The sequence below is a fragment of the Streptomyces sp. DvalAA-43 genome, from assembly GCF_900091725.1.
Lineage (GTDB): Bacteria > Actinomycetota > Actinomycetes > Streptomycetales > Streptomycetaceae > Streptomyces > Streptomyces pulveraceus.
The window spans coordinates 225,906-283,576 of the sequence record NZ_FMBW01000087.1 but is presented as its reverse complement, the minus strand read 5'-3'; the positions used below and the strand labels follow the sequence as shown (position 1 = coordinate 283,576).

The 57,671-nt window shown below is 69.8% G+C and carries 44 protein-coding genes and 1 pseudogene (1 of these 45 only partly in view); 21 read left to right on the top strand and 24 right to left on the bottom strand.

Features of this window, described 5'->3' with window-relative positions; genetic code table 11:
• Positions 1-176, bottom strand: partial view of a DUF2004 domain-containing protein gene (locus GA0115234_RS36100; protein WP_176729370.1) — the 5' portion only. 46 nt of this gene lie to the left of the window's left edge; only the first 176 of its 222 coding nucleotides appear in the window; its start codon is at positions 174-176; its stop codon lies off the left edge, out of view.
• Between the two features lie 189 nt (positions 177-365).
• On the opposite strand from GA0115234_RS36100, the gene GA0115234_RS36095 reads away from it, so the two are divergent.
• Positions 366-1,784 carry an ATP-binding protein gene (locus GA0115234_RS36095; RefSeq protein WP_093550141.1) on the top strand — a complete coding sequence of 473 codons (1,419 nt, stop codon included), beginning with the start codon at positions 366-368 and terminating at the stop codon, positions 1,782-1,784.
• A gap of 160 nt (positions 1,785-1,944) precedes the next feature.
• Here GA0115234_RS36095 and GA0115234_RS36090 read toward each other — a convergent pair whose 3' ends face one another.
• The 8 genes and pseudogenes from GA0115234_RS36090 to GA0115234_RS43970 form a co-directional block, all read right to left on the bottom strand.
• Entirely contained in the window at positions 1,945-3,291 is a 1,347-nt protein-coding gene (locus tag GA0115234_RS36090) for a hypothetical protein (RefSeq protein WP_093550139.1), read from the bottom strand.
• Entirely contained in the window at positions 3,288-5,279 is a 1,992-nt protein-coding gene (locus GA0115234_RS36085; protein ID WP_093550137.1) for a hypothetical protein, read from the bottom strand. Before GA0115234_RS36085 ends, GA0115234_RS36090 begins: the two co-directional genes overlap by 4 nt.
• Positions 5,276-6,067, bottom strand: a complete 792-nt coding sequence (locus tag GA0115234_RS36080; RefSeq protein ID WP_072483967.1) for a toll/interleukin-1 receptor domain-containing protein — start codon at positions 6,065-6,067, stop codon at positions 5,276-5,278. Before GA0115234_RS36080 ends, GA0115234_RS36085 begins: the two co-directional genes overlap by 4 nt.
• Before the next feature lie 308 nt (positions 6,068-6,375).
• Positions 6,376-7,629: a helix-turn-helix domain-containing protein gene (locus GA0115234_RS36075; RefSeq protein ID WP_093550135.1), complete on the bottom strand. Its 1,254-nt coding sequence runs from the start codon at positions 7,627-7,629 to the stop codon at positions 6,376-6,378.
• Between the two features lie 55 nt (positions 7,630-7,684).
• Positions 7,685-8,143 (bottom strand): hypothetical protein, encoded by a 459-nt coding sequence (locus GA0115234_RS42005; RefSeq protein WP_141718528.1) that lies wholly within the window; start codon positions 8,141-8,143, stop codon positions 7,685-7,687.
• Positions 8,052-8,258, bottom strand: a complete 207-nt coding sequence (locus tag GA0115234_RS36070; protein WP_256088900.1) for a CPCC family cysteine-rich protein — start codon at positions 8,256-8,258, stop codon at positions 8,052-8,054. Before GA0115234_RS36070 ends, GA0115234_RS42005 begins: the two co-directional genes overlap by 92 nt.
• A 351-nt stretch (positions 8,259-8,609) precedes the next feature.
• Positions 8,610-9,068 (bottom strand): DUF2004 domain-containing protein, encoded by a 459-nt coding sequence (locus GA0115234_RS36065; protein WP_161275724.1) that lies wholly within the window; start codon positions 9,066-9,068, stop codon positions 8,610-8,612.
• A gap of 231 nt (positions 9,069-9,299) precedes the next feature.
• A pseudogene (locus GA0115234_RS43970) lies at positions 9,300-9,468 on the bottom strand (type II toxin-antitoxin system RelE/ParE family toxin); the annotation flags it as partial.
• A gap of 562 nt (positions 9,469-10,030) precedes the next feature.
• On the opposite strand from GA0115234_RS43970, the gene GA0115234_RS36060 reads away from it, so the two are divergent.
• Together GA0115234_RS36060 and GA0115234_RS36055 are read left to right on the top strand one after the other, a co-directional pair.
• Positions 10,031-10,720: a peptidoglycan recognition protein family protein gene (locus GA0115234_RS36060; protein WP_237542004.1), complete on the top strand. Its 690-nt coding sequence runs from the start codon at positions 10,031-10,033 to the stop codon at positions 10,718-10,720.
• Between the two features lie 78 nt (positions 10,721-10,798).
• Complete coding sequence (locus tag GA0115234_RS36055) at positions 10,799-11,299, top strand: levansucrase (RefSeq protein ID WP_093550131.1); 501 nt, start codon at positions 10,799-10,801, stop codon at positions 11,297-11,299.
• A 21-nt stretch (positions 11,300-11,320) separates the two neighbouring features.
• Here GA0115234_RS36055 and GA0115234_RS36050 read toward each other — a convergent pair whose 3' ends face one another.
• Both GA0115234_RS36050 and GA0115234_RS36045 read right to left on the bottom strand, forming a co-directional pair.
• The gene (locus tag GA0115234_RS36050; protein ID WP_093550129.1) at positions 11,321-13,966 is read right to left on the bottom strand and encodes a discoidin domain-containing protein; all 2,646 of its coding nucleotides are present in this window, start codon (positions 13,964-13,966) and stop codon (positions 11,321-11,323) included.
• 210 nt (positions 13,967-14,176) lie between these two features.
• On the bottom strand, positions 14,177-15,274 hold the full coding sequence (locus tag GA0115234_RS36045) for a threonine synthase (RefSeq protein WP_237542003.1): 1,098 nt from the start codon (positions 15,272-15,274) through the stop codon (positions 14,177-14,179).
• A gap of 246 nt (positions 15,275-15,520) precedes the next feature.
• Here GA0115234_RS36045 and GA0115234_RS36040 point away from each other — a divergent pair, with 246 nt between their 5' ends.
• The 6 genes from GA0115234_RS36040 (at position 15,521) to GA0115234_RS36015 (ending at position 23,078) form a co-directional block, all read left to right on the top strand.
• Positions 15,521-17,107 carry a S8 family peptidase gene (locus GA0115234_RS36040; RefSeq protein WP_093550125.1) on the top strand — a complete coding sequence of 529 codons (1,587 nt, stop codon included), beginning with the start codon at positions 15,521-15,523 and terminating at the stop codon, positions 17,105-17,107.
• 326 nt (positions 17,108-17,433) lie between these two features.
• Entirely contained in the window at positions 17,434-18,186 is a 753-nt protein-coding gene (locus tag GA0115234_RS36035) for a GntR family transcriptional regulator (protein ID WP_093550123.1), read from the top strand.
• Positions 18,187-18,589: 403 nt separating this feature from the next.
• Entirely contained in the window at positions 18,590-18,772 is a 183-nt protein-coding gene (locus GA0115234_RS36030; protein ID WP_093550459.1) for a hypothetical protein, read from the top strand.
• Between the two features lie 190 nt (positions 18,773-18,962).
• Positions 18,963-19,367, top strand: a complete 405-nt coding sequence (locus GA0115234_RS36025; protein WP_176729380.1) for an NUDIX hydrolase — start codon at positions 18,963-18,965, stop codon at positions 19,365-19,367.
• Between the two features lie 564 nt (positions 19,368-19,931).
• The gene (locus tag GA0115234_RS36020) at positions 19,932-20,360 is read left to right on the top strand and encodes an ATP-binding protein (protein ID WP_093550121.1); all 429 of its coding nucleotides are present in this window, start codon (positions 19,932-19,934) and stop codon (positions 20,358-20,360) included.
• Positions 20,361-20,549: 189 nt separating this feature from the next.
• Complete coding sequence (locus GA0115234_RS36015; RefSeq protein ID WP_093550119.1) at positions 20,550-23,078, top strand: SpoIIE family protein phosphatase; 2,529 nt, start codon at positions 20,550-20,552, stop codon at positions 23,076-23,078.
• A gap of 124 nt (positions 23,079-23,202) precedes the next feature.
• Here the strand turns inward: GA0115234_RS36015 and GA0115234_RS36010 are convergent, their stop codons facing one another.
• Both GA0115234_RS36010 and GA0115234_RS36005 read right to left on the bottom strand, forming a co-directional pair.
• The gene (locus GA0115234_RS36010; protein ID WP_093550117.1) at positions 23,203-23,916 is read right to left on the bottom strand and encodes a PspA/IM30 family protein; all 714 of its coding nucleotides are present in this window, start codon (positions 23,914-23,916) and stop codon (positions 23,203-23,205) included.
• Positions 23,917-24,031: 115 nt separating this feature from the next.
• On the bottom strand, positions 24,032-26,119 hold the full coding sequence (locus tag GA0115234_RS36005; RefSeq protein ID WP_093550455.1) for a TPM domain-containing protein: 2,088 nt from the start codon (positions 26,117-26,119) through the stop codon (positions 24,032-24,034).
• 211 nt (positions 26,120-26,330) lie between these two features.
• Between GA0115234_RS36005 and GA0115234_RS36000 the strand changes: the two genes are divergently transcribed.
• Positions 26,331-27,353 (top strand): hypothetical protein, encoded by a 1,023-nt coding sequence (locus tag GA0115234_RS36000; RefSeq protein WP_343335968.1) that lies wholly within the window; start codon positions 26,331-26,333, stop codon positions 27,351-27,353.
• A gap of 100 nt (positions 27,354-27,453) precedes the next feature.
• Here GA0115234_RS36000 and GA0115234_RS35995 read toward each other — a convergent pair whose 3' ends face one another.
• From GA0115234_RS35995 to GA0115234_RS35975, 5 genes are all read right to left on the bottom strand, one after another.
• Positions 27,454-28,929, bottom strand: coding sequence for a glucoamylase family protein (locus tag GA0115234_RS35995; protein WP_093550115.1), 1,476 nt, complete (start codon positions 28,927-28,929; stop codon positions 27,454-27,456).
• A 335-nt stretch (positions 28,930-29,264) separates the two neighbouring features.
• Complete coding sequence (locus GA0115234_RS35990; RefSeq protein ID WP_093550113.1) at positions 29,265-30,467, bottom strand: glycoside hydrolase family 1 protein; 1,203 nt, start codon at positions 30,465-30,467, stop codon at positions 29,265-29,267.
• Between the two features lie 98 nt (positions 30,468-30,565).
• Complete coding sequence (locus GA0115234_RS35985; protein WP_237542002.1) at positions 30,566-31,474, bottom strand: carbohydrate ABC transporter permease; 909 nt, start codon at positions 31,472-31,474, stop codon at positions 30,566-30,568.
• A complete protein-coding gene (locus GA0115234_RS35980; protein WP_093550111.1) occupies positions 31,471-32,463 on the bottom strand; it encodes a carbohydrate ABC transporter permease in 993 nt (330 codons plus the stop codon). Before GA0115234_RS35980 ends, GA0115234_RS35985 begins: the two co-directional genes overlap by 4 nt.
• 25 nt (positions 32,464-32,488) lie before the next feature.
• A complete protein-coding gene (locus GA0115234_RS35975; RefSeq protein WP_093550109.1) occupies positions 32,489-33,739 on the bottom strand; it encodes a sugar ABC transporter substrate-binding protein in 1,251 nt (416 codons plus the stop codon).
• Between the two features lie 300 nt (positions 33,740-34,039).
• Here GA0115234_RS35975 and GA0115234_RS35970 point away from each other — a divergent pair, with 300 nt between their 5' ends.
• Positions 34,040-35,032, top strand: coding sequence for an acetylxylan esterase (locus GA0115234_RS35970; RefSeq protein ID WP_093550107.1), 993 nt, complete (start codon positions 34,040-34,042; stop codon positions 35,030-35,032).
• A gap of 112 nt (positions 35,033-35,144) precedes the next feature.
• Here the strand turns inward: GA0115234_RS35970 and GA0115234_RS35965 are convergent, their stop codons facing one another.
• Positions 35,145-36,200 (bottom strand): LacI family DNA-binding transcriptional regulator, encoded by a 1,056-nt coding sequence (locus GA0115234_RS35965; RefSeq protein WP_093550105.1) that lies wholly within the window; start codon positions 36,198-36,200, stop codon positions 35,145-35,147.
• 171 nt (positions 36,201-36,371) lie between these two features.
• Here GA0115234_RS35965 and GA0115234_RS35960 point away from each other — a divergent pair, with 171 nt between their 5' ends.
• The 9 genes from GA0115234_RS35960 (at position 36,372) to GA0115234_RS35920 (ending at position 49,206) form a co-directional block, all read left to right on the top strand.
• Positions 36,372-36,851, top strand: a complete 480-nt coding sequence (locus GA0115234_RS35960; RefSeq protein ID WP_093550103.1) for a MarR family winged helix-turn-helix transcriptional regulator — start codon at positions 36,372-36,374, stop codon at positions 36,849-36,851.
• A 201-nt stretch (positions 36,852-37,052) separates the two neighbouring features.
• On the top strand, positions 37,053-37,607 hold the full coding sequence (locus tag GA0115234_RS35955) for an isochorismatase family protein (protein WP_093550101.1): 555 nt from the start codon (positions 37,053-37,055) through the stop codon (positions 37,605-37,607).
• A 301-nt stretch (positions 37,608-37,908) separates the two neighbouring features.
• A complete protein-coding gene (locus GA0115234_RS35950; protein WP_093550099.1) occupies positions 37,909-40,287 on the top strand; it encodes an ABC transporter substrate-binding protein in 2,379 nt (792 codons plus the stop codon).
• Positions 40,288-40,882: 595 nt separating this feature from the next.
• Positions 40,883-42,754 carry a translational GTPase TypA gene (gene typA / locus GA0115234_RS35945; protein ID WP_093550097.1) on the top strand — a complete coding sequence of 624 codons (1,872 nt, stop codon included), beginning with the start codon at positions 40,883-40,885 and terminating at the stop codon, positions 42,752-42,754.
• A 570-nt stretch (positions 42,755-43,324) separates the two neighbouring features.
• Positions 43,325-44,968 (top strand): peptide ABC transporter substrate-binding protein, encoded by a 1,644-nt coding sequence (locus tag GA0115234_RS35940; RefSeq protein WP_093550095.1) that lies wholly within the window; start codon positions 43,325-43,327, stop codon positions 44,966-44,968.
• Between the two features lie 151 nt (positions 44,969-45,119).
• Positions 45,120-46,046, top strand: a complete 927-nt coding sequence (locus tag GA0115234_RS35935) for an ABC transporter permease (RefSeq protein WP_093550093.1) — start codon at positions 45,120-45,122, stop codon at positions 46,044-46,046.
• Entirely contained in the window at positions 46,039-46,989 is a 951-nt protein-coding gene (locus GA0115234_RS35930; RefSeq protein WP_093550092.1) for an ABC transporter permease, read from the top strand. The genes GA0115234_RS35935 and GA0115234_RS35930 overlap by 8 nt, the downstream gene beginning before the upstream one ends.
• Positions 46,990-47,003: 14 nt before the next feature.
• Positions 47,004-48,062 carry an ABC transporter ATP-binding protein gene (locus tag GA0115234_RS35925; RefSeq protein ID WP_093550090.1) on the top strand — a complete coding sequence of 353 codons (1,059 nt, stop codon included), beginning with the start codon at positions 47,004-47,006 and terminating at the stop codon, positions 48,060-48,062.
• Positions 48,055-49,206, top strand: coding sequence for an ABC transporter ATP-binding protein (locus GA0115234_RS35920; RefSeq protein WP_093550089.1), 1,152 nt, complete (start codon positions 48,055-48,057; stop codon positions 49,204-49,206). The genes GA0115234_RS35925 and GA0115234_RS35920 overlap by 8 nt, the downstream gene beginning before the upstream one ends.
• Before the next feature lie 192 nt (positions 49,207-49,398).
• On the opposite strand, the gene GA0115234_RS35915 is transcribed toward GA0115234_RS35920, so the two are convergent.
• The 5 genes from GA0115234_RS35915 to GA0115234_RS35895 all read right to left on the bottom strand — a co-directional run bounded on the left by GA0115234_RS35915 (position 49,399) and on the right by GA0115234_RS35895 (position 55,499).
• Positions 49,399-50,484 carry an ABC transporter ATP-binding protein gene (locus GA0115234_RS35915; RefSeq protein ID WP_093550086.1) on the bottom strand — a complete coding sequence of 362 codons (1,086 nt, stop codon included), beginning with the start codon at positions 50,482-50,484 and terminating at the stop codon, positions 49,399-49,401.
• A 26-nt stretch (positions 50,485-50,510) separates the two neighbouring features.
• Positions 50,511-51,476, bottom strand: coding sequence for an ABC transporter ATP-binding protein (locus GA0115234_RS35910; RefSeq protein ID WP_093550449.1), 966 nt, complete (start codon positions 51,474-51,476; stop codon positions 50,511-50,513).
• A 71-nt stretch (positions 51,477-51,547) separates the two neighbouring features.
• Positions 51,548-52,528, bottom strand: coding sequence for an ABC transporter permease (locus GA0115234_RS35905; RefSeq protein ID WP_093550084.1), 981 nt, complete (start codon positions 52,526-52,528; stop codon positions 51,548-51,550).
• Positions 52,529-52,615: 87 nt separating this feature from the next.
• On the bottom strand, positions 52,616-54,397 hold the full coding sequence (locus GA0115234_RS35900; RefSeq protein WP_093550082.1) for an ABC transporter substrate-binding protein: 1,782 nt from the start codon (positions 54,395-54,397) through the stop codon (positions 52,616-52,618).
• A 73-nt stretch (positions 54,398-54,470) separates the two neighbouring features.
• Positions 54,471-55,499, bottom strand: a complete 1,029-nt coding sequence (locus tag GA0115234_RS35895; RefSeq protein ID WP_176729369.1) for an ABC transporter permease — start codon at positions 55,497-55,499, stop codon at positions 54,471-54,473.
• A gap of 473 nt (positions 55,500-55,972) precedes the next feature.
• Here GA0115234_RS35895 and GA0115234_RS35890 point away from each other — a divergent pair, with 473 nt between their 5' ends.
• Positions 55,973-57,604, top strand: coding sequence for a peptide ABC transporter substrate-binding protein (locus GA0115234_RS35890; RefSeq protein WP_093550080.1), 1,632 nt, complete (start codon positions 55,973-55,975; stop codon positions 57,602-57,604).
• Positions 57,605-57,671 lie beyond the last annotated feature (67 nt).

Sequence of the window (57,671 nt, the reverse complement as noted above, 5' to 3'; positions counted from 1 at the left end):
TTGACGGCAAGGAGTTCGTCGCTGGTCACGGCGTCGATCGTGTAGTCCATGACGATCCGGGTCTCGGCCTCTCCGGTCGGGTGCCACAGGCCGATCCGGACGGGGTGCATGGCGGCGGTGAACGCGTCGACGCTGTTCGGTTCGCCGTTCGCTTCCCGGGTGAGGCGCTTGATCACTTCGGCGTCGTCTGCCCGTGCACGAGCCGCGCGGCCTGCTCGAATCGACACTCTGAGTGCCCGCCACTGCGCAGACTGTTGTTACAACCTAGGGGTCGCTCGACACGTCTGCCGAGGACCGCGAAGGAAATCGCTAACCTCCATGTTGCTAACATTGCCGTTAGTGACATGAATGGAGGTCGACGGGGCATGGTGAATTTTGTAGGACGTCGCCAGGAGCTGGCGACGTTGGAGCGAGAGCTGCAGAAGGTCGCGGCAGGGATCGGCGGGGAGCGGCCCGGTCGGTGCGTGATGTTGCGTGGGCGGCGCCGGGTGGGCAAGTCGCGGCTGGTCGAGCGGTTTGCGGAGCGCTCCGGAGCCCCTTTCCTGTTCTTCGCTGCGACTGGTGCATCCCCTAGGGATGATCTGGCACGGCTGGCCAGGGACGCCCAAGTGTCGACGCTGCCGTTGGCGGGGCTGGTGGCCGCCGCGCGGCCGGAGAACTGGGATGCCGCGTTCGATGTGCTGGCCGCGGCGCTGCCTGCCGACCGGGCGAGCGTTCTGATCATCGATGAAGTGCCGTACCTGATGGATATTGACGGCGCCTTCGAAGGGATGCTGCAACGGGCCTGGGACCGGGTGCTGGAGACCAAGCCGGTGCTGCTGGTCCTCATCGGCTCCGATCTGTCGATGATGGAGGCACTGAACAGCTACGGACGCCCCTTCCATCAGCGCGGCCGGGAGATGGTGCTGGGGCCGCTCAACCCCGCTGAGGTGGGGCAGATGCTTGGGCTGGATCCGGCGGAAGCCGTCGACGCCGCACTGGTCACCGGCGGGCTGCCGCTGATCTGCGCGGAGTGGCCGCGCGGCGCAGGGCTGTGGGACTTCCTCGGCGAGGCGCTGAGCGATCCGGTCTCGGCCCTGCTGGTGTCGGCCGAGCGTTCGCTGGCCGCCGAATTCCCTCCGCAGGTACAGGCGCGCAAGGTACTGACGGCCATCGGGAGTGGCGAGCGGACCTTCACCAATATCGCCCATGCAGCCGGCGGGATCGGGGCCACGCCGCTGCAGCGAGCTCTGGAGCTGCTTACGGACAAACGGATCGTCGTCGGCGAGTTGCCTGTATCGCTGCGCCCGTCCAAGGACCGCCGCTATCGGGTGACAGATCCGTACCTGCGGTTCTGGCTGCACCTGCTCGGCCCGTCGATGGAGGAGATCGAGCGAGGGCGGGGCGATCTGACCTTGGCGCGCATCCGGGAGAACTGGACCAGCTGGCGTGGTCGGGCCGTCGAGCCTCTTGTTCGTGAGGCCCTGGCGCGGATGCTGCCCGACGACCAGCTGCCCGCGGCCCCCGCAGTGGGCGGTTACTGGACCCGCACCAACGACATCGAGATCGATATCGTCGGGGCCGACCGCGCCCCCATCGCCAAGGAGCTGTTCTTCGTCGGCTCCATCAAGTGGCTGGAGCAGTCGCCCTTCGACCGGCATGACTTGGCCGCTCTGCATCGGCACCGAGCTGCCCTCACCGACGAACCAGTTCCAGTCGTGGCGGTTTCGCGTAGTGGAGTCGACTGTCCGGGGCTCGACGCCACCTACGGCCCCGGCGATTTGCTGACCGCCTGGCCGCTGTGAGTGGCGGATGACAGGTGAGGTAGGGGAGTCGGTAAGGCCGCGCTGTCGTGCAGCGTTGGCGGTCCTGAGCCTGCTCGTGCGCAGGTCCCGGGACAGGAAAGGCTCCCCCGCCGCGATGTGCAGTGAAGGGGGAGCCCCGGAGGACCGACCGTCTACCGGATCAGCTCCTGTCTTCGTCTTCGTCGTCCTCGTCCTGTGCGCGAGGTGCAGCGGGCCGGTGCGGGCTGTGCGAGGTGTCCCAGAAGTAGGGAGGCGTCATGTTGTCCTCGCTCGTCTCCTGCCGGTCTTGGTTCCGTTCGCCTGCGCTGCTCTCCGCGGACCCCGGCGTGAATGCATCCGGGTCGGCATCCGTGTCCGCGGCCGCGTCGGTGAACGGCGCGCCCTCGGGGGCTCGGAAGCGCGGCGACCAGGGCCCGGTGGTGTCCCCCTCGCTCGGAGGCTCACCCCCCGGCCCCTCGTCGGGCGCCGGGAGAAGGGTCCGCCTGATCTCCTCGGCGGCCTCGTCCAGCCCGGCCGCCTCCAGGCTCCGCACCACACGGTGCACGAACACCGTGTACTCATCCATGTCCGGCTTCAGGCCCACCGCCGCCAGCAGCAGGAGCAGCCGATCCGAAACCCCCACTTCCTCCTCGCGGTCGAACGTCCCTCCTCCCTGGGCGTGTCCGTCCCACAGCGGGCCTCCGACGGTTGCTTCGGTCCGCGCGTCCACGGGCGGGACGAGCAGGTGCCGGAAGATCTCGGGCACCTCCTCGTTCTTGGCCGCCGCCGAGATCTGGGCGAGCGGACCGATCATGTCGACTGCCTTCTCGATGTCGTCCTCGTGACGGGCCAGCCACCACACCACGGCGCTGCCCGTGCTCTTGAGCACGTCGTCACCGAGGTAGCCCCGCTTGTTGCGCTCGTGCTGACGCTCGTACTCCCAGAGCTCCTCGTCCTTGCGAAGGTCGTTCAATTTCCGCAGGCGCTCGCGGTCGGCGGGGGAGAGGGTCAGTGTCACATCGGCCGCCAGGGCCTTCACCCGTCCGCTCCGGTCCGGGAGCGGGGCGCCCAGCTCCCCTTCCAGGAGATACCGTGCGAAGCTCGCCCGGCCGGGCTCCTCGTGGCGGACGACCTGCAGGGCCCGGCTGACGACCGAGGAAACAGCGAGGGCTGGGGAGGCGCCGTCGGACCAGTCGGCGTGGTCGGGGGCCGGCCTCCACCACACGGTGGCGGAGAAGAGGAAGTCGTAGCCGTCCGTTGCGCTCGGCAGCGCCGCGTCGACCACCCGAGTCTCCTGGTACGGCTGCTCCGTCGGCGCCGCGGGCGGCTCAGCTTCCTCGGGCTCGTACGGATCGGCCGACGCGCGGCCACCGCTGAGGACCGTCATCACGAGCAGCAGGGAGCCCGAGGATGTGACCATGGACATGAAGCCCCACAGCCACGCCGACCAGTGCAGGAGGTTTCCGAGCGCAGCCGGTGCGAGGCCGCAGAGAGCGACGAACAGCAGGCTGGGAAAGCGGTGTTTCATCGTGCCTCTTCCGTGGTCCGTGGTCCGGTGCCCGCACGCTTCGCACTCTCCGTGCGGACGTACTGCGCGTTGTCGATGTGCTGCCAGAAGAGGGCGGCGACGGCCGCCCGGGGCGGGTGGTGCCTGGGTCCCGCCCAGCCGCAGGCGATGGCGTAGAGGCGGTGCAGAGCGGCCGTGCGGCCGTGTGTCGCCCCGACCATCACGCCCAGCGCCATCTCCCGTTTACTGTCGCCCACCGCGGCGTTCAGCCAACTACTCACCAGCGGGTTCCAGAGCTCCGTCGGCGGCTGGGAGAAAACCGTCTCCCAGCCCAGGAACAGGTCCGGCCACGGCGGCGGCTCCGGTGCCCGGTTGCTCCTCAACAGTTCAGCGAGCAGCCGGAGATGGAGCTCAGCCCCGCGCGGCTCCCGACGCGTCCGGTCCCGCAGGCGGTCGATCAGTAGCCGGTAGTGCCGACGGTCGCGGCCGGCGAGGTCGAGAAGTACTTCCCGGGCCCCGCGTGCCGCCTCCCCCTTCCGTACGGCTAGGTGATGGAGCCGCACCATTGCCTGTTCCGGGTGCGTCGCGCCAAGGCTCTGGAGGCAGGCAGCGGTCAGGACGCGAACGAGACCGTCCGACAAGGGGCCGGACCTCGCGCACTCGTACATCCGTCTGCGGAACCATCCTCCGAACCTCTCGTGGCTGAGACCGAGTTCGAGGGCCGCCACGGCTCGTGGGTCACAGGACGCCCCGGTCGCGTGGTCCGCCCAGCGGACCACAAGGTCGAAGATGTGGTCGGGCCGCCCGACAGCCAGGGACCGCTCGCCGAAGCGGATGACGACGTTCACCCGGTCGTCGGTGGTCAGACCGCGGAGCCCGGCGGCATGGCCGATCCAATTCCTGAGGTCGTCGCGTGTCCCGGGGAAGTTCGCCCAGAAGTACGTCCGTACCGCGTCGGCGTAGGCCAGCCGCCCGAAGTGGAGCCGCCCTTCCAGGTCCCGCTCGATCCCGAGCGTCGCCAATCGCTCCCCGAAATCCGTCCGTGCGAGCTCGGTTGTCGTCTCTTCCTCGTGCCTCACCGTCCTCATCAAGCCGTGCCATGCCTCGTAGACGGTGTCGGCGCGGGCCTCCTCGAACACTGCCGCCGCGAGCAGCAGGGCCCGCTCGGGCGCGGTGCGGACCGTGGCCACCTGCCGGCCCACCTCACCGACACGGTCGGTCACCGCGTGCATCGCCTGGTCGAGCCATCCCGCGAAGTCGACGCCGAACCGGCCGCTGTCGCGAGCAGACCTCACCAGCCCCGCGAGCCGCGCCAGTTCCCGCATGGGGGAGCGTTCGCACAGGCGCTGGAGGTCGTAGCTCCCCAGGTCCGTGGAGTGGAAGGCCATCCGGTCCATACGGAGGTACCGGGTGACGACGGCGATCCCCCGAGGGCGCCCCAGCGCCACCGTGTGCGGTTCGAGCTCCGGCGCGTGGGCGTGCTCCATGCCCGACGGCAGGACGACCACCATGTGGGCCCCCGCCTCCTGGACCTGTGACCGGCGCACGACCAGGAGGCGCTGGGCCTTGGCATACGCCTCCTCGTCGGCGATCCCGGAGAGGTCGAGGAGGAAGCGGTCCCCCTCGTCGGGGGCGAGAGTGGCCTTGTCCTTGTCCGTGGCGGGAAGCTCCTCGAACCGGTCCTCCTCCTGCTCCTCTTCAGCGCCTGCGTCCTCACCGAGCTCGTGCAGCAGCATGATCGCTGCGGCGCGCCGGCCGCTGCCGGGCGCAGCCTCCAGCAGCACCACCGATCCGGGCTTCTCCAGGCAGCCGGCGGCGATGCGATAGCCCACCGGCCGAACGAACCGGTCGGCCAGGCGCACCCGGTCCTCGCGGGGGATCCGGAGGGACTCGACTCCTTTGCGGATCATCCAGTCCGCGCCGACGCCGTAGAAGACGTACTGGTGCCCCTCGCCGTTGTTCACCGGGCCACGCGGATCGTTGACGGTGACGCGGTCCTGCTCGGTCATCGTCCGTCGTCCGAGCGCCGACGCTCGCGCTCGAAGCGTTGGTGGACCGTACCGCTGTTGTCGCCCGCGGTGAACTGGACCCCGGTGTTGTCGCCCTCGAAGTGGGGAGCGTTGTACTGGTGCCCCCCACCGGTGTTCACGGGCCCCTGCGGTTCGTTGACGAAGGTGCCGGACAGATCTCCGTTGAGGTTTCCGATGCCGCGCACGCGCTGTTCGACGTCGCGCGTCCGCATCCTGGTGTGCCTGGCATCCTTGGCCGATTTCTTGCGGGACTTCGCCTCCGCCCGCTCCCGCGCCGCACGGGCGTCGCGGTCCACCGCACCCAGCTCGGGCAGGAGCCGGGCGAGGGTGTCGCCGAGCGCCGTCAGGTCCGATTCGGCGTTGCGGTGGTCGAACCGCCTGTACTGGCAGTCCGCCAGCTCCAGCAGATCGTCCGGAAGGACGGAGCGGTCGATCCTCGTGGCCTTTCCGACGAGCACGGGGATCACCAGGACCCCGCGGTCGAGCGCGGTCTGGATCTCGCGACGGGTCCAGTCCTGCTCGGCTTCGAGGGCGGGGCGGCCGTCGGCCCCCCGTACCTCTGCCCAGCGCGGGCCGATCACGGCGAGGAGAGCCTCGCATTCCTCCACCGCCCTGACCAGTTCCACCGGGAAACGGCGTCCGGGCTCGATCGAGTTGCTGGCGAAGAAGATCCGCTCGTCGCCGAACCGACGGGCGAGTTCCCGAGCGATCATGGTCGCTGCGGACTCCTCGTCGCCTGTGCGGTAGTTGACGAAGACGTCGGGCATGAAGGTTCCCTTCGTGAAAGGAAGACGGGGTGAACGGGCACGGGGCTGTGGACCGGGGCTCCGGTCCGCCCGGGCCATGAGGTCCCGACCGTGTGGACGGCATGGCGCATCCACGGGAGGGCGTGCGGATGGAGGGGCGCCGCCTGGTGTGTCACTGGTCGCGGGCAGCCCGAAGAAGCCGGGGGCGCGATGCGACGCGTCGAGCGGTGATCAGAGGGTTCCGCCGGGGATCGTGGGATCCGGAGGGCGGAGGGGCCGGGTAGTCCGGCGAGCCGGGCGGCTCTAGTCTGTCGGTCGTGGAGGGGCTGTCAGCCGTGCGCGGGGGCGAGTACGCGTGCCAGCGCGGGCTGCAGATCACGTACGGCGCGGCTGCTCCGGAACCGGGAGAGTTCCCGTGCGAGACGCCGGACGTCGCTGTTCAACGTCGCCGAGGGCACGGCCGGCATCACTCCCAGAAGATCCCCGGCGATCGCGCACGCGTGCTCGACCTCCCCGGAGGCGGCATGAGCCAAGGACCGGCGGAAGCCGTACCGGGCGCGGGTACGCAGCGCGTGCGGCGGGAGGCGGCGGTACTCCCGGTCGAGTACCTCGGCGGCGGCCTTGGGGCGGCCGAGGTCAAGCAGGCACCAGCCGGTCGACATCGCCGCCGGATCGCTCACATGGGAGGTGCCGATCACGGGCTCGGCGCCATTGCGGGCGTCGTCGCCGGCAAGCAGTTCCCGCGCCCTGTCGAGGCTGCGGAGGCAGTCGACTTCGTTGCCGACGAGCGCGTGCCCCTGGGCCTCCCGCTGGGCCGCGAGTCCCCGGATGCGCGGCGGGAGTTCGCTGCTCTGGGCGCGGCGGGCCAGGGCGACGGTGCCAGCGGCGTCCCCGCCGTACATTGTGACCAGGGCGCGTCGCACCAGTGCGTAGGAACCGAGGTACGGGTCACCCCCGGCGCGCGCCAGTTCGGCGGCCTCGCCCGTCCAGCCGAGTGCCGCGTCGCTGTCCCCGGCCTCCTGGGCCATCCAGCGGGTGAACTCCGCGAACCGCGAGGCGAGCGGGAGCGCAGGGGCCCGAGAAACGGACCGGGCGTCGGCGGCCAGCCCGGCGATCATGCGCGTCTGCGTCTCCAGCAGGGGCAGCAGGACCGTGGGTGCGGTGGACTGACCGAGCTTCCGCAGCTGGTCGAACTGCATGCGGAAGGAGGGCAGGAGGGGGTCGTCGGCGGAGGACAGCGCCTGGCTGCCGAGTTTCAGGCCGAGGTCGATCAGCGCTCCCGTACCCGCCGAGAGGACCGCCCGGAGCCCGACGAGCCAGCGGCTCGGACCGGCGGGGGATTCGGCGGTGCCCGAGTCCGAGTCCGTCTCGGGTCGGGTGACCAGGCGCTGCAGCTCGCCGTCCGCGCCGAGGAAGGCGTCGCACCGCCGGGCTAGCTCGGGGGACGCGGAACGCTCCCCGCGCTCGACCTTGCTTATGTGCCCCTTGTCGTAGTGGAGCGCCACGGAGAACTCAGTCAGAGTCAGCCCCGCTTCTACTCGTAAACGGCGAAGTTCCGGGCCAAAACGTAAAGTCGTGCTCATCATCAACCTCCCCTTGAACAGTGACCGCGAGAGCCGTCCGCCCTCGCGGGAGCCGTCATCCGGCGATCACCGGTCGACACGAAACCCGACGGCGAATACCTGGCGTGACGGCTTCGTTCCGGTCCGCATCCGAAAGTGAGTCGGGCGCGACGCGCGCCTGGAGAATCGGGGTTCGGCGGTGTTGCCCGTTGCCTCTTTCATTCTCCGTTGTTTCCCGTCCGTTTCTTGGAGCGACCGGGGTCGACCGTGATCGGTACATGGCGATCGAGAATGACAGGATCACGGGCCGTTTCCAGTCGTTCGCGAAGTCGCAGCGCTCGTCGATCCAGGTGGGGGCGACGAAGATGTTGTCGCCGGCGGGAGCTTCGGAGGCTTCCAGCAGGGGCCAGGTGCGGGACTCTTCGACCAGGTGCTCCCAGGGCTCAGCCCAGTCGAGTTCCCAGTCCAGGCCGGTACCGGAGACGCCGTACGTGCGGCGGGCGCCCACCTGCCAGAACTGGGAGTGGAAGATCACTTGGGGGTGGTCGGCCAGGTCGTTGATGGATGAGGGAGACCTTGTTCGCCCCGCCATCCACGGTGGGCCACCGCAACTGGATGGTGTCGTTCTCCCAGAAGCAGACAGGGTAGATGGCGTACGCGCCGGGCGTCTCGTCCAGGACCTGACGCCCACAGAAGAGGCGGGGGGCAGGAGTCGCTCATCTGCGCAGTCTCATTGCAGGTTCCGCCGGTGTGCCATGGATCTCTCTGCCTCGGCGTACCCAGCCAGTCCGCGGGACACCCGTAGACGGCCGTCGGGTGTCAACGCCTGCCGTTTTGCGGTGCGGCCTGGGGGCGGGCTCTTTGTTCGGTATCGGCGTCCTGGATCAGTTGCTGTTCTGCGGCCAGGCTGCGGAGCATCACCCGAATCCCCGGGGTCGATGTGCCGTGCCCTGTGCGGTGCCGCAGGGGGCACGCCACCACCGGGGCAGGGCTGGGCGTTGTCAGCTTTCCCAGTCGACGGATGCCACGGTCCCGTCGCGGGTCACCTTGACGGCAAGGAGTTCGTCGCTGGTCACGGCGTCGATCGTGTAGTCCATGACGATCCGGGTCTCGGCCTCTCCGGTCGGGTGCCACAGGCCGATCCGGACGGGGTGCATGGCGGCGGTGAACGCGTCGACGCTGATCGGTTCGCCGTTCGCTTCCCGGGTGAGGCGCTTGATCACTTCGGCCTCGTCGAGTTCGTCGACGTGGTGGTCGATGAAGTAGCGATCCTGATGTAGTTCCTCACGGATCGCCGCGCGAGCCGCGGTGTCCAGGACCGGCAGGTGGGTCAGGCGCGTCGCGAACGCATCCAGTTCTCCCGTGTCCAGCCCGCGGTTGGGGTCGGCCCACAGCCGGATTTCGACCTCGCTGCTTCCCAGTGTGGCTGTGCCTTCCCAGATGACTTCCGTCTCGTCCACCGGCGGAACCTCAAGGTGGCCGAAGTAGGGGTGATCGATACTCTTCATGGGGCCTGTCATTCCGATGGGCGGTACGGATTGAGAGGTAGCGAACGTTCCTGGTCCAGGTTAGGGCCTCGACCGTTCCGTGGGGATGCCGGTTCTGCCGGTACAGCGCCTTCGGTGCCCCGTTCTTGTTCTGCGCGGCGACCGGTGTGGCTCCCGGAATGTTCTGACTCGACGTCAGATAGCTTTCAGGCGGCGGCGGTCGGGCTGGGAGACCAGGGCGGTGGTGTGGAACCCCAGAGGGTCGGTCTCCAGCTCGGTCGCCCTGGTCGGAATGAGGAGGCCCCGCACAGCACGGGACTCTGTGGAGCTCGGCCTGAGCCTCGGGGCGGGAGGCGGTGCGGTACTCATTCACCGTGCGTCGGCCTCTCTCCCCCTTGACGTCCTCTCGCTGCGCGATCTCGGTGAGGTGTGCCCGGACATCGCGCATGGACTCGATCGGTGGTGGCCGGGGCGTGCGCCCAGGGGGACGGGATGTCCCGTGTGGACACAGAGGCCATGCGTCCGAGCGGTCGGCGGGCCTTCGTATCGCCGTAGTGCCCGCGTGCCCGCGTGCCCGCGTGGCAGTGCGGTGGTGTGTCCCCTCGTGATCGTCTGTCTGCACTAATCCGGCGCGCGCGGTGGGCGGGGCGCCGTGAGGCTGTGGGCATGGGTGCTCCCGGCTGCATTCCGACGGGAGCCGAAAGCGGAAGACGGAGAAGGTTTTTCCTGTGCGTCTGTACCGAATAGCGCTGTGGGCCACCGTTCCCATGGTGTTTCCCCTGATGGTGGCACCTGCCGGAGTGGCGACGGCGCGGGCCGTCCATGACCAGGCTCCCGAAGGGCCCCCTTCCTTGTGGCGACCCGAAGCGGTCGGGCCGTCGGTTGTGCCGGTGGTCGGCACCGGGCGGTCGTTTCCGGCTCTCGGGGCGGCCTCGATGGCTCTGCCCCGTATGGCGCCCCGGCCCGCGATCGTGTCGCGGGCGCAGTGGCAGGCCGACGAGACCAAGCGTGACCGGAACGCCCACTACGCGGGCGGGGTCAGGGCGGTCTTCGTCCATCACACCGACACCCCCAACGGCTACGACTGCGCGGACGTCCCCCGGACCCTGCGCGATCTGTACACGGGCCAGACCCGTGACCGAGGGTGGGGCGACTTCGGTTACAACTTCCTCGTCGACCGGTGCGGCACCATCTACGAGGGGCGGGCCGGCGGTGCCGACCGGCCCGTCGTCGGCGCCCACACCCTCGGGTTCAACCAGGGCACCACGGGGATCGCGGCCATCGGGACGTTCGGGCCGGGGACGCCGGTACCGGCCGCCATGGAGCGTGCCATCGCGGCCCTCGCCGCCTGGAAGCTCGGGCTGGGCGGGGTCGACCCGGCCGGCAAGGTGGGGCTCACGTCCACGAACGACAACAGCCGCTACGCCAAGGGTGCTTCAGCCCAGTTCGACGCCATATCCGGTCACCGTGACGGCTTCGCCACCAACTGTCCCGGGGAGGCGCTGTTCGCCCGGCTCCCCGCGATCCGGAAGCTTGCCGCGGGCCTTCAGGGCAGGTCACCGCGCATCTCCTCCAGTGCCCGCCTCGCCGCGGGGCCGGGGAGCGCCCGGCCCGGCGGTCGTTGACGGGGCGCCGAGGAGGGGGCGGGGTACGCGGTGTCCCGCTATTTCGTGGAGCGGGGCGGGCCGTGGACAATCGCGGCCATGAGCGAAGAGTCGATACGGAACTACCTGGCCTCGGTCGAGGGCCGACTGGCGGCCGATGGCTGTGCCCCGCGCTGGGAGGACTGGTCGGGAGTTCCGGTTCTCGTGGGACGGCGGGCCGACTTCCGGATGCGGTGGGCGGCCACCAATCTGCATCTGTTCACCGTGGCCGCCGCCGTGCCCGAGGTCACCGTGCCCGTCATCGACGCGTTCACCACGCAGGTGCTCGCGTACGCCAAGAAGAACAAGGGCGGTCTGCCCGTCGGGATGCAGACGGGCGTCGCGGCCTTCCCCGTCCTGGTCAGTGACCGGATCGATCCGGCCGCGATGGCGTGGGCGGAGGAGAAGCAGCGCAATCAGTTCGCCTGTTTCGCCCGCCCGGTCGTGGTCGACGGCGCGTGCGGTTATGTGGGGATGTATCGGGGGAAGCCGGCCCTGGGGCGGGCCTATGCCTCGCATCTGATCGAGAAGGGTGCCCACTACTTCTCTCCGCGGGGCTGAGCCTTCGCGCCGACCTTTCGACTAGGGCTGCGTGATCGTCAACTCCCTTACACCTGCGGGCTTCTGCTCGTCGTCGGAGGTGACCGTGAGCCGCACCAGCCGGGCCACCGTTCCCGCCAGGTACGGCTGCCAGCGGGTGCCGTCGGGCGAGGTCTCCAGGTGGTACGAGGCCGGGTGCGTGTCCGTCCACTCCGGTTCGGCCGAGGTGACCGCGGCCGCGCGCCCCAGGTCCACCGTCAGTGCGCCCGTCCTGCCGTCCGGATACCAGGCGGTGGCCGGGCTGCCGTCCACCGCGGCGGCCGCGTACAGGCCGGGGGCCTCCGAGGTCGCCGTCGCCGGGCGGCAGCGGGCCGCATCGGTCGTCGCCGCGAGGTCGGGGCGACGCGTGGGGAGAGCGAGCGTGCCGGTGAGCAGGCGGGGGCCCTCGGGGGAGTGGACGGTGAAGGGGGCGCCGGAGGCCAGCCGGACCGTGGTCGTCCGGGGGCCGATCGCGAGGTCGTACGTGCGGCCCCGGTAGCGCAGGCCCGTCAGTGTGACGCCGCTGCCCAGTTGCGGCGGCAGCATCGGATCGAGACGTACCCCGTCCTCCCGTAGCCGCAGGCCCGTCAGGCCGTGAGTGAAGACCTGGAGGAACCCGCCCTTCCCGGTGAGGAAGTCCTCCGCGGGGGAGCCCGACAAGGGGTCCTGTGCGCCGGACTTCGCGCCCCTGGCCTCGCTGAACAGGGCGTACGGGCCGCGCACGAACGGGCGCACGGCACGCTGGAGATAGGTGTATGTCGCGCAGCCGGGCTCTCCGATCGTGGCCGCGTCGATCGCATGGACCGAGTCGGTCATGGCCGGGCCGTCCGGATCGGTGCGGGCCGCGTAGTAGTCGAGCGTGGCCGCTGCGGCGCCCGGCTCCATCGGCCACTCCAGCGGATAGATCAGCAGCACCGTGTCGGCCTGCTTGATCGTCGAGCCGTTGTAGCCCGCGTACTGGAGGAAGAGCTTGCGCGCCGGGTCGTACGGGATGCGCAGGCCGTCCGCGACCCGCTGCCACTCGGCCGGTGCGGGGTGTCCGAGCAGCTGCGCCGCCCTGGTGGCGTTGCGCAGGGCGGTGGCGGCGACCGCGTTGGTGAAGACCCCGTCGGTGACGCCGTTGCTGTACTCGTCGGGGCCCGCGACCTCCTTCACCGAGTAGCCGCCGTCGGCGTCGGCGGTGGCCCGCGACACCCAGAAGTCGGCGATGCCCTGGAGCAGCGGCCAGCCGTGGCCGGCCAGCCAGTCGCGGTCACCGGTGGCCAGGTAGAACTGCCAGACGGCCAGCGACACATCGCCCTGGAGGTGGTTCTGGGTGACGCAGTGCGGGGGGTTCCAGCTCTGGCACTCGGACCACAGGTCGCCCCCGCTCGCGCTCGTCCAGGGATAGAACAGGCCCTGGAACCCCAGCTTCCGGGCGTTGGCGCGGGCGGCGTCGCGGGTGCGGTAGCGGTACTCGACGACCGTGCGGGCCAGCTCGGGGCGGGTGGCCAGCAGCCCCGGGTACATCCACGTCTCGGCGTCCCAGAACACCATGCCGGCGTAGTTGTCGCTGGTCAGACCGGCCGGTGCGATGCTGTCGCGGGACCCCGTCCGAGTGGAGGCCAGCAGTCCGTACTGCGCCGCCCGCAGCCATTTCTGGAGCTCGGGACCGTCCGGTACGGAGATGTCGGACGCCCAGGCCCGCCGCCAGGCGGCCGCGTTCGCCGTCAGGACCCCGGACCAGCCGCGCCGGGCCGCGCGCCGGGAGGCGTCACGGGCGGCGGTGCGCGGGTCGGGGGAGGTGAGCGCGGTGTCGACGCCGACGTACTTCTCGAAGGTGTACGTACGCCCGTCGCGCACCCGGTGCGCGCTCCGCGCCTCGACCGGCGCACCGGTGCCCGGCGCTCCGGCGCGCACGGTCTGGACGATCGCGCCCGCGATCCCGGTGCCCCGGGTGCGGAACGTACCGTCGTCGTCGAGATCGAGCCGGCGTGCGCCCCTCGGGTCGAGTCGGCCGGTGACGGTCGCGGTGCCGTTCCAGTGCGGTGTCATGCTCAGGCGTACGGCGCCCGTGTGCACATCGGACCGGTCGGCGAGCACCTCGTACGTCAGGTCGGTCGCGCGCCCGTCGGCCGTGGTCCACCGCAGTGACGTACGCACCAGTCCGCAGTGCAGGAAGAGCGTCTGGCGGTAGTGCGAGATCCGGCCGGGGGGTGTGCCGGAGCCGTAGGTCTCGTCGCCGACGCGTACGTCGAGGTTCGTCCAGCTCGGCAGCGCGGCGACCACCTCGCGGCCGGCGGCGAGGTCCTTGTCGCGCCCGAACAGGCCGGAGACGAACGCGCCGTCGTAGCGCGGGGTGAACAGCGGCCAGCCGGTCTTCTCGCCCGTCGCGGCGTATCCGGCACCCGCGGCGGGCACCCGGTGGCCCAGATAGCCATTGCCGGTGTAGGGGTCGTAGCCGGCCGCCTCGCCGTACCGGGTGGAGGCCGGGGCCCAGGCGGGGTCGGTGTCCCGGCCGCAGGCGGCGCCCGTCGGGGACGGAGAGGCCGCCGCGTACGAGACGGGCGCCTCCGGCGCGATCAACGTGCCCGCGACCAGGAGCGCGAGGGACGTGAGGGCCGCGAGGGATGCAAGGGACGTGAGGAGACGGACGCGCGAGAGGCTCACCGTACGAAGGTAGGAAGCGCGCGGCGCGTGGTGGTGCGCGGCGCGCGGGGTGAACGGCTGATGAGGCGGTGGGCGTCGGTGGTCCGATTGGCGAGGCGGCGGGCGCCGGTGGTCCGATCGATGTGGCGGCGGGCGGGGCTGTGGCTGCCGGGGGCGCTCCGTCAGGGGGCGAGGCAGTCAGGGGCGAGTCCGGCAGAGGGGGCGAGTCCGTCAGGGGGCGAGGCCGGTCTTGAGGCCCGCGCCGCACAGGGGGACGACGACGCTCCGGTCCGTCCAGTCGCCGACCGCGGCCCAGCAGGCGACGCCCGTCGTCTCCACGTAGAACCCGCGGGCGGCCAGATCCAGCTGCGCGGCGCGGATCCGGTCCTCGGTCACCGTGAGGAAGGTGCCGCCCAACTCGCGGACGGCGGCCAGGATGGCACGGGCGCGCGGCGGGCGGGGGATGGCGATGCCCTCGGCGAGGGTGGGGGCGGCGGGGCCGGCCGGGGCGTCGGGCAGGTCGTCGGCGCCCGCGCGGAAGGCGGCGGCCAGCGGGGACACGGCCTCGGCCTGCACGGCGATCAGCGCCGGGCGCCGGTCGATCAGCCCCTGGGCGTGGAGCTCGGCGGTGGCGAGGGCCGCGCCGAGGAGAAGGGTGCCGTTGCCGGCCGGTACGGCGATGGCGTCCGGGAGGCGGCCGCCGAGGTCCTCCCACAGCTCGTACACATAGGTCTTCGTGCCGTGCAGGAAGTACGGGTTGAAGACGTGCGAGGCGTAGAAGGTGCCGGGGGCGTCGGCGGCGGTACGGGCGGCGGCCGCGGTCGCCTCGCGGTCGCCGGGGACGATCTCCAGGCGGGCGCCGTGGGCCCGGATCTGCTCGGTCTTCTTCGGGGAGGTGCCCTCGGGGACGTACACCGTGCAGGGGAGCGAGGCGCGGGCGCAGTACGCGGCGACGGCCGTTCCGGCGTTGCCGCTGCTGTCCGCGACGACGCGCTCGGGCGACAGCCGGCGGGCCAGCTCGGCGAGCATCACCGCGCCGCGGTCCTTGAAGGAGAGCGTCGGCATCAGGAAGTCGAGCTTGGCCGAGACCGTGCCGGTGAGCGGGACGAGCGGGGTGCGGCCCTCGCCGAGCGTGGTCGCGGGGGCGGAGAGGGGCAGCACCTCCTCGTAACGCCACAGTGAATTGACCCGACCGGCCAGGGAGTTGAGCGAGAGCGGGCCGGAGGGCTCGAATTCGAGGTCCCAGGGGCCGCGGCAGACCGGGCAGCACCAGGTGAGAGCGGTGATGTCGGCGCGGGTGCCGTCCTGCGGGCAGAGGTATGCGGGCATGCCGGTCAGCATGTCAGGCGTGTGGCCGCTCCATGGCGAAGGTATTGCGGAGCCCAGCGCACCCTTGTGCGATTCCCAAGAATCGGTCAATCTTTCGCTGTCGGCAGGGCCTTGGGCGGTGTGGAACCCGCAGCAATGGATTGTCATGCCCATGGCATTCACGTCCATGTCGCCCCGTCCCTGCGCCGTCTCGACCGCATGTGAACCCCCCCCACCGGAGCACCGCAATCGAGGAGGACCCCCCACATGTCAGTGACGCGTCACACCCCCCACGCACGCCGAAGAATCGCCGCGGTGAGTGTCATGGCCGGTGCGGCCCTCGCGCTCTCCGGCGCGGCGGTGTTCCCGGCCTCGGCGTCCGCGCCGGCGGCGGAAGGCCTGATCCAGAACGCGGGCGCCCCGGGCACCATCAGCGGCAGCTACATCGTCACGCTCGACGAGTCGGCGGCCGAGGCGGGTTCCGCGAAGGGCAGGGCACTCGCCGAGGAGTACGGCGCCAGGATCAAGAAGACCTACCGCGCCGCCGTCAACGGCTACGCGGTGGAGCTCTCGGAGAGCCAGGCGAAGAAGTTCGCCGCCGACCCGGCCGTCGAGTCCGTGGTGCAGAACCGGACCTTCCGGGTCACCGGCACCCAGCCCTCGCCGCCCTCCTGGGGCCTCGACCGGATCGACCAGAAGTCCCTTCCGCTGAACCAGAGTTACACCTATCCCGACAACGGCGGCGCGGGTGTCACCGCGTACATCATCGACACCGGTGTACGGATCACCCACAGCGACTTCGGCGGCCGGGCCTCGTACGGCTACGACGCCATCGACAACGACAACACCGCGCAGGACGGCTACGGCCACGGCACCCATGTGGCGGGCACCGTCGCCGGTTCGGCGTACGGAGTGGCCAAGAAGGCGAAGATCGTCGCCGTCCGGGTCCTCGACAACAGTGGTTCCGGCACGACCGCGCAGGTCGTCGCGGGCATCGACTGGGTGACGGCGAACGCCGTCAAGCCCGCGGTGGCCAACATGAGCCTGGGCGGCGGGGCGGACTCGGTGCTCGACGCCGCCGTGCGCAAGTCGGTCGCGTCCGGCATCACCTACGCCGTCGCCGCGGGCAACGAGTCGACCAATGCCTCCACGAAGTCCCCGGCCCGGGTCACCGAGGCCATCACGGTCGGCTCCACCACCAGCACCGACGCCCGCTCCAGCTTCTCCAACTACGGCAGCGTGGTGGACATCTTCGGCCCCGGCTCGTCGATCACCTCGGCCTGGAACACCGGCGACAGCGCCACCAACACGATCTCCGGTACGTCGATGGCGACCCCGCACGTGGCCGGTGCCGCGGCCCTCTACCTGGCCGATCACCCGAGCGACAGCCCGGCACAGGTCTCCGCCGGGCTGGTCGCCGCGGCCAGCACCGGAGTGGTGACCAACCCGGGCACGGGCTCGCCGAACCGCCTGCTGAACGTCGGCAGCGGCTCCACCACCCCGCCGGCCGGCAAGAAGTTCGAGAGCGCGACGAGCTACGCCATCGGTGACAACTCCACCGTCGAGTCGCCGATCACCGTCACCGGTGTCACCGGCAACGCGCCGGCCGCGCTGAGCGTGCCCGTGAACATCACGCACACCTACAGCGGCGACCTGAAGATCGACCTGGTCGCGCCCGACGGTTCGGTCTACAACCTGAAGGCGTACGGGACCGGCGGCAGCGCCGACGACGTGAACACCACCTACACGGTGAACGCCTCGTCCGAGGTGGCCGACGGCACCTGGAAGCTGCGGGTCGGCGACAACGCGGCGGGGGACACCGGGAAGGTCAACTCCTGGGGTCTGCAGTTCTGATGACGAGGGTTCCGGTCACGATGCGTCGTGCGTGACGCGTGGGTGATGCATGCGTGATGCACGCGCGACGCGTGCGCGACGCGTCGGACATCGGGGGCGGCTGCTGCGGCAGTCGCCCCCTTCGCGTGTGGGGTCGAACAAGGTTGCGGTGAACCGGAGGCGGGGATGAGGAGTGAGAAGAGCTGAGATCCCTCTGGTGGGCGACGGCCGGATATGCATAAGCGCAGAGCGAATCATCACTTCGAGTGAATCTTTGGCCTGTGCTTGCGGTTCACAACCGACGGTTGTCAGTCTGTTGCAGACTGTCAACCTGTTGGGAGTGGCCTGTGACTTTCGGTGAGCAGCCCGCGTATTTGCGCGTTGCAAGCGATCTGAGAGAGAAGATCGTCAACGGTTCGCTGCCGCCGCATACGCGCCTGCCTTCGCAGGCGCGTATCCGCGAGGAGTACGGGGTCTCGGACACCGTCGCGCTGGAGGCGCGGAAGGTGCTGATGGCCGAGGGGCTGGTGGAGGGGCGTTCCGGTTCCGGCACGTATGTGCGCGAGCGTCCCGTTCCGCGGCGGATCGCCCGTTCCGGCTACCGGCCCGCGGCCGGCGCCAGTCCGTTCCGTCAGGAGCAGACGGCGGAGGGGGTGCGCGGGACGTGGGAGTCCCGCAGCGAGCAGGAGGGGGCGAGCGCCGAGATCGCCGAGCGGCTGGGCATCGAGCCGGGCGACCGGGTGATGCGGACGCGGTACACCTTCCGCGAGGCCGGGGAACCGATGATGCTCTCCACCTCCTGGGAGCCGCTCGCCGTGACCGGGCGGACGCCGGTGATGCTGCCGGAGGAGGGCCCGCTGGGCGGCTGTGGCGTGGTCGAGCGGATGGCCGCGATCGACGTCGTCGTGGACAACGTGGCCGAGCAGGTCGGTGCGCGCCCGGGGCTGGCGGAGGAGCTCCTGGCGCTCGGTGGGGTGCCGGGGCATGTGGTGATGGTGATCGAGCGGACGTACTACGCATCGGGCCGCCCGGTCGAGACGGCGGACGTGGTGGTGCCCGCCGACCGCTTCCGGGTGGGCTATCACCTTCCGGTCAGGTGAGCGGTGGCCGGTGACCGCTGGGGGCTTGATGCTGGTGGCCGTGTGGGTGTCGGCGGGCTGATGCCTGGCCGGTTTCCGTGATCGGCGGGGCATTGCCGGCCGCACGAGCTTGTCATGTCCCGCTCCTGCGGTCCGGTCCGTAGTCGTTCACTGTTCGCCGTTCGCCGCTTGTGGGACGCGGGGCGGCGGTGGGCGGCGCCACCGCTGTCGCGTGGCGCATGGGGGCGCATCCAGTCGGGTGCGCCCCTTCTTGTCGGCCGGATCGGTATCTCTTTGTGTAATTACGTATCCGTTGCGTGAAGGTCAGGCGTACGCTCGGGCATATGCGTACTGCGGTTTCCTGGGGATCTTTAGTGACGTGCACGATGTTCGAGGGAGGGGCGCGATGCGGGGGAGGGCCACGATGAGCGACAACAGTGCCACTCTCCCGTGGCTGGTCATAAGGCAGGACGACAACGGCAACCGCTATCGCGTCGGCAGATATGCCACGGAGGGCGAGGCCCAGAAGATCGCCGACAAGCTCGATGAGCACGGACACAAGCAGCTCTACTGGGTGGAGCGGGTCGGGCAGAGCGCCCAACCGTAGGGCGGCCGCGCGGAGCGCGGCGGGTGGTCGTCGCGCTCCGGCGCGCGACCAGGCGCGCGTTCGTCGGGCCGGCCGTCCGTGCCCGACGCCCGTTCCGGCCTCGATTCCCCTGGTCCCGGGGGCGTTCCAGTGAGTGGTCCGCGCCCGGCTAAGGTCCTGTCCGACCGGGTTGTACATGAACGAAGGCGGAATGATGTCGGTCCTGATCGACACGGTGGCATGGGTGAGGGTGGAGAACGGCAGGATCCTCTGCGCGCGACCGCGGGGGAAGGACGTCTTCTACATTCCCGGCGGCAAGCGCGAGGGCCGGGAGACCGACCTGCAGACCCTGCTGCGCGAGGTCGAGGAGGAGCTGACCGTGGCCATCCTCCCGGCGACCGTGTCCCACATGGGCACGTACGAGGCGCAGGCGCACGGCCATCCGGACGGCGTGGTCGTGCGCATGAGCTGCTACGCCGGTGAGTATCGCGGGACGCTGGCCGCCAGCAGCGAGATCGAGGAGATGGCCTGGTTCTCCTACGCCGACCGGCCGCTCGTCCCGCCGGTCGACCAGTTGCTCTTCGACGACCTCAGGGCCTCGGGGGCGCTGGCCTGACCGGCCGTCGTCCTCGAAGCGAGGGGTGCCGCAGGGATCCACCGGTGCGGGCCGGGTCCGGTGGCAGCCGGGCGACCGCCGGGGTCGCGGCCCGCAAGGGGCCCCGAAGTCGGTGTGTTTGAGGGTGTGCCCTACTCGGCGATGTCGTTTCGGAGGGCCGATCCGCGTATGAGGTCCGGCAGTTCGGGAAGACGGCGGAGGTCGGCGGAGGTGGGCGCGGCGCGGCCTGAAGCCGCCGACGCTGTCCCCGGCCCGGACCCCGCCCGTGACTGTCTCCACCCCCGTCCCCGTCGCCGCTCCACGAACGTGCGACGCCCGTACCGGCACCGCCGGGACCGAGGACGGAGCCGGTGTGCCGGGCGGGCGGTCGACCGGGGCGGGCGCCATGGCGGCAGCGCGTGCCGATCGCCGTGTGCGCCCTTCTCGCTGTGTACATCTGTTCGTGTGCGCGGCCATACACCCGTACGCCCCACGTGTCGATCCTGGCGATAGTTAAACCTAAATATCGGGTATGTGCTGAATAACCCTTGTAAACAGGGTGTTCCCCGCAGCTGGTCTTGGGAAGTGATCGGCGTGATCGACAGCGAAGGCGACTGCGCCGAGTGGACCTTCCCGGCTGTGCCGGGCGCCGTGCGATCCGCGCGGCATGCCGTCCATGAGGCGTTGAGCGCCTGGGGGCTCGACACAGCCGTCGGGGATGTGACAGTTCTGCTGGTCAGTGAGTTGGTGACCAACTCGATGCGGTATACATCGGGACCCATCGGGGTACGGCTGGTGCGCCCTCATCTCAACGGCGACGGTCCCGTCGCGCACCCCGGTCTGCTCGTGGAAGTCTCCGATCCGCTTCCGGATCCGCCCACCGAACGTATGGCTGGGCCGGAGGACGAAGGGGGCAGGGGGCTGCAGCTGGTGGCGTGTTCCGCCCGCCGCTGGGGGACCAGGCGGGGAAAGACCGGCAAGACCGTGTGGTTCGAGCTGGCCCTACCTGGTTAGGAGTGGGGTGGGACGGCGATCACCAGGGGTCGGCCAGAAGCTGGCTGAAAGGGACTGAGACCGTGCTGTGATCGTGAACGCCGTGTCGGTTGGGGCCGGAGTGCTGAATACTGCGGGCAGGACCGGTCCGGTGTGTGAGCTGGAGGGGACGGTCGCGTGAGCGAAATACCTGGGACAGCGGGCGAGATCATGTGGCAGAGCAGCCCGCCTGGCTCGATCTACGACTACATCAGGGTCGCCTCCTTCTCGATCGGCCCCGATGGCCTGATCGAGCAGTGGAGCCGCCGGGCCGCCGGCCTCTTCGGCATTGCCGCGCACAGGGCGGTGGGCATGGATCCGGTCGAGGCGTTCATGCCCGCCGAACTGCGCCCCGACGGCCGCCGCAGGGTCGGTGAGATCCTCGACGGCAAGGAATGGACGGGCCTCGTCCCCTTCCGTATACCGGGCGAGGACGGTGTGCACGGGCTCGCCGAGATCTATGTGATGCCGAGCGAGACGGCGAGCGGGGAACGGGCCGCGCTCTGCATCGTCGTGGACGTCCGGGCACTGCGCCACATCGAGACGGACCTCGCAGCGTCACAGGCCATATTCGGCCAATCTCCCTTCGGCTTCGTGCTGTTCGGCACGGACCTCTCGGTGATCCGCGCCAACCAGCGCTTCGCCACCGTCTTCGGCGGCCGGGCCGAGGACCACCGGGGCCGCACGGTCGAGGACTACCTCTCCGGCCCCGAGGCCGACCGGCTCACCGCGACCATCGAGCGCGTCCTGGAGACCGGAACATCCGTCACCGATCTCCGGATCATCGGCACCGCGCCCGGCGAACTCGGCAGCCGCCACTGGTCCATGAACCTCTACCGCGTGCACAGCGGCTCCGGCCGCCCCATCGGCGTCGCCGGACTCGCCACCGACGTCACCCGCAGGCACATCGCCGCACGCGAGGCCGCCAGCGCCCGCCGCAACCTCGCCCTGCTCAACGAGGCCAGCGCCCGCATCGGCAACTCCCTCGACCTGGAGACCACCGCCCGCGAACTCCTCGACGTCGCCGTGCCCGGCTTCTGCGACCTCGCCTCCGTCGACCTCTACCAGGGGCTGCTCACCGGCGACGACGCACCGCCCGGCAGCTGGGACTCGCTCCGTCAGGAATCCGTCGGCGGCTCCGCCGAACTGCGCCGCGTCGCCCTGGCCAGCGCGGTGTCGGACGCCCTGCCCGACATCGCCGCAGACACCGGATCGCCCGAGCTCGGCGCCGTGCACCGCTTCTCGTTCAACTCGCCGTGCGCCATCGCCCTGCGCACCGGCCACGTCGAGGACGTGCCCGGCGACGACCGGGGCTTCGTCCAGTCCACGCTCGCCGTACCGATGGTCGCCCACGACACCGTGGTCGGTCTCGTGCAGTTCTCCCGTACGAAGGGCAGCGAGCCCTTCGGCGAGCGGGACCGCGCGCTGGCCACCGAACTCGCCGCCCGCGCCGCGGTCTGCATCGACAACGCCCGCCTCTACCGGCGCGAGCACGAGCGCGCCCTGATCCTCCAGCGCAGCCTCCTGCCGCCCGGCGACCCGGTCGCCGCGGGCCTCGACATCGCCTGTCGCTACCTGCCCGGCAACACCGCCACCGAGGTGGGCGGCGACTGGTTCGACGTGATCGAGCTTCCCGGCCACCGCACCGCCCTCGTCGTCGGCGACGTGATGGGCCGCGGGCTGCGAGCCGCCGTGGCCATGGGCGAACTGCGCACCGCCGTACGGACCCTGGCCCTGCTCGACCTGGAACCCGCGGAAGTGCTCGCCGCGCTCGACGAGGTCGCCCGCGGACTCGGCACCCCCGGCGGCGGCAGCGCGTCCGGCGGCGCCCAGTGGCCCTCCCGGGTCGCCCACAAGTCCCGTGAGGCGGACCTCTCCGAGGTCTACCTGGCGACCTGTGTGTACGCGGTCTACGACCCGGTCACCCGGCGGTGCACCTTCGCCAACGCGGGCCACCTCCCGCCCGCCGTGGCCGAGCCGGGCGAGGCCGCCCTGCTGCTCGACGTCCCGCCCGGCATGCCGCTCGGGGTCGGCGGCGAACCCTTCGAGGAGGTCGAGATCGAGCTGAAGGAGGGCTCCCTCCTCGCCCTCTACACGGACGGGCTCGTCGAGTCCCGCGACCACCCGCTCGACGAGGGCCTCGACGCCCTGCGCGGAGCGCTGGTCCATCCGGAACGGCCGATCGAGGATCTCTGCGACCACGTACTGACCACCCTCGACACCCGGCACGGCGAGGACGACATCGCCCTGCTGATGGCCCGCATCCAGGGACTGCCCGCCGACGCGGTCGGCGACTGGCGGCTGCCCCGCGAGCCCCGCTCCGTCGGCCGCGCCCGCGAACTGGCCCGCGGCCGGCTGCTCGCCTGGGGCCTGGACGACCTGGTCGACACCACCGAACTACTGGTAAGCGAGCTGGTCACCAACGCCCTGCGGTACGGGGAGGGCGAGATCCGGCTCAGGCTGCTGCGCGACCGCACCCTGGTGTGCGAGGTGTGGGACGCCGGGCTCGTCCAGCCCCGGCGGCGGCGGGCCCGCGACACCGACGAGGGCGGGCGCGGACTCCAGCTGGTCGGGCTGCTGAGCGTGGGCTGGGGATCGAGGCGCACACCGCGCGGCAAGACCGTCTGGTTCGAACTGGCCCTGCCCGACGGGGAGCCGGCCGTCGAACTCTCGGTGGAGCAGCTGCTGAGCATGTACTGAGCAGACGGCTGGCTGCTGAGCTCGTACTACTGGGCGGACAGCTGCTGAGCTCGTACTGAGCGGACGACCGCTGGGCCTGTACTGAGCGAACGGCGCTGAGCTCGTACTGAGTGGAGGGCAGCGCTCACGGAGCCGACTTCAGCGCGGCCAGCCGGGCAGCGACCTCGGCGCTGTCGCCCAGGCTGTCCAGCTGCTCGAACTGGGCGTCCAGGGACGACGCGGCCAGCTCCTGCTTGCCCAGCGCCCGCGCCTCCTCGCGCCGCACCTTGTCCTCGAAACGGCTGAGCTCACTGGTCGGGTCGAGGACATCGATGCTCTTGACGGAGTCCATCATCCGGTTCTGCGCCTCGGCGGACTTGGCGCGGGCGACGAGCTCGTCACGCTTGGCCTTCAGCTCCGACAGCTTGGTCTTCATCTGGTCCAGGCCGGACTTCAGCCGTTCCACCACCTCGGTCTGCGCGGCGATGGTCGGCTCCGCCGTCCCGGCCTCCTTCTCCGACCTGAGCTGACGGCCGAGCGCGACCTTGGCCAGGTTGTCGAACCTGTCCGCCTCCTCGACCGATCCGGCCACCCGCAGCTCGTCCGCCTTGCGGCTCGCGGCGAGCGCCTTGCCGCCCCACTCCTTCGCCGCTTCCACGTCCTCCCGGTGGTCCTGTTCCATCAGCCGCAGATTGCCGATGGTCGCGGCGACCGCCTGCTCGGCCTCCGAGATGTTGGCCGTGTAGTCACGGATCAGCTGGTCCAGCATCTTCTGCGGATCCTCGGCCTGATCGATCAGCGCGTTGATGTTGGCCTTCGCCAGCTGGGTGACGCGGCCGAGAATGGTCTGCTTGGTCATGGACCTCTCCTTGTGCGAGTGCGGTTCTCCGGGTGGGGCACGTATGCCGTTCCGTGCGTTGTTCCGTGCGAGTCCGTGTGGGCGAAGTCCTCGGGCCGGGGGCCGTGCCGCCGGTTCAGAAGCGGCCGCCGCCACCGCGTCGGCCGCGTGTGCTGCCGCCGCCGAAGCTGCCGGGCCCGCCGCCCCCGGCGTGTCCCCCGCCGCCGAACCCGCCCCCGCCGCCCAGGAGACCGCCGAGGATGATCCCGCCGAGCACCGCGCCGCCGACCCCGCCGCCCCCTGCCCGGGTGCCGCCCGGACCGCCCTGGTTCCCGTACGACCTCACATCCTGTTCGGCCAGGCTCCGGGCCTGTCCGGCCAGCGAGTCCGCCTGCTGCGCCTCGGCCAGCGCCCCCTGCGGATCCCGCGACCCGGCCAGCTCGCCGGACCGGTCCAGCCGCCGCTGGGCCTCCGCCAGACGGGTCCGGGCCTGGCTGCCCACCGCCCCCCGGTTCGTGGTGATGTAGTCGGCCGCCGCGGCGATCGCCGAACGGGCGGTGAGCGTCGCCGCGTCCAGGAGGGAGAGCGCCCGCCGGTCGCCCCGCTCCCGTTCGCGGACGCCGGCCAGCGCCGCGTCGAGCGCCGCGTCCGCCTCCTCCACCCGGCGCAGCGCGTCGATCGGGTCGTACGGACCGGCCCGCAGCTCCTCGCGCACATCGGCGAGGACCGACCGCGCACGGGCGATCTGGCCCCGCAGGTCCGCGGTCGGCGCCCCGTCCCCGGCGCCTTCGAGCAGCCCGCCCGCATCGGCCAGATCGGTCTCCGTCTCGGTGAGGGCGCCGGGCAGCCGGTCCGCCGCCTCCGCCAGCTCCCGGGTCCGCCGGTCCACCGCGTCGACGAGGGTGGTCGCCTGGTCGACGGCGCCCTCGGCGGCCCGGATGTACACCGCGGCCGCGGAGTGGTCCGTGCCGTCCACCGACTGCCGGGCCCGGTTGAGGCTCGACGTGGCGAAGAGGAGCCGGTCCTTGGCCTGCTCGATGGCACCGGCGACGGACGCGGAGGCGGACGGCGCGTACCGGCCGCGCATCGTGGCCAGGGCGGACTCGGCAGCGGCGACCCGCCCGGCGAGCGCCCGGAACGCCGCCTCGGCGGTGTCCAGGGCCCGCGGGGCGTCGCGTTCCAGGGCGCGCAGCCGGTCGAAGTCCTCGGACACGGCGTCCAGGCGGGAACCCGCGTCCGCGCAACGGCCGATGATCTCGTCCAGCATCCGGCGCCGCGTCGCGTCGTCCTCGGGAAAGGCGTCGTCCAGCTGCTGCCGCAGCCGGAACGCGGCCACCAGCTCACCCTTCGCGTAACCGACGGCCTCCGTGAAGGGGGCCGCGGCCTCCTCGCCGAACTGGGCGGTGGCGAAGCCCAGTTCCTCCTCGCTGGTGCGGACCGCGTCGTCGGTGTCCACCAGCGCCTCCTTCGCGCGGGCGTCCAGCTCGGGCAGCGGGGTCGGTGCGGGCGAGCCGCCCGGCCCGGCGGACGCGGGACCCCAGCCCTTCGCGCCGGGGGTGGTGCGGGTCGTGGTGCGCCGTCTGCGCCGGGTGTACGCGTAGCCGGCCACCGCTGCCGCCCCGCCGACGACGACCACCGGAAGCACCAGGTCCCCGGCGTTCGTCCCGCCGGAGGCGCCGGTCCCGGGGTCGGCGGCACCGGGGGTGACGGCCGGGGTGGGCACGGCCTTGCCGGCCAGTACGGCGGCGTACCCGTCCGCCGCGCCGATCGCCGCCCCCGCCCAGTCGTGCTCCCGGAGCGCGGGCACGATCGCCGCGCGCGCCACATCGGCGAGCTGGGCGTCGGTGAGCCGGGAACCCTGTTCGACGGTGTACGCGTACTGCCGGTCGTGGGTGGCGACGGCGAGCAGGATGTCGTCGCCGCCGAGGCCGTTGCGGTCGGCCGTCGCATCGGCCCAGCTCTGCGCGGACCGGCCGGAGAAGTCCCGCACGTACACCACGAAGAGCTGGACGCGGCGGTCCGCGTACAGCCGGTCGAGCGCGGTCCGCACCTGGTCCCGGCGGTCCCCGAGCGCCCCCACCTTGTCGGTGATCTGCCCGTCCCGGGACAGGGTGACGGGATCGTCGGCGCGTGCGCCCGACGCTGCGGGAAGGGCCAGCCAGCACGCCGCGATCAGCACGGCGAGCAGGGCCCGGCCCGGTACGGATATCCGGGTACGGCTCACGAGCGGCATCACCTTTGTGAGGCTATGTCCACCCTCCGTGACCCGCGACCCGGCGACCGGGCCCGCCACCGGTCCCCGGGCGGTGCGTCATGATGCCCTACGGCACACCGGCACACAGGGGGAGACGGACGTGTTCACGGGGATCAGGCGGGCAGCGGGGAAGAGGATCAGGCGGACGGCCGGGAGGAGGGCCGGGCAGGCGGCCGGGGGGATACGGGGACGGGCGGCCCGGTTCCGGTGGACCTGGCCGAGACGGATCGCGCTGGGAGCCGTCCTGGTGGTCGTGGTGCCTGTCCTCACCGCGGGCGTCGCCCTGCGGCTCGGCTACTCCGGTGACCCGGGCGACGGCACCCGCACCCGGGGCCGCGACGCCATCTGGCTCGGCCACGCCTGGGTCGACGGGCGCAAGAACGACGCCGACCTCGCCGCGTTCGCCACCCGGATCGAGGGCACCGGCATCAAGGACCTGTACGTCCACGCCGGACCACTGGAACACGACGGCACCCTGCCCGCCGACCGCCACCCCCGGGCCCGGTGGCTGATCGACGCCGTGCACCGCACTCTGCCCGGCATCCGGGTCCAGGCCTGGCTCGGCGACGTACTCGCCACCGAGGGGCCGGACGGGCTGCGCCTGGAGCGGGCCGCGTCCCGCACCGCCGTGGTCGCCTCGGCCCGGCAGATCCTGGACGCCGGGTTCGACGGAGTCCACTTCGACCTGGAGCCGCTGCACTCCGGCGACCGCCACTACCTCTCGCTCCTCGACGACCTCGGCGCACTCACCGGCGCACGAGGGGCGCGGCTGTCGGTCGCCGCCCACCAGATCGACCCGCTGCCGGCGGCGCACAGCGTGATCGGCGCGCTCAGCGGCAGCGAGAAATGGTGGTCGCAGAGGTTCTTCGGACAGGTCGCGCGCCGGGTCGACCAGATCGCCGTCATGTCGTACGACACCTGGATGCCCCTGGAGGGGATGTTCGGCGGCTATGTCGCCCACCAGACGGCGCTCGCCCTCGAAGTGACGCCAAAGGACACCGATCTGCTGATGGGGCTGCCGTTCTTCCACGAGAGCGACCTCGGACACCACGAGTCGGCCGAGACGGTCGAGGCCGCGGTCCGGGGCACCAGACTGGGGCTGGGGCGCACGGACCGCGACCGCGAACGGTTCGGGGTCGCGCTCTATGTCGACTTCGCCGCGCGGGACGGCGACTGGGAGGCGTACCGCGCGGGCTGGAACTGACCGGAGCGGACCGGACCGGAATCGAGCGGCGGCGTACCGGGCCGGGGCCGGGCCCCGAGCGCTCCGCCCCGGACCGGTACGCCGCCACGTTTCGGGGGGCTCAGATGGAGAACCGCTCCTTGGCGAGCAGCGGCCGCACCTTTGACTGGAACCCGCCGGTCCGGAACGGCCGCTGGAGCAGACCGGGACGGATCGCCTGGGCCAGCGCCGCCGCGATCATGCCCTGGTCGAGCGCGAGCAGATAGTCGCTGACCCGGCCGGTGCCGACATTGACGGAGTCCCGGAAGCCGTATCCGGCGTGGTAGGCGCCGAAGTCGCGGTCGAGCGCCCGCAGATTGGCGATCGCCTCGTCCGGCGCGTAGGGCAGGGCGAGGAAGGAGGCGTGCGGGGTGACCACACCGTTGGTGAACGCCGAGGCGGGCGGCAGCGGCTCGCCGTCCTTCGTATACGTACGGTCGGTGTTGGAGGCGTAGCCGTCGACCTGCATGCCGATCGCGTCGACGCCGTACTCCTGGTAGCCGCCCTCGGGGATGTTGGCGGGTGAGAAGCCCCAGTACCCGTACTCCGCCTCCACCATGCCGTGCTCGATCTGGCTGCGGACGTACCGGCGGTGCGTCAGGCCCCAGGACCTCGGCGACCACTCCGCCTCCGGCACGAACAGCGGCACCATCAGGGCCTCGAACATCGAACCGCCCCAGGTGGGGACGATCTTCCGGCCGCGATGGGTGTAGTGCCCCTGCCAGACGCGTACGCCGTCCATGGCGACGTAGCTGCCCTGCGGGTGCTGCTCCTGCTCGTGCTCGGGGAGCATCGTGCGCAGGAGGTGCCAGTAGTGGTCGGCGGGCAGCGAACCGTCCGCGATGCCCAGGTAACTGGCCATGCGCGGCTCGGTGTTGAGCGCGCCGTAGTGGTGGCCGGTGGGCTCCTCGGTGTCGGGCCAGAACCCGCCGCGCAGCTGACCGGGTCCGGCGACCGGGTCGGCCGGGTCGTACGGCGTGTAGTAGTACGACCAGTCGGCGGTGGCCAGGATGCGGGCGACGCGGGGGCGCAGCGCGGGCGCGGCGTCGGCGGCGATGCGCAGACCGGTGATCAGCCAGGCGTTGTCGACGGAGGACAGGAACGGGCGGACCGGATCGCCGGTGCCGGGCCACTCGGTGAGGACCGAACCGTCGTGCGCGTCGTACCAGTTGAGCCAGAAGCCGTGATGGCGCTCCAGCTTCTCGACGGCCCGCACGGTGTGTTCCAGCCTGCGGCGCATGGTGCCGTGGTCGATCACCCCGAGCCCGGCGGCGGCCACGGTGGACCAGAGGCCGCAGCCGATGTTGGTGGGGGAGGTCTGACGCGACTGGACGGGGGCGCCGGGCCCGCTGACGTCGATCTTGTCGACGGCGAGACCGAAGTCGGTCGTCATGGCCTCGATCGAGCGATACGTGTCGCGGAACCAGCGCAGGAGCAGCGGGGCGTGCGTGCCGCGCGCGGGCTGCGCGGCGGCGCCCGCCGGGGGCGCGGCCACGGCTCCGAGCGACAGGGCGGCGGCCCCTGTCCCCGCTGCGGTGAGAAACGTACGACGGTCCATCAGAACCCCTCGAAGAAGAGCCACCGACTGTGGGCGGTGGGCGGATTTCGTTCGTCGGTCGTGATTGCGGGCGCCGGGCGCAGTGCCGTGTACGGCACCCGCGTGCGCCGCCGCTCGTGAGCAGGGCTGGACACGAGCGGCGCCGCACGCGGGCACAGGGCCCGGGGGCCCTGCTGTACGGGAACCGGCGTCCGTCAGGTGTCGCCGGTTCCCGTACGGGCGGGAGCTGTCAGGTCGCTCCCGGTCGGAGGGAGCCGAGGTGGGTCGGCTCGGGGGGGAGCCGAGGTGAAGGTCGGCTCGGGAGAGCCGAGGTGGGTCGGCTCAGGGGGCCGACGTCAGTCGGCGATGCGCGGCAGGGCGCGGGTGCGGCCCATCTCACCCAGCCAGACGGCGGACGGCTTGGGCAGGCGCTCGAAGGTCTCCGGGTCCCAGCCGATCAGGCCGAAGGTGGGCTTGTAGGAGCCCCACTCGTAGTTGTCGAGCGCGCTCCAGGCCAGGTAGCCCTGGATGTTCAGGCCGTCCTGGATCGCGGACGCGACCTCGTTCAGGGCGCCGGTGTAGTAGTCGACGCGGCGGCTGTCGTCGTCGGTCGCGATGCCGTTCTCGGTCACGATCAGCGGGATGCCGTTGCCCAGGATCTCGGCGGTGTGGCGCAGCGCGTAGCCGACCGCGGAGGGGTAGTACTCCCACTGCGTGAGGGTGCGCTCGACGCCCTCGGCGGTGGGTATCGGGCCGTCGGTGCCGATCTTGGTCCGGGTGTAGGACTGCACACCGATCCAGTCGTCGCCGCGGGCGGCCTCGATGAAGACGTCCTCGCGGGGGTGCCGGTAGGCCGCGGTGACCTCCTCGGCGCCGGGCAGGGCCTGGTAGACCTGGTTGGCGATGGTCCAGCCGACCTGGATGTCGGGGTTGATCGCCCGGACCTCCTTGACGGCCGCGTGGTGCGCGGCGATGACGGCCTCGGTGGTCTCGTCGTCGGGGGTCGGCAGACCGGCGGGCGGGAAGCTGTTGTCGCCCCGCTTGGCCTGGCCGGCCATCACGGCGATCATGTTCGGCTCGTTGATGGTGCAGACGTGGCCGACGCCCTCGGCGATCACCGGTGCGCAGGCCGCGACGTAGCGCGCGAAGAGCTCGGTGGCGCCCTCGGCGGTCCAGCCGCCGCGCGCCTCGAACCACTGCGGAACGGTGAAGTGGTGCAGGGTGATCATGGGGCGGAGGCCGCGTGCGATCGCGCCCTCGACCATGCGGCGGTAGTGGGCGAGCTCGGCCCGGGAGAACCGGCCCTCGGCGGGCTCGATGCGCGCCCACTCGATGGAGAAGCGGTAGTCGGTGAAGCCCAGACCGGCCAGCGTGTCCATGTCCTCGTGCCAGCGGTGGTAGCTGTCGCAGGCGTCCAGGCTGGGCTCCTGGATGTGGGTGCCCGCGGCGTGCTCCTTGACCCACCAGTCGCTGTTGGTGTTGTTGCCCTCGATCTGGTGGGCGGCCGTGGAGGCGCCCCACAGGAAGCCTTCGGGGAACGGGACCTGGGTATGCGTCATCGCGAATTGTCTCTCTGGTGATGAAGGGGTGTGGCCGACGGAGTGTGGGGCCGTGGCCTCGTACGTTTCGGTGGGGCGGCGCCGGGGCCTGTCCGGCTCTACTTCATGCCCGCGGTGGCGATGCCCTGGGTGAAGTGGCGCTGGAGCGCGATGAACAGGACCACGACGGGCAGGACGACCAGCAGGGAACCGGCCATCAGCATGCCGTTGGAGCCGCCCGCCTTGTTGGGGTCGGTGGCGAAGGTGGCCAGGGCGACCGGGAGGGTGTACTTGTCGGGGTCGTTGGTCGCGATGAGCGGCCAGACGAAGTTGTTCCAGGAGCCCAGGAACGTGAAGATCGACAGCGTCGCCAGGGCGGGCTTGACCAGCGGCATCACGATGCGCCAGAAGATGTACCACTCACCGGCGCCGTCCATCCGGGCCGCTTCCAGCAGCTCGTCCGGGATCGACTGCATGAACTGCCGCATCAGGAAGACCCCGAAGGCTCCGGCGGCGAACGGCAGCACCAGACCGGCGTAGGAGTCGATCAGGTGCAACTTGCTCATCAGCACGAACAGCGGCAGCAGCATCAGGTTGCCGGGCACCATCAGGGCGCCGAGCACCAGACCGAAGATCTTGTTGCGGCCGGCGAAGTTCAGCTTGGCCAGGGCGTACCCGAGCATCGAGCAGAACACCAGGTTCGAGAGGGTGACCAGCACCGCCACGATCACCGAGTTCATGAAGTACAGCGGCAGATCGAGCTTGTCGAGCAGTTCCCGGAAGTTCTCCAGGGTCCACTCGGTCGGGATCCACACCGGCGGGCTGGCCGTCAGTTCCGTCTGCGTCTTGAAGGCGGAGACCGCCATCCACAGGAACGGCGCCGACATGATCAGCAGGCCGACCGACAGCAGGACGTAGACGAGGACGCGCTTCGGGTTGCGGTTCTTCTTCGGCGCGGAGGGCCGTGTGTCCCCGGGCTTCTTCGCGGGCGCCGTCGAGACGGCGCCCGGTGCACTGGTGGCGCTCATTTCGTGTTGTCCTTCAGCAGTCGGAGCTGCAGCACCGTGATGCCCATGATCACTACGAAGAGGACATACGCCATGGCGCTCGCATAGCCCATGTGGAAGAAGTTGAAGCCCTCGCGGTACATGTTCAGCGAGACGGTGAGCGTGGAGTCCGAGGGGCCGCCCTGGGTCATCACGAACGGCTCCTCGAAGACATTGAGGTAACCGATGGTCGTGATCACCGTGGCGTAGAGCAGGGTCGGCCGCAGCAGGGGAACGGTGATGCCCTTGAACTCCTGCCAGACACCGGCGCCGTCCAGCCGCGCGGCCTCCCGCACCTCGGTGGGGATGGCCTGCAGACCGGCGATGAAGAGCACCATGACCGTGCCGAGGTTGCGCCAGACGGCCATCGCGATCATCGACGGCATGGCGAGCTTCTCGGAGCCCAGGAAGTCGGGCGAGGTGAGGCCCACTTCGGAGAAGAGCCCCGCGATGAGCCCGTCGCTCGGGTCGAGCACGAACCGCCAGACCACGGCGACCGCGACGATGGTGGTGACCACCGGGGCGTAGAAGCCGACGCGGAAGAAGGTCCGCGCCCGGTCGATGCCGTTGTTCAGCAGTACGGCGACGACCAGTCCGAGGAAGATCGTCAGCGGGACGCCGATCACCACGAAGTACGCCGTGTTGAACAGCGACTTGAGGAACTTCTCGTCGCTGAACAGATTGACGTAGTTCTCGAAGCCGATGAAGTTCGCGTCCAGCGGGTGCGTGACATTGCGCAGCCCGAAGTCGGTGAAGCTCATCACCAGCGTCGCGAGGATCGGGAACGCCATGAAGACGAGGAAGAGGACGAGGAAGGGGGTGGAGAACAGCCAGCCGGCCACGTTCTGCACGCCCATCGAGGCCTTCTTGCCACCCCGGCGACCTGCGGGCCCGGCGGCCGGGGACCCGGAGGTCCCCGGCCCGGCCTGCGCCTTGGCCGACTGTGCGGCCTTTGCGGTCATGGTGCGCATGACTCCTACTTCATCCGGCCTTCGATTACTTCAGAAGGCCTTCGATTTGGGACTGGGCCGTCTTGAGCGCGTCCTCGGCGGACGCCTTGCCCTGGGTGACCTTGGCGATGGCCTGGTCGACCTTGTCGGTGATCTCCGTCCAGTTGGACAGCGACGGGGAGGCCTTGGCGGTGTCCATCTGCTTCTTGAACACCTGGAGGTCGGCGTCGTCGGCGAGGGTGCCGGAGGTCCAGGCGGAGGTGTTGGCCGGCAGGTCCTTGGTGCGCTTGTACCAGTCGGCCTGGCCCTTGGTGTCCGTCAGGTACTTGATGAACTCGGTGGCGGCGGCCTTGTGCTTGCTGTCCTTGGAGACCACCAGGGAGGAGCCGCCGGCCATGGAGGCGGAGGTCTTGTCGGCGGGCACGTTGGCCACCGCCCACTTGCCCTTGATCTGCGGCTGGCCCTCGTTCAGCAGGGTGACGTGCCAGGGGCCGCCGAAGAACATCGGGACGCGGCCGTTGCCGAAGTCCTTCACGACGTCGTAGCCGGGCTGCACGGACTTGTTGGAGAGCCCCTTGTCGAAGTACGAGCCGTACTCCTTGAGCGCCTTGACGGCCTCGGGGCTGTCGATGACGGCCTCGCCCTTGCCGTTGACGATCTCGCCGCCGGCCGAGTACAGGAAGGAGTAGAAGTTCTGCACCGTGTCCAGGCCGCTGGGCTGGATGGACAGGCCCCACTTGGTCCCGGCCTTCTTCTGGTAGGCCGTGGCGAGGTCCTGCATCTCCTTCCAGTTGGTCGGAGCCTTGGTGATGCCGGCCTTCTCTGCCAGGTCGGTGCGGTAGTAGAGGACGCGGGTGTCGACGTACCACGGCACGCCGTACGCCTGGCCGTCCACCTCGCCCTGCTTCCAGCCGGACGGGAAGTAGTCCTTCTCGTGGAAGGTCTTGGTGTCGACCGGCTCCAGGACCCCGAGCTCGGCGAACTCGCCCATGTAGCTGCCGCCCATCTGCGCCACGTCCGGCAGGGTGTCGGCGGCGGCCGCGGAGACCAGCTTCTGGTGGGCGACGTCCCAGCCCACCGGGGTCACCTTGACGGTGATGTTCGGGTTGGCCTTCTCGTAGACCTTGGCCACATCCGCGAGCTTCTCGCCCTCGGCCCCCATGGCCCAGACGGTGATCGTCTGCTTCTTGTCCGCGGCGACCTCGTCGCCACCGGAGCTGCCGCACGCGGTGAGACCGAGAGTGAGCGCGGCCGTGACCGCGATACCGATCGAGGCGTTTCTGGCGGTGCGGGACATGGAGGGCTCCTCCTTGAGCAATCCGGATGTATGCGCTGCCTGTAAGCGCATACATCACTCTGCGGCAGAGATTCAGGAATCCGCAAGAGGGTGCTTGGTCACACTCGTGCAACGTGCTGGACATCTGAATGTTCAACTTGTCACGGTAAGTGGGTTGTTTGTGAAATTGGGGGTGATGTGACCGATTTCGCTACCGGGTCCCCGCGGGGCAACGGGTCCGTGTCGTGGCGATCAAGGGGTCTGCTCCGTGACGATCAAGAGGTCTGTACGGTCGAGGACGGGGCGGATACGGTCGGGTCCATGGCTTCGCTCGCACATGAATTCCCTTTCGATCCGGCCTACGGATACACGCTCCCGGACCTGCTGGGCGTCCCCGCCCCCTCCGCTCCGGACGATTTCGACGCTTTCTGGCAGGCCCGCCACGCGGAGGCCCGTAAGGTCGCCACGGAGCCGGAGCTCGGCCCGCCCGAGGAGGAGCGCGACGGGGTGCGGATCCACGGCGTGACCTTCACCTCGGTGGGCGGGGTGCGGCTCGGCGGCTGGGTGGCGCTGCCCGTCGAGGGGGCGGCGGAGTACGGATTCGTCATCGGACACGGCTACGGCGGCCGGGACGAGCCGGGCCCCGACGTGCCGCTGCCGCTGCCCCGGGCCGCGGCGATCCTGCCGTGCGTACGCGGCATGGGGTCGCGCGGTCTGCACCCGGGCATACCGGACGTGTCCGCCGCGCACGTGCTGCACGGCATCGAGTCCCGCGACACCTATGTCATCGGCGATTGCGTGGCGGACCTGTGGTGCGCCGCGTCGGCGCTGTGCGAGCTGGTGCCGGGGCTGACGCGGCAGGAGGGCGGCCCGGGGCTCGGATACCTCGGGGAGAGCTTCGGCGGCGGGCTCGGCGCGCTGGCGCTGCCCTGGGACGACCGCTTCGCGGCCGGTCAGCTGACGGTGCCCACCTTCGGCAACCACCCGCTGCGGCTCACCCTGCCGTGCATCGGCAGCGGGGAGGCGGTGCAGGGCTACCGCCAGGACCACCCCGAGGTCGACGAGGTGCTGCCGTACTTCGACGCCGCCACGGCCGCGACGCGGCTGGAGGTGCCCACGCTGGTGGCCGCGGCGCTCTTCGATCCCTCGGTGCCGCCGCCGGGGCAGTTCGCCGTGCACAACGCGCTGGCCGGTGAGCACGAGTTGACGGTGCTGGAGGCGGGGCACTTCGAGTACGAGGGCACGGAGGCGGAGAAGGCGGAGCTCCGGGCGGCCCGGCAGCGGTTCTTCGGGGCACGGCTGGGCCGGGCCTGAGGGTGCGGGGCGTGCTGGGCCGGGCCTGATGAGGGCGCGGGGCGCCGGGCGGTCCTGAGAGGCCCGCCCGGCTGGGTCGCGCCCGAGAGGCCCGCCCCGGCCACCGGTCCCGTCAGCCGCAGCCGCAGCTGGCGCGGCGGATCAGGGAGACCGGCAGCATGAGCGACACCGGCTCGGCGCCGCTGTTGCCCAGCCGCTGGACCAGCAGCTCCACCGCCTGCTCGCCGAGCCGGCGGATCGGCTGGCGCACGGTCGTCAGCGGTGGCTGGACGATCCGGCTCAGCGGAATCCCGTCGAAGCCGGTCACCGCGATGTCCTCGGGCACCCGCACCCCGCGCCGCTCCAGTGCGCGCAGCGCGCCCACCGCCATCTGGTCGTTGGCGAAGAGCATGCCCTCGGGCCGTTCGCCGGCCCGGTCGAGCAGCGCCTCCGCGGCCCGTGCGCCCTCGGCCTGCGTCATCATCTCGGCCCGCAGGTCGGGTGCGTCCGGCACCGGGAGCCCGGCGTCGCGGCACGCCTGCCGGAAGCCGAGGAACCGCGCCTCGGCGTCCGGCGACTCGACCTCGCCGCCGACGAAGGCGAGCCTGCGCAGCCCGTGGTCCTCGATCAGATGGCGGGCCAGTTCGCGTTCGCCGTCCGCGTTCGCGACGACGATGTGGTCGAGATGGTCGATCTCGCGCGGCCCGGCGATCATCACCACCGGGAGCCGGCGCGATATGACTTCGAGGTCCTCGGTCGGCACGGTCCGCGCCAGTACGGCGAAGCCGTCGACCCGCCCCGCGACCTTCGCGACGACGCTCTCCGGCCCGTCCTCCATCGACGCGGCGATCAGCAGCGCGTACCCGTGCCGGCGCGCCGCCCGTTCCATGCCGCGGATGATCTGGTCGGAGTAGAGCATCACCGCGTCGTCGGCGTCGCTGTCCGCCTCCGCGTCGGCCTCGGCGTCGGGGTCGGCCATGTCGGGGAAGCAGAGACCGAGCACGCCGGTGGTCCGGCTGGCCAGGCCCCGGGCGTTCCCGCTGGGGACGTAACCGAGCTGGCGGGCGGCTTCGAGGACCCGCTCACGGGTCTGGGCACGTACCGAATCGGGGGTGCGGTAGACCCGCGAGACCGTGGCAATGGAGACGCCCGACCGCTCGGCGACGTCGTACACCGTTGGGGCGCTCACTCGACCGACCGTCCGCTTCTTCTTCCGTACCGAAGCACCTGCTGTTGCATGTACCGACCCTCTTCTGAAAGCGCATTCACCCTAGATCGCGGGCCGCGCGACGGGCAAGACCGACCCAAGAAATGACAGGACACCTTGCAAGGTGTCCTGCGCATCTTTTACGTTGGGGGCATGCCGGAACCGACTGGAACCACCCCCGCCGGCCGTCGCGCCGCCCCGTCCGCCGAGCCGGAGGCCGAGCAGCTGGCGGCACAGCTCGCCGATGTGGTCGGCCGGTTGCTGCGGCGGCTGCGCAGCACGTCGTCGGAGGGTCTGCTCACCCCGACACAGCGCTCGGTGCTGGCCAGGCTGGACCGGGAGGGGCCGGCCACCACGGCCACGCTGGCCCGCGCGGAGTACGTGCGTCCGCAGTCCATGCGCCTCACGCTCGGCGCGCTGGAGAGCCAGGGGCTGGTCGAGCGGGCGCCCGATCCGGAGGACGGCCGGAAGTCGGTGATGTCGCTCACGGAGTCCGGGACCGCGACGCTCGCCGAGGTCCGGGCCGCCAAGCGCGACTGGCTCGCCCAGGCCCTCGCGGCCGGGCTCGACGGCGCCGAGCGCCGCACCGTGGCCGAGGCCGTCGAACTGCTGGACCGGCTGACCGGCCACTGAAGGCCGTCGCCGGGCGCGGGTGCCGTCACCGGCCACCGGCGCTGTCGTCGGCCACCGATGCCGTCACCGGCCACCCACGGCCGTCACCGACCGCGTCCCGCACCCGGCGCACCCCCCGAACCTGCCTCCGCACCCGAACCCGCACTCCGGCCCGTACCGCAGCAGAACCCAACCGTTCACCCACGCCACAGGAGCATCACCGTGACCGCAACCACCCTGGACCCGAGGACCGCCCTGGTCGTCATCGACCTCCAGAAGGGCATCGTCGGCCTGGAGACCGCCCACCCCACCGCCGATGTCGTCGCCCGTTCCGCCACCCTCGCCGACGCCTTCCGCGCCAAGGGCCTCCCGGTCGTCCTGGTCCATGTCGTCGACGGCGCCCCCGGCCGCAACGAGGCGCCGGCGGGGTCCGGCGGGCAGCCGCCCGCCGACTGGGCCGACATCGTGCCCGAGCTCGGCCCGCGCGAGGGCGACATCGTGGTCACCAAGCGGACCTGGGGCGCCTTCCACGGCACCGACCTCGACCTCCGGCTGCGCCGTGCGGGCGTCACCCAGGTCGTCCTCACCGGCGTCGCGACCAGCATCGGCGTCGAGTCCACCGCCCGCTCGGCGTACGAGCACGGCTACCACGTCACGATCGCCACGGACGCGGTCACCGACATGAACGCCGACGCCCACCGCAACAGCGTCGAGAGGATCTTCCCGCGCCTGGGCGAGACGGACACGACGGAGGCGATCATCAAGCTGCTCGGCTGATCTCTCCGGTCCCTCTGATCTCTCTGATTCCTCGGCTGATCCCTCGCCCCTTCCGGCCGGTCCGACCCCCGTGGTCGGGTCGGCCGGTCCCATGTGGTGTCCCATGCGGTGCGGCAACCGGGGCCGCTGCGCCGCACGGGTGAGGTTCGGGGCCGTCGCGCCGTGTCTGCGCCGCCTCTCGCGCGGGGGCGCATTCAGTGGAGGGACGGAACCAGTGTGATCAACAGCCAATGCCACCAAAAACGCACCATCTGGCACACCCGCTGACGGGTGGGTCGGGCCGGCCCCGGAGGTATCAGCCATGTCCCACGTCGGCGTCCCGCGGGGGACGGCCCGAAAGCGCCGCTCCCTCGCGCTCCTCACGACAGGCGTGCTGGCGCTCCCCGTGCTGGCGGGATGCAGCTCCGACGGCGGCGCGACCGCCGGGATCGCCCCCCAGGACGTCGCCGTTGCCGCCCGGGACCAGGTCGCCGAGGGCTCCACGGTCAACTGGGCGATCGACGCCGTGCCCACCACCCTCAACGCCTTCCAGGCGGATGCCGACGGCTCCACCACCCGGATCACCGGCGCACTGCTGCCGACGCTCTTCCCGCTGGACGCCCAGGGCAGGCCACAGCTGAACCCGGACTATCTGGAGTCCGCCAAGGTGGTCGAGCGCGAGCCCCGGCAGGTGGTCCTCTACCGGATCAACCAGCAGGCGGTGTGGAGCGACGGCCGGGAGATCGGGGCGCCCGACTTCGTGGCCCAGTGGCGGGCGCTGAGCGGCCGGGACTCGGCGTTCTGGACCGCCCGCAACGCCGGCTACGACCGCATCGAGAAGATCGAGCGCGGCGCCGACGACCTGGAGGTGCGGGTCACCTTCGCCAAGCCGTACGCGGACTGGCGCTCGCTCTTCTCCCCGCTGTACCCGAAGGAGGTGACCGGCTCCCCGGACGCCTTCAACGACGGCGCCCGGACCACCCTCAGGGCCACCGCCGGGCCGTTCCGGCTGCGCGGGGTCGACAAGGGGGCGGGCGAGGTCACCCTGGTCCGCGATCCGCGCTGGTGGGGCGCCCCGGCCAAGCTCGACTCGCTGGTCTTCCGGGCCGTCGCGCCGAAGGACCGCACCGAGGCCCTGGCCGCGCACCAGGTGGACGTGGCCGATGTCGACGCCGCGACGGTCCGCCGCATCGCACAGGCCACCCGCGACCGGGGCGCCGGCGGGCAGCCGCCCGCCCACGGCCCCGGCTCCGGTACGGACCCGGCCGCCGCCCTGCGCTCCTGGGCCGTGGCCCACGGCTCGAACGCCGAGGAGGCGGCCGCCGCGCAGGCGGCCAGGGAGAAGAGCCGGGCCGCCACCGAGGCGTACGCCGCCGAACAGGACGGGCTGCGCGGCTACGTGGTGCGCAAGTCGCTGGAGCCCGCCTACACCCAGCTCGCGCTGAACGGCGAGTCCGGACCGCTCGCCGACGACCGGGTGCGCCGGGCGGTCGCACGGGCCCTGAACCGCCAGGAGCTGGTGGACACCGTGCTCAAGCCGCTCGGCCTGCCCGCCCGGCCGCTCGGCAGCCACCTGGCCCTGGCCGGACAGCCGGCGTACCAGGACAGCAGCGACGCACTCGGCGGACAGGACACCGAGAAGGCGCAGGCGCTGCTGGCCGACGCGGGCTGGACGCCGGAGGGCGCGGTCTCCCGGACGGACGGCACCAAGGCGGGCAGCGAGGCCGGGAAGAAGAGTGCGAAGGACACGGAGAAGGCGGAGAAGGCCGAGAAGAAGGGGACGGAACCGGCGGCCGGGAAGGCGGGCAGCACCGACGACGGCAAGTCCGGTGACGACACCGGCCGGCGCGAGCCCTCCGCCGACGAGGGCCTCTACATCGTCGGCGAGGACGACAAGCCCGGCGACGGCGACCCGGCGGGCAGCTTCACGCACGTACTCGCCCCCGCCCCCGCCGCCGCGTTCCACAGCTCCGCCCTGCTGCGCCAGGCCGGCTACCTCTCCGATTCCGGCATCTCCGAGGACGCCCTCGCCGGGCTCACCGCGCACGACAGGCGCCCCGGCGGCGCCGCCGGGGCGTACGCCCCCGTGGGCACCGCCGCCCCCGCACGGGTGGCCGGCCCGGGGCGTGGTCCGCTCGGCAAGGACGGCAAGCCGCTGACCCTGCGCTTCGTCCTGCCGTCCGGTCCCGGATCGGAGCCGCTGCGCAGCGTCGGGGACAAGATCTCGGCGATGCTCGAATCGGTCGGCATCCGTACGGAGATCACCAAGGTCCCCGACGAGAGCTACTTCCAGGACCACATCGCCTCCGGCGACTACGACCTGGCCCTCTACTCCTGGCCCGCGACCGCCTACCCGGCGACCGACGACCGCCCGATCTTCGCCAAGCCGGTGCCCGCCACCGACGGCTCGCTGCTGGTCGAGCAGAACTACACCCGGGTCGGCACGGACCACATCGACCAGCTCTTCGACGAGGCGGTCTCGGAGCTGGACGAGGGCACCGCCCGGAAACTGATGAAGCAGGCCGACGCCCGGATCTGGGCCGCCGCCGGGTCGATCCCGCTCTACCAGCGTCCGCAGCTCGTGGCGGCGAGCAAGAAGCTGCTGAACGTCGGGGCCTTCGGCTTCGGGGCGCCCCGCTACCAGGACATCGGTTTCCAGAAGCCGCAGTCCGCCGGAGCCCCGGCGGGCCAGAAGAAGTAGCAGGTCAGCGCAGTACCGGAAGCTCAGAACTGGCTCAAATCCCTTGCCCGCCGGCTTGTCCGGCGGGCAAGGTCGCTTCTGCCCGTTGACCCGGGTGGCCGCTCGATCCCCCCACCTTCGAGATCCCCGCCCCGGAGCCCCTACTCCGGTTCTCTCGGAGACAGCGCTCCGGAGCCCCACCTCCGAAGCCGTGCCGGGCCGTGTCCGTGGAGCCCTTCGTACGTCCGCACCGGACGCCGCCGCCTCACGGTCACGGCCCGGCCCCATGCCCGCCCGTGCCGCCCCGGGGGCCGTGGATACGAAATCCGGTGAAGTTCGCCGGAAGAACCGGCCACGGGGGCGCGAACACGGAGCGGACGCGGGCCCTCACCACCGGATACGTACGCGTCGGCACTCGGCGCAGACACCCTCCGCGGCGGCCCGGCGGACCCTCGTGACGCCCGTCCGGTGGCCGCCGAGGCTTGCCCGGGAAGCCGCTGCGGCGCCAGCCCCGTACCATTGGACGAGCCGTGGCGCGTCCGCCCGGCGGGCGTACGAGGACTTGAGACCGACTTAGACGCCTGATCCCACGATCCGAGAGAAGCGCAAGCCACCCATGCCCACGCGCCACGACATCCGTAACGTAGCCATCGTCGCCCACGTCGACCACGGCAAGACCACGCTGGTCGACGCCATGCTCAAGCAGGCCGGCGCCTTCGCCGCGCACGCCGCCGAGCACCTCGACGACCGCATGATGGACTCGAACGACCTGGAGCGTGAGAAGGGCATCACGATCCTCGCCAAGAACACGGCGGTGAAGTATCACCCCAAGGACGGCGGGGACCCGATCACGATCAACATCATCGACACCCCCGGCCACGCCGACTTCGGTGGTGAGGTCGAGCGCGGCCTGTCGATGGTGGACGCGGTCGTGCTCCTGGTCGACGCCTCCGAGGGCCCGCTCCCGCAGACCCGCTTCGTGCTGCGCAAGGCGCTCTCCGCGAAGATGCCGGTCATCCTCTGCATCAACAAGACCGACCGTCCCGACTCCCGGATCGCCGAGGTCGTCGACGAGACGTACGACCTGTTCCTGGACCTGGACGCGGACGAGGACCAGATCGAGTTCCCGATCGTCTACGCCTGCGCCCGTGACGGCGTCGCCTCGCTGACCAAGCCGGAGGACGGCACCGTCCCGGCCGACAGCGACAACCTGGAGCCGTTCTTCTCCACGATCCTGGCGCACGTCCCGGCCCCGGAGTACGACGACGAGGCCCCGCTCCAGGCCCACGTCACCAACCTGGACGCCGACAACTTCCTCGGCCGTATCGCGCTCTGCCGCGTCGAGCAGGGCGAGCTGCGCAAGGGCCAGACCGTCACCTGGATCAAGCGCGACGGCACCATGTCCAACGTCCGCATCACCGAGCTGCTGATGACCGAGGCGCTCACCCGCAAGCCGGCCGAGAAGGCGGGCCCCGGTGACATCTGCGCCATCGCCGGTATCCCGGACATCATGATCGGCGAGACCCTGGCCGACCCCGAGAACCCGATCGCGCTGCCGCTGATCACGGTCGACGAGCCGGCCATCTCGATGACCATCGGCACCAACACCTCGCCGCTGGTCGGCAAGGGCGGCAAGGGCCACAAGGTCACCGCCCGCCAGGTGAAGGACCGCCTGGACCGCGAGCTGATCGGTAACGTCTCTCTCCGCGTCCTGGACACCGAGCGCCCCGACGCCTGGGAGGTCCAGGGCCGCGGCGAGCTGGCGCTGGCCATCCTCGTCGAGCAGATGCGCCGTGAGGGCTTCGAGCTCACGGTCGGCAAGCCGGAGGTCGTCACCAAGCAGATCGACGGCAAGACGCACGAGCCGATCGAGCGCATGACGATCGACTCGCCCGAGGAGCACCTCGGCGCGATCACCCAGCTGATGGCGACCCGCAAGGGCCGCATGGAGACGATGACGAACCACGGTTCGGGCTGGGTCCGCATGGAGTGGATCGTCCCGTCCCGCGGCCTCATCGGCTTCCGTACGGAGTTCCTGACGCAGACCCGCGGCACGGGCATCGCGCACTCCATCTTCGAGGGCCACGAGCCGTGGTTCGGCGAGCTGCGCACCCGTCACAACGGCTCGCTGGTCGCCGACCGCTCGGGTTCCGTGACGCCGTTCGCCATGGTCAACCTCCAGGAGCGCGGTGTCATCTTCACCGAGGCCGGCACCGAGGTCTACGAGGGCATGATCATCGGTGAGAACTCCCGCGCCGACGACATGGACGTGAACATCACCAAGGAGAAGAAGCTCACCAACATGCGTGCGGCTTCCGCCGACACCACGGAGAACGTGGTGCCGGCCCGCAAGCTCTCCCTGGAGCAGTCCCTGGAGTTCTGCCGCGAGGACGAGTGCATCGAGGTGACCCCGGAGACGGTCCGTATCCGCAAGGTCGTCCTCGACCAGAAGGAGCGCGGCCGCGCCGCGTCGCGCGCCAAGCGCTGATCCTGCGCCGGGCGCCGCGTGTGCCCGGATGAACCACACAACGGGGCCCGGCCTTCCGCCAGTTGACGGAAGGCCGGGCCCTGTCGTGCGCTGAATCGGGGTGCGCCCCGGTGTGCGGTGTTGTGTCCGGTGCCGCATCGGCGACCCGGCGCGCGGTGTTGCACCCGGTGTTGCATCAGCAACCCCATGGAATCGGCTGTGCGCTGTCAAGCAGGCCGTTCAGGCCTCTGTCCAGTGGTTTTCCCTGGCGATCCGTCCGCATATCGATCGTCGCTCTCCGAAAGCTGCGTTAACGGTCCGTTTCGAGGGTGTCTGTCTGGGATCACTTTGTCCGGATTTCGGGCAATCGAGCTTTCTCGATGTTGTTAAAACGAGACCCTTTAAGTGTGGTTTACAGCCCGGTCGTACTTAATAGTTGGCTCCATTGAGCTCGGGTCAATGGGTCACGCACTGTGGGGAGTGCCGACTCACGAGCACACTAGGGGCACTGAACGATCACCGTCAGGGGTGTCGGTGAATCACTCCAGTGCCCTTCTTGTAGTCAAAAGTGGACTCATGAGGAGGAAACCCATGCGTGGTGCCAAGAGCGCCAAGTGGGTCGCGGGAGCGGCCATCATCGCCCTGGCCGCGACTGCCTGTGGTGGTAGTGACAGCGACAGCGGCAAGGACATGAACTCGGGCAAGGCGGACCCGAACGGGATTCTGACCGCCCAGCTCGGCGAGCCGCAGAACCCGCTGCAGCCGGCGAACGCCAAGGAGAGCCAGGGCAGCCGTGTCCTGCGCACCATCTTCTCCGGTCTGGTCGACTACGAGCCCGGCACCGGCAAGCTCGTCTACGTGAACGCCGAGTCCGTGACGCCCAACGCGGACTCGTCCGTGTGGACCGTCAAGCTCAAGCCGGGCTGGAAGTTCCACGACGGCACCACGGTCACCTCCAAGTCCTTCGTGGACTCCTGGAACTGGTCGGCCAACGTCAAGAACAACCAGACCAACTCCAGCTGGTTCCAGGACATCAAGGGCTACGAGGACGTCCACCCGGCCAAGGGTGCGCCGAAGGCCGACAAGATGTCCGGTCTGAAGATCGTCGACGACAACACCTTCACGATCAGCCTGACCGGCCCGGTCTCGTACTTCGCGTACAAGCTCGGTTACGACGTCTGGGCGCCGCTGCCCGAGTCCTTCTTCAAGGACCCGGCCGCCGCCGGCCAGAAGCCGATCGGCAACGGCCCCTACAAGTTCGTCTCGTGGGACCACAAGAAGCTGATCAAGGTCCGGAAGTTCGACGGTTACCAGGGCCCGAACAAGGCCAAGAACGGTGGCATCGACTTCAAGAACTACACCACCGCCGACGCCGCCTACTCGGACCTGCGGTCGAACAACCTCGACTGGATCGAGCAGATCCCGACGACGTCGCTCACCAGCTACAAGCAGGACCTCGGCGACCGTGCCATCGACGCCGAGTACTCCGCGGTGCAGTCGATCGTCCCGGCGTTCTACACCAAGCAGTTCAAGGGCATCAACCCCAAGGTCATCCAGGGTCTGTCGATGGCGATCGACCGTGACACGATCACCAAGACCGTGCTGCACGGCACCCGCACCCCGGCCGACTCGTTCGTCGCCCGCGGTGTGCTCGGCTACAAGCCGGGCGCCCTCGGTGACGTCACGAAGTTCGACCCGGCCCAGGCGAAGAAGCTCATCAAGGACGGCGGCGGCGTCCCGGGCAACAAGATCTCGATCCAGTTCAACGCCGACCAGTCCCACAAGCCGTGGGTCGACGCGGTCTGCAACAGCATCCGCAAGGCGACCGGTGTCGACTGCGTCGGCGACTCCAAGCCGGACTTCCAGGCCGACCTGAACGCCCGTGACAACCACCAGGTCAAGTCCATGTACCGCGGTGGCTGGGTGCTCGACTACCCGGTCAACTCGAACTTCATGCGCGACCTGTACGGCTCCACCGCCGCGGGCAACACCTCGGGCTACTCCAACAAGGAGTTCGACAAGCTCGCCGCGGAGGCCGACAAGGCCAAGACGCTCGACGAGACCGTGAAGATGTACCAGGAGGCCGAGCAGCTCCTGAAGAACGACATGCCGGCCATTCCGCTGTGGTTCTACAAGGTCAACTCCGGTCAGTCGACGAACGTCTTCGGCAAGATCGTCTACGGCCAGGACGGTGACCCGATCTTCACCGACGTCCAGGTCAAGGCCAAGAAGTAACTTTCGGGATCCGACGGCCGGTTCCGCCGCTCCTCTCCGGAGGGCGGCGGAACCGGCCCGTAGGCGTCGGCCCCGGGGCTCTCCCCCCACACCCCGCGGCGGAGAACACTCTGACAAGGCCATCGCCGACCCCTCACGGCATGGAGGCATGATGGGGCGTTACGTCGCAAGGCGACTGCTCCAGATGATCCCGGTATTCATCGGGACCACTCTGATTATTTTCCTCATGGTCCACATCCTTCCCGGTGACCCAATCCGGGCGATGTGGGGAGACAAGGCGGCAGACCCCGCACAGGTCGCGTCGCTCCGCCATGAGTTCGGGCTCGACCAGCCCCTGTGGAAGCAGTACATCGACTACATGGGCAATCTCTTCCAGGGCGACTTCGGCAAGACCTTCGGTGGTCGCGAAGTCATCGACGAGATGTCCGAGTCCTTCCCGGTGACGCTGCGGCTCACCGCCGTCGCCATGATCATCGAGATCATCGTCGGCATCGGGCTCGGTGCCTGGGCCGGTCTGCGGGCCGGCAAGGCCGCCGACACCGGCGTACTGATCTTCACCCTGATCGTCATCTCGATCCCGGTGTTCGTGCTCGGCTTCCTCGCCCGCTTCGTCCTCGCGGACCAGCTCGGCTGGGTGGCACCGAACGTCCAGGACTCCACGGACTACGCGCAGCTGTTCCTACCGGGCTTCGTGCTCGCCATGCTCTCCATGGCGTACGTGGCACGGCTGACGCGCACCACCTTCGCGGAGAACCTGCGCGCCGACTACATGCGTACCGCCATGGCCAAGGGCCTGCCGCGACGCCGCATCATCGGCGTGCACCTGCTGCGCAACTCGCTGATCCCGGTCGTCACCTTCCTCGGCACGGACGTCGGCGGCTTCATCGGCGGCGCGGTCGTGACCGAGGGCATCTTCAACGTCCAGGGTGTCGGAAACCTGCTCTTCAAGGCGCTGCAGCAGCGCGAGGGTTCGACGATCGTCGGCGTCGTCACGGTCTTCGTCCTCGTCATCCTTGTGATCAATCTGCTCGTCGACCTGCTGTACGCGGTCCTGGACCCGAGGATCCGGTATGCCTGACGCGACCAAGACCCAGACCGAAGCGGTGGTGGACGCCATCGCCGCGCCCTCGGCCGCCGACGGCCACAAGGAGCAGGGCAAGCCGCGCAGCCTCTGGGGTGACGCCTGGTTCGACCTGCGCCACCGCCCGATGTTCTGGATCTCCTCGATCCTGCTGCTGCTCCTGCTGGTCATAGCCGCCTTCCCGGGGCTGTTCACCGGTGCCGACCCGCGCAACGGCGACCTGACCAACCACTTCCTGACCAAGCCGGACCTGGGGCACTTCTTCCAGGCCGACTGGTTCGGCTACGACGGCCAGGGCCGTTCGATCTACGCGCGTGTCATCTACGGCACCCGCGCCTCGATCCTGGTCGGCGTCGGCGTCACCGCCGCGGTCACCCTGGTCGGCGGCCTGCTCGGCATGCTCGCCGGATACTTCGGCGGCTGGCTCGACTCCGTCATCTCCCGGATCACGGACATCTTCTTCGGCATCCCCTTCCTGCTCGGTGCGATGGTCGTCCTGAACGCCTTCACCGACCGCAAGGTGTACGTGGTGATCCTGGCCCTGGCCTTCCTGGGCTGGACCTCGATCTGCCGTGTGATGCGGGCCTCCGTGATCACCGCCAAGCAGGCGGACTACGTGACGGCGGCGCGCGCGCTCGGCGCCGGCACCCCGCGGATCCTCTTCCGGCACGTCCTTCCGAACGCGCTCGCCCCGACGATCGTCGTGGCCACCATCGCGCTCGGCGGGTACATCTCGGCCGAGGCGACGCTCTCGTTCCTCGGACTCGGGCTCGCGGACCCGACGATCTCGTGGGGCATCGACATCGCCGAGGGCAGCCAGGCCATCCGGGACAACCCGCATGCGCTGCTGTTCCCGGCAGGAATGCTCAGCCTCACGGTCTTCGCGTTCATCATGCTCGGCGACGCGGTACGCGACGCCCTCGACCCGAAGCTGCGCTGAGGAGGGCGTACGACGTGACCATCATGGACAAGACAGCAGACATCCCGGCGCCCCGCGCCGGAGGGTCCAACGACGCACCGCTCCTCGAAGTGCGCGACCTGCACGTGGAGTTCCACACGCGTGACGGTGTCGCCAAGGCAGTCAACGGTGTGAACTACAGCGTGGACTCCGGCGAGACCCTGGCCGTGCTCGGTGAGTCCGGTTCCGGCAAGTCCGTGACCGCTCAGGCGATCATGGGCATCCTCGACATGCCGCCCGGCAAGATCCCGCAGGGCCAGATCCTGTACCGCGGCCAGGACATGCTCACCATGAGCTACGAGGAGCGGCGGAAGATCCGTGGCCAGAAGATCGCGATGATCTTCCAGGACGCGCTCTCCTCGCTCAACCCCGTGCTCTCGGTCGGCTACCAGCTCGGAGAGATGTTCCGGGTCCACCAGGGACTCTCCAAGAAGCAGGCCAAGGCCAAGGCCATCGAGCTGATGGACCGGGTCAAGATCCCCGCCGCCGCGCAGCGGGTCGGCGACTACCCGCACCAGTTCTCCGGCGGTATGCGCCAGCGCATCATGATCGCCATGGCGATGGCGCTGGAGCCGGACCTGATCATCGCGGACGAGCCGACCACCGCGCTCGACGTGACTGTCCAGGCGCAGGTCATGGACCTGCTCAAGGAGCTTCAGACCGAGTTCAACATGGGTCTGATCCTGATCACCCACGACCTCGGCGTCGTCGCCGACGTCGCGGACAAGATCGCGGTCATGTACGCGGGCCGGATCGTCGAGACGGCGCCGGTGCACGAGCTGTACAAGCGGCCCGCGCACCCCTACACCCGCGGTCTGCTCGACTCGATCCCGCGCCTGGACCAGAAGGGCCAGGAGCTCTACGCGATCAAGGGCCTGCCGCCCAACCTGCTCAAGATCCCGGCCGGCTGCGCCTTCAACCCGAGGTGCCCCAAGGCCGAGGACATCTGCCGTACGGAGATTCCGGTGCTGGTCCCGGTCTCCGAGCAGGACGGCAGCGAGCTGCCCGGCCGCGGCAGCGCGTGCCACTTCTGGAAGGAGACGATCCATGGCTGAGCTGGACAAGACGGACGGTTCCATGGACGCCACCCCGAACGTCACCGAGGTCGTGGCGGTCGACGCCACGGACGAGACGGCCGCGGTCGCCGCGATCGAGGCTCCGGTGGAGCGCGGTGAGCCGATCCTCCAGGTGCGCAATCTGGTCAAGCACTTCCCGCTGAGCCAGGGCATCCTCTTCAAGCGCCAGGTCGGCGCGGTCAAGGCCGTGGACGGGGTCTCCTTCGACCTCTACCAGGGCGAGACGCTCGGCATCGTCGGCGAGTCCGGCTGTGGCAAGTCCACGGTCGCGCGGCTGCTGATGGCGCTGGAGACGGCCACGTCCGGCGAGGTCTTCTACAAGGGCCAGGACATCACCCGGCTGTCCGGCCGCGCCCTGAAGGCGGTCCGCCGGAACATCCAGATGGTGTTCCAGGACCCGTACACCTCGCTGAACCCGCGCATGACGGTCGGCGACATCATCGGCGAGCCCTTCGACATCCACCCGGAGGTGGCCCCCAAGGGCGACCGGCGGGCCAGGGTCCAGGAGCTGCTGGACGTCGTCGGTCTCAACCCGGAGTACATCAACCGCTATCCGCACCAGTTCTCCGGCGGTCAGCGCCAGCGCATCGGCATCGCCCGCGGCCTCGCGCTCAACCCGGAGATCATCATCTGCGACGAGCCGGTCTCCGCGCTCGACGTATCGGTGCAGGCGCAGGTCATCAACCTGATGGAGAAGCTCCAGGACGAGTTCAACCTCTCCTACGTCTTCATCGCGCACGACCTGTCGATCGTCCGGCACATCTCCGACCGGGTCGGCGTGATGTACCTCGGCAAGATGGCCGAGATCGGTACGGACGCGGAGATCTACGACCACCCGACGCACCCCTACACCCAGGCGCTGCTGTCGGCGGTCCCGGTCCCGGACCCCGAGGCCCGTGAGCGCGGCGAGCGGATCATCCTCACCGGTGACGTCCCGTCGCCGGCGAACCCGCCGTCGGGCTGCCGCTTCCGCACCCGGTGCTGGAAGGCCCAGGACAAGTGCTCCACGGAACTGCCGCTGCTGGCCGTCCCCGAGCGCTTCAAGGGTTCGGACACCCCCGCGGCGCACGAGTCGGCCTGTCACTTCGCCGAGGAGAAGGACATCGTCGGCGCGGCCTCCTGACGGAGCCCGACCCACGCGGAAGCGCCCGGAACCGATCGGTTCCGGGCGCTTCTTCCTTTTCCCGGAACCGGGCTCGCAGGTGGCTCGGGTCAAGGGGCTCACGTGCTCGGTTCCTCGGGGTCGGGGGAGCCCCGCCGCCGGGGACCGGTCGGGTCCGCGGCCGCGAGGCGCCCCGGGGCCGGGGCTGGGGTGTCAGGCCCCGGCCCCGGGGTCTTCGGCAGCCTTGTCGAGCCTGGGCCCGGAGGAGGCGCCACGGGCCTTCGGGACGGCCGCGACGGACTGCGGGTCCTCGGGGTAGTGGCAGGCCGTCAGATGGCCCTCCCGGCTGCCCTCCACCCGCACCAGCGGCGGGGCCTCGCTCGCGCACTTGTCCGTCGCCTTCCAGCACCGGGTGCGGAAGCGGCAGCCCGACGGCGGGTTGACGGGGGAGGGGACGTCGCCGACCAGGCGGATGCGCTCACGGGCGGGCGTGTCGTCGGCGGACGCCTCGGGCACGGCCGAGAGCAGCGCCCGGGTGTACGGGTGCCGCGGGTTGCCGTACAGGTCCTCGCGGTCGGCGATCTCCACGATCCTGCCGAGGTACATCACCGCGACGCGCTGCGAGAAGTGACGCACGATGGCGAGATCGTGGGCGATGAACAGGAACGCGATGCCGAGTTCCTTCTGCAGCTTCTGCAGCAGGTTCACCACCTGCGCCTGGATCGACACGTCCAGCGCCGAGACCGGTTCGTCGGCCACGATCAGCTTCGGCTCCAGGGCGAGCGCGCGGGCCACCCCGATGCGCTGGCGCTGGCCGCCGGAGAACTCGTGCGGGAAGCGGTTGTAGTGCTCCGGGTTGAGCCCGACGGTCTCCAGCAGCTCCCGCACCCGCGCCTCGTGGCCGCCGGCCGGGTTGATGCCGTTGATCTCCATCGGCGCGGTGATGATCTTGCCGACGGTCTGCCGCGGGTTCAGCGAGGCGTACGGGTCCTGGAAGATCATCTGGATCTCGGAGCGGACCGGCGCCAGCTCCTTGCGCGAGGCGTGGGTGATGTCCTGTCCGCGGTAGGAGATCCGGCCGGCCGTCGGCTCCAGGAGCCGGGTGATCAGCCGGCCGGTGGTCGACTTGCCGCAGCCGGACTCGCCGACCAGGCCCAGGCTCTCGCCCTCGGCCACGGAGAAGTCCAGCCCGTCGACGGCCTGCACCGCGCCGACCGTCCGCCGGATCGGGAAGCCGCCCTTGATCGGGAAGTGCTTGGTGAGTCCGGAGACGTCCAGGAGGGGATCTGTGCTGCTCATGGTGGGGAAGTCCCGTCTCTTGTACGTCAGTTGGGCCGGGTGCCGGCGAAGTCTGCGAAGAACTCGGCGCGCTGCTCCGCGGTGAGGTGGCAGGCGGATCCGCGCCCGGCGGTGAGCTCCAGCGGCGGCTGCTCGCTCGCGCAACGCCCGCCGCCCACCTGCTCGGTGAAGGTGCACCGGGGGTGGAAGCGGCAGCCGCTCGGCGGGTTGAGGAGGCTCGGCGGGGTGCCGGGGATCGGCGACAGCGGCACGTCGACCGGGCCGTCCAGGGTCGGCATCGAGCTCAGCAGCCCCAGGGTGTAGGGGTGCTGGGGAGCCCGCAGCACCTCCTTCTTCGTACCGCGCTCCACGCAGCGCCCGCCGTACATCACCAGCACGTCGTCCGCGATGTCGGCGATGACACCGAGGTCGTGGGTGATGAAGACGATCGAGGTGCCGGTCTCCTGCTGGAGGTCCTTGAGCAGGTCCACGATCTGGGCCTGCACGGTGACGTCCAGCGCGGTGGTCGGCTCGTCCGCGATCAGCAGCTCCGGGTCGCAGACCAGCGCCATGGCGATCATCGCGCGCTGGCGCATCCCGCCGGAGAACTGGTGCGGGTAGTCGTCCACCCGCAGATCGGGCTGCGGGATGCCCACCTTGGTCAGCATCTCGACGGCCCGCGCCCGCGCCTCCCGCTTGGAGGCGCCGGTGTGCTTGCGGTACGTCTCACCGATCTGCTGGCCGATGGTGTGGTACGGCGACAGCGAGGCCAGCGAGTCCTGGAAGATCATCGCCATCTTGTTGCCGCGCAGCCGCTCCAGCTCCCGCTCCGAGACGGTCAGCAGATCCTGCCCGTCGAGCAGGATCTCGCCCTCGATCTCGGTGTGATCGGGATGGTGCAGCCCGAGGATGGTCAGGTTGGTGACGGACTTGCCGGAGCCGGACTCGCCGACGATGCCGAGCGTCCGGCCCTTCTCGATGTCGAAGGACAGCCCGTCGACGGCCTTGACCATGCCGTCTTCGGTGGAGAAGTGCACGCGCAGATCGCGTACGGAGAGGAAGGGGGTGCTCACTGGATCTCTCCCTAGGCGAGGCGGACGCGCGGGTCGATGAGGGCGTAGACGGCATCGACGATGATGTTGAAGACGACGATCGCTCCTGCCGCGACCAGGACGACTCCGAGCAACAGGGGCAGGTCGTTGTCGTTCACCGCCTTGACGGAGAGCGCGCCGATGCCGTGCAGGCCGAAGGTCTTCTCGGTGATGATCGCGCCGCCGAACAGCACACCGATGTCGAGGCCGAAGATGGTGACGATCGGGCCCATGGCCCCGCGCCAGGCGAATCTGAAGAACACCGTCCGCCGGGAGAGGCCCTTGGCGCGTGCGGTGCGCACGTAGTCCTCGCTCAGCGTCTCGACGAGCTGGGAGCGTGCCATACGGGTGTAGTTGGCGGTGAAGATCAGCGCCAGCACCAGCCAGGGCAGCAGCAGCCCGGTGAACCAGCCGGCCGGGTTCTCGGTGAAGGGGACTTCCTTGGGGCGGCTCAGGATGTGCCACTGGTCCGCGAGGTAGTACATGGCGATCACGCCCACGATGTAGATCTGCATCGAGGAGCCGATCAGCGACGCCGAGGACGCCACCTTGTCCAGCCACTTGCCCTGCTTGACCGCGGCGAGCATGCCGGTGCCCACACCGAAGATCACGAAGACGACCGCGCTGCCGAGCGAGAGGGAGAGCGTCGTCGGGAAGCGGTCGAGGATGGTCCCGAGGACCGGCTCGCGGTTGTGGAAGGAGTAGCCGAGACACGGTGCGGGGCAGTGCCCGAACGACGAGTAGTCCCTCCCGACGAACACTGCCTGCAGCCAGTGCCAGAACTGCACGGGCAGCGGGTCGTCGATGCCGAGGTTGCGCTTGACCAATGCCAGCGTCTCGGGCGTGCACACCTTGCCGCAGGCCACACGAGCGGGGTCGCGGGGCGCGACGTAGAAGAGGACGAAAGTGATGGCACTGATGATCAGCAGGATGACCAGTGCGCCGATTGCCCGGCGGATGAGGAAGCGGAACATGGCGATGGATTTCCCTGGCAGACGCCGACGAGGGGGAGTGGAGCGGGCGGGGCGCCGCAGGGGCGCCCCGCCTCAGGAGTGTCGGCGTCAGGCCTTCACGAACAGCTTGTAGAAGACGGCCGAGGACCACAGCGGGTGGAACATCGCACCGCCGACCTTCTCGCCGTAGAGGTAGAAGCGGCGCTGGAACGTCTCGGGGATGATCGGCGCCTCCTCCGTCATGATCCGCTTGTCCAGGGCGGCCCAGGCCTTGCCGGCCTCCGCCGGGTCGGCGATGGTGACGTTCTTCTTGATCGCCTCGTTGACCCAGTCGACGTTCAGCTGCGAGATGTTGTTGGCGCCGTTGGCGATCGTGCCGCCGTCGAACAGCGGCTGCATCAGCGTGTAACCGGTCGGCCAGTCCGGGGACCAGCCGAACCACATCACGTCGAACTGGTTGTCGATCTGCTGGATCTGGTCGTAGTAGCTGGTGGAGTCCAGCGGCTTCATGACGGGGGTGAAGCCGGCCGCCTTGAGGGCGTTCTCGATGACGACCTTGGTCTTGTTGTAGGTGTTGCTGGTCGGGAAGGCGTAGACGACCTTCTGGCCCTCCTTGCCGGCCTCCTTCAGCAGCTTCTTCGCCGCCTCCGGGTCGCCCTGCGGCTTCTTCAGCTTGCCGTAGACGTCGTCCTTGGCGTAGCCGACGATGTCGGGGCTCAGGATGGAGGTCGCGTAGTCACCGGCCGACGGACCACCGTAGATCTTGCGGATCTGCTCCAGCGGCCAGGCGTGGATGATGGCCTGACGGACCTTCAGGTCGGTGATCCGCTTGGTGTTGATCGCGTAGTAGTAGATGCCGGTCAGCAGGCCGTTGAAGGTCCGCTTCTTCAGCTCGGGGTCGGTGAGGACCTTCTGGATGCGCTCGGCCGGGACACCGCTGTACGCCATGACCGCGTACTTGTCGTCGCCGTCGTCGGCGATCAGCCGGTCGGCGGCCTGGAGGGACTCGGGGCCGAACTCGTAGACGAAGCTGTCCGGGTACGCGTTGCGGATCGAGTCCGTGTTGGGGTCCCAGTGCGGGTTGCGCACCAGGGTCATCGACTTGTCGACGGAGTGCGCCTTGATGCGGTACGGACCGCAGGAGACCGGGTCCTTGTCGTACTTCTCCTTGGTGTCGCCCTTGACCGGGACGGCGCCGTAGGAGGTCATCGCCAGCGTGAAGTTGAGGTCCGGGCGGGCCTCGGCCAGCTTGAAGGTGATCGTCTTGGCCTTGTCATCGGTCACGATCGAGTCGAGGTGCTTGCCGCCGAACGGGCCCTTGTACTTCGAGCGGAAGTCGGCCGTGCCGGTCAGCGCGGTCTGGGCGTAGCCGGCGCCCTCGGTGGTGAAGCTGGCGAAGCCGCGCTCGATGCCGTGGCGCACGTCCTCGATGGTGAGTTCCTTGCCGTCCTCCCACTTCAGACCGTCCTTCAGGGTGAAGGTCCAGGTCTTGCCGCCGTCGGACATGGTGCCCGCGTCGGTGGCGAGGTCGCCGACGAGCTTCATCGTGCCGTCCGAGGCGATCTTGTAGCCGGTCAGGCCACGGACGTAGAGGTCACCGACCGCGGAGTTCCACGAGAAGTAGACGCGCTGCGGGTCCAGGTGCGAGAAGTCGTCCGGGGCGATGCCGCGGATCGTGCCGCCCTTCTTCGCGCCCGGGATCTCGGCGGCCGGGCCGGTGGAGTCGGCCTTCGTGCCGACGACGACCGAGCCGGTGTACTTGTCGGCACCGCCGTGTCCGGCGCCACCGCCCTTCTTGGCCGTGCTGCCGCTGCTGCAGGCGGAGAGGACCATCGAACCGCCGGCCGCGACCGACGTGGCGATGACGAAGTTTCTGCGGGAAAGGGACATGGCTTCCTGCTCTGGTCGAGGGAGAGAAACGATTGTTCCGGCGGGCCCCGTCGCCCGCCGGAGGACGTACGGTTCAGCGCTTGGTCTTCGGGTCCAGTGCGTCACGCACCGAGTCGCCCAGCAGGTTGAAGGCGATGACGAAGATCACCATCGTGAGGCCGGGGAAGAGCATGAACGTGATGTCGCTCTGGTAGACGTCCGATCCGCGCTGGATCATCACGCCCCAGTCGGGTGTCGGGTCGCTGAGGCCGACACCGAGGAAGGCGAGGCCCGCTTCGGCGGTCACGTACGCGGGCAGCGCGAGCGTGGCCTGGATCAGGATCGGCGTCCAGAGGTTGGGCAGCAGCTCCTTGAAGATGATGCGTGCCGGAGACGCTCCCGTGACCTTGGCGGCCTCGACGAACTCGCGTTCGCGCAGGGCGAGTACCTCGCCGCGCAGCAGTCGCGCGATGGATGCCCAGCCGAAGGCGGTCATGACCGAGATGAGGCTGACGACGGTCAGCCAGACCGGGGTGTTCTCGTCCGGAGCGACCAGGATCGAGAGCATCACCGGCCAGAAGGCGATGAAGAAGAGCGTGGAGGGGAAGGCCAGCAGGATGTCGATGACCCGGCCCACGAGGTAGTCGGTCTTGCCGCCCAGGTAGCCCGCGGTGATACCGATGGCGATGCCGATCACCGTCACCAGCAGGGTGGTTGCCGCAGCGATGAGCAGCGAGTTGCGGATGCCGTAGAGCAGGAAGGTGAAGACGTCCCGGCCGAGGCCGGGTTCGATGCCGAACCAGAAGTCACTGCTGATACCGCCGTTGGGCAGCATGGGCGAACCGAAATCGTCCAGCAGGCTGGGATCGTTCGACCCGTATGTCGTGTACGGGTCCTTGCCGTACAGCTTCGCGATCAGCGGCGCGCAGATGGCGATCACGAAGAAGAAAATGACCACATAGGCCGAAATCATGCCCGTGCGGTCGCGCTTGAAGCGCAGCCAGGCCATCTTGCCCGGCGAACGGCCGTTCCCGCCCTTGGACGCGGACGGGTCCGCTATGGCCGGCGGCTTCGCATCCTCCACCTCAAGGGGGGTGGTGGTTTGCGGGGTTGGAATCGTCATGGTGCTCCTGGCCCGGAGGGTCGAAGGACTCCGCAGGGCAACACCTACGGGCTACCCGGACTTTTTCAACGCAATTCATGCAGGGTCAATGAATGTCCGACGCCCTTGGCGCGCTCTTTGGAAAATTTACCAATGCATGACTTTTCTTTGGGTGTGGCTTTGCTTCCGTTTGGCTTTTTCGGAGGCGTGTTCGCGACTTAACGGGTGAAGTCCGGCAATGAGTCCGATATGCGGGCGTGGTTGTCTCGGAATACGTACATACGATCAGGCGGGCTCGCGGTCGATGCGCATTCGATGCCTGGCCGTTATCGCTCCGGTGTATGTCAGGTGCACGCCCGCAACCCCTCCGGCCGTGAGGTGCCACTCGAAGCGGGCTTCGACGCGCCCGAATGGGTGGAGTAAATGTGCATGGATGCCCTTTATGCGGTGATATTTGACCGTAAGTGAGACGGAGCACTACGAGGAGGCACTCCATGCGCGGAGCCACACAGGCCAAGTGGGCCGCATGTGCGGTGGTCGTCGCCCTGGCGGCGACGGCGTGCGGCGGCGGGGGCAGCAGCAGTGGCGGCGGTGGGGCGAACGGAATCGTGAGCTCTTCCTGGGGTGACCCGCAGAACCCGCTGGAGCCCGCGAACACCAATGAGGTGCAGGGCGGCAAGGTCCTCGACATGATCTTCCGGGGGCTCAAGAGGTACGACCCGAAGACCGGCGCGGCCACCAACATGCTCGCCGAGAAGATCGACACCAAGGACAACCAGAACTTCACGGTCACCGTGAAGGACGGCTGGACCTTCAGCAACGGCGAGAAGATCACCGCCAAGTCGTTCGTGGACGCCTGGAACTACGGCGCCCTGCTGAAGAACAATCAGAAGAACGCCTACTTCTTCGGTTACATCGACGGCTACGACAAGGTCCACCCCGACACCGGCAGCGCCAAGGCGACCACGCTCTCCGGCCTCAAGGTCGTCGACCCCAGGACGTTCACGGTCAAGCTGTCGCAGAAGTTCTCCCTGTGGCCCGACACCCTCGGCTACCCGGCCTTCGCCCCCCTGCCCAAGGCGTTCTTCACCAACCACGCCGCCTGGGTGTCCAAGCCCATCGGCAACGGCCCGTACACCGTCGACACGTACACCAAGGGCTCGTCGATGAGCCTGCGCAAGTGGGACAAGTACCCCGGGAACGACAAGGCGCAGAACGGCGGCATCGACCTCAAGGTCTACACCGACAACAACACCGCCTACACGGACCTGACGGCCGGCAACCTCGACCTCGTCGACGACGTCCCCGCCTCGCAGCTGAAGAACGTCAAGGCGGACCTCGGCGACCGCTACATCAACACCCCGGCCGGCATCATCCAGACCCTCGCCTTCCCCTTCTACGACAAGAAGTGGGACACCCCCGGCGGCATCAAGGTCCGCCAGGGCCTGTCGATGGCGATCAACCGGCAGCAGATCACCGACCAGATCTTCCAGAAGACCCGCACCCCCGCCTCCGACTGGACCTCCCCGGTCCTCGGCACGGCGGGCGGCTTCAAGAAGGGGCTCTGCGGGGCGCCCTGCGAGTACCACGCGGCGGACGCCAAGAAGCTGGTCCAGGAGGGCGGCGGCATCCCCGGCGGCCAGCTCAAGATCTCGTACAACGGTGACACCGGCTCCCACAAGGAGTGGGTCGACGCCGTCTGCAACAGCATCAACAAGGTGATGGGCAACAACAAGGCGTGCGTCGGCGCCCCGGTCGGCACCTTCGCCGACTTCCGCAGCCAGGTCTCGCAGCAGAAGCCGACCGGCCCCTGGCGGGCCGGCTGGCAGATGGACTACCCGCTCATCCAGAACTTCCTCCAGCCCGTCTACTACACCGACGCCTCGTCCAACGACGGCAAGTGGAGCAACAAGAGGTTCGACGGGCTCGTCGACAAGGCCAACGCCGAGTCGGACAAGGCCAAGGCCGTCTCGACCTTCCAGGACGCGGAGAAGGTCCTGGTCGAGCAGATGCCCGTCATCCCGCTCTGGTACCAGAACGGCAGCGCCGGCTACTCGGACCGGATCAGCGATGTGGCACTGAACCAGTTCAGCGTCCCGGTGTACGAGCAGATCAAGGTCAAGTGACCCGGCCGGAGGACCCGAGGCCGGGTGGCCGGTGCCAGGAGCGCACCGGCCACCCGGCTTCCCCGTC

Excerpts from the sequence above, each read along its gene's own strand:
- GA0115234_RS36090 (WP_093550139.1), bottom strand. The coding sequence starts at position 3,291 with ATGAAACACCGCTTTCCCAGCCTGCTGTTCGTCGCTCTCTGCGGCCTC.
- GA0115234_RS35980 (WP_093550111.1), bottom strand. The coding sequence starts at position 32,463 with ATGCGCACCATGACCGCAAAGGCCGCACAGTCGGCCAAGGCGCAGGCC.
- GA0115234_RS36075 (WP_093550135.1), bottom strand. The coding sequence starts at position 7,629 with ATGAGCACGACTTTACGTTTTGGCCCGGAACTTCGCCGTTTACGAGTA.
- GA0115234_RS36045 (WP_237542003.1), bottom strand. The coding sequence starts at position 15,274 with ATGCCCGCATACCTCTGCCCGCAGGACGGCACCCGCGCCGACATCACC.
- GA0115234_RS35975 (WP_093550109.1), bottom strand. The coding sequence starts at position 33,739 with ATGTCCCGCACCGCCAGAAACGCCTCGATCGGTATCGCGGTCACGGCC.
- GA0115234_RS35970 (WP_093550107.1), top strand. The coding sequence starts at position 34,040 with ATGGCTTCGCTCGCACATGAATTCCCTTTCGATCCGGCCTACGGATAC.
- GA0115234_RS35930 (WP_093550092.1), top strand. The coding sequence starts at position 46,039 with ATGCCTGACGCGACCAAGACCCAGACCGAAGCGGTGGTGGACGCCATC.
- GA0115234_RS35940 (WP_093550095.1), top strand. The coding sequence starts at position 43,325 with ATGCGTGGTGCCAAGAGCGCCAAGTGGGTCGCGGGAGCGGCCATCATC.
- typA (WP_093550097.1), top strand. The coding sequence starts at position 40,883 with ATGCCCACGCGCCACGACATCCGTAACGTAGCCATCGTCGCCCACGTC.
- GA0115234_RS36085 (WP_093550137.1), bottom strand. The coding sequence starts at position 5,279 with ATGACCGAGCAGGACCGCGTCACCGTCAACGATCCGCGTGGCCCGGTG.
- GA0115234_RS35905 (WP_093550084.1), bottom strand. The coding sequence starts at position 52,528 with ATGTTCCGCTTCCTCATCCGCCGGGCAATCGGCGCACTGGTCATCCTG.
- GA0115234_RS35960 (WP_093550103.1), top strand. The coding sequence starts at position 36,372 with ATGCCGGAACCGACTGGAACCACCCCCGCCGGCCGTCGCGCCGCCCCG.
- GA0115234_RS35910 (WP_093550449.1), bottom strand. The coding sequence starts at position 51,476 with ATGGTCAAGGCCGTCGACGGGCTGTCCTTCGACATCGAGAAGGGCCGG.
- GA0115234_RS35915 (WP_093550086.1), bottom strand. The coding sequence starts at position 50,484 with ATGAGCAGCACAGATCCCCTCCTGGACGTCTCCGGACTCACCAAGCAC.
- GA0115234_RS35990 (WP_093550113.1), bottom strand. The coding sequence starts at position 30,467 with ATGACGCATACCCAGGTCCCGTTCCCCGAAGGCTTCCTGTGGGGCGCC.
- GA0115234_RS35900 (WP_093550082.1), bottom strand. The coding sequence starts at position 54,397 with ATGTCCCTTTCCCGCAGAAACTTCGTCATCGCCACGTCGGTCGCGGCC.
- GA0115234_RS35935 (WP_093550093.1), top strand. The coding sequence starts at position 45,120 with ATGGGGCGTTACGTCGCAAGGCGACTGCTCCAGATGATCCCGGTATTC.
- GA0115234_RS36040 (WP_093550125.1), top strand. The coding sequence starts at position 15,521 with ATGTCAGTGACGCGTCACACCCCCCACGCACGCCGAAGAATCGCCGCG.
- GA0115234_RS35890 (WP_093550080.1), top strand. The coding sequence starts at position 55,973 with ATGCGCGGAGCCACACAGGCCAAGTGGGCCGCATGTGCGGTGGTCGTC.
- GA0115234_RS36015 (WP_093550119.1), top strand. The coding sequence starts at position 20,550 with ATGTGGCAGAGCAGCCCGCCTGGCTCGATCTACGACTACATCAGGGTC.
- GA0115234_RS36080 (WP_072483967.1), bottom strand. The coding sequence starts at position 6,067 with ATGCCCGACGTCTTCGTCAACTACCGCACAGGCGACGAGGAGTCCGCA.
- GA0115234_RS36010 (WP_093550117.1), bottom strand. The coding sequence starts at position 23,916 with ATGACCAAGCAGACCATTCTCGGCCGCGTCACCCAGCTGGCGAAGGCC.
- GA0115234_RS36095 (WP_093550141.1), top strand. The coding sequence starts at position 366 with ATGGTGAATTTTGTAGGACGTCGCCAGGAGCTGGCGACGTTGGAGCGA.
- GA0115234_RS35920 (WP_093550089.1), top strand. The coding sequence starts at position 48,055 with ATGGCTGAGCTGGACAAGACGGACGGTTCCATGGACGCCACCCCGAAC.
- GA0115234_RS36060 (WP_237542004.1), top strand. The coding sequence starts at position 10,031 with ATGGCTCTGCCCCGTATGGCGCCCCGGCCCGCGATCGTGTCGCGGGCG.
- GA0115234_RS35985 (WP_237542002.1), bottom strand. The coding sequence starts at position 31,474 with ATGAGCGCCACCAGTGCACCGGGCGCCGTCTCGACGGCGCCCGCGAAG.
- GA0115234_RS36055 (WP_093550131.1), top strand. The coding sequence starts at position 10,799 with ATGAGCGAAGAGTCGATACGGAACTACCTGGCCTCGGTCGAGGGCCGA.
- GA0115234_RS36025 (WP_176729380.1), top strand. The coding sequence starts at position 18,963 with ATGATGTCGGTCCTGATCGACACGGTGGCATGGGTGAGGGTGGAGAAC.
- GA0115234_RS35995 (WP_093550115.1), bottom strand. The coding sequence starts at position 28,929 with ATGGACCGTCGTACGTTTCTCACCGCAGCGGGGACAGGGGCCGCCGCC.
- GA0115234_RS35895 (WP_176729369.1), bottom strand. The coding sequence starts at position 55,499 with ATGACGATTCCAACCCCGCAAACCACCACCCCCCTTGAGGTGGAGGAT.
- GA0115234_RS35950 (WP_093550099.1), top strand. The coding sequence starts at position 37,909 with ATGTCCCACGTCGGCGTCCCGCGGGGGACGGCCCGAAAGCGCCGCTCC.
- GA0115234_RS36030 (WP_093550459.1), top strand. The coding sequence starts at position 18,590 with ATGAGCGACAACAGTGCCACTCTCCCGTGGCTGGTCATAAGGCAGGAC.